At 60.4% G+C, this 40,619-nt stretch carries 41 protein-coding genes and 1 tRNA gene (1 of these 42 cut by a window edge); 22 read left to right on the forward strand and 20 right to left on the reverse strand.

All coding sequences use genetic code 11. The features are described from left to right. From QWI18_RS18200 to QWI18_RS18215, 4 genes are all read left to right on the forward strand, one after another. Positions 1-716, forward strand: partial view of a transglutaminase family protein gene (locus tag QWI18_RS18200; RefSeq protein WP_065989410.1) — the 3' portion only. 136 nt of this gene lie to the left of the window's left edge; the window shows 716 of its 852 coding nt (coding positions 137-852); its start codon lies beyond the left edge, outside the window; its stop codon occupies positions 714-716. Positions 717-1,573: 857 nt separating this feature from the next. Beyond that, complete coding sequence (locus tag QWI18_RS18205) at positions 1,574-2,779, forward strand: acetyl-CoA C-acetyltransferase (RefSeq protein ID WP_369319459.1); 1,206 nt, start codon at positions 1,574-1,576, stop codon at positions 2,777-2,779. Positions 2,780-2,846: 67 nt separating this feature from the next. Next, positions 2,847-4,988, forward strand: a complete 2,142-nt coding sequence (locus tag QWI18_RS18210; protein WP_369319460.1) for a 3-hydroxyacyl-CoA dehydrogenase NAD-binding domain-containing protein — start codon at positions 2,847-2,849, stop codon at positions 4,986-4,988. Positions 4,989-5,137: 149 nt separating this feature from the next. Beyond that, positions 5,138-5,860, forward strand: a complete 723-nt coding sequence (locus QWI18_RS18215; RefSeq protein WP_192134398.1) for an amidotransferase — start codon at positions 5,138-5,140, stop codon at positions 5,858-5,860. Between the two features lie 203 nt (positions 5,861-6,063). On the opposite strand, the gene QWI18_RS18220 is transcribed toward QWI18_RS18215, so the two are convergent. The 8 genes from QWI18_RS18220 to QWI18_RS18255 all read right to left on the reverse strand — a co-directional run bounded on the left by QWI18_RS18220 (position 6,064) and on the right by QWI18_RS18255 (position 12,630). After that, positions 6,064-7,035: a magnesium and cobalt transport protein CorA gene (locus tag QWI18_RS18220; protein ID WP_369319461.1), complete on the reverse strand. Its 972-nt coding sequence runs from the start codon at positions 7,033-7,035 to the stop codon at positions 6,064-6,066. Positions 7,036-7,127: 92 nt separating this feature from the next. Further along, a complete protein-coding gene (locus tag QWI18_RS18225) occupies positions 7,128-7,883 on the reverse strand; it encodes a lysophospholipid acyltransferase family protein (RefSeq protein ID WP_369319462.1) in 756 nt (251 codons plus the stop codon). Between the two features lie 150 nt (positions 7,884-8,033). Next, positions 8,034-8,723 carry a crotonase/enoyl-CoA hydratase family protein gene (locus QWI18_RS18230; RefSeq protein WP_192134394.1) on the reverse strand — a complete coding sequence of 230 codons (690 nt, stop codon included), beginning with the start codon at positions 8,721-8,723 and terminating at the stop codon, positions 8,034-8,036. Between the two features lie 132 nt (positions 8,724-8,855). After that, positions 8,856-9,149 (reverse strand): DUF6388 family protein, encoded by a 294-nt coding sequence (locus QWI18_RS18235; protein ID WP_065989420.1) that lies wholly within the window; start codon positions 9,147-9,149, stop codon positions 8,856-8,858. A 227-nt stretch (positions 9,150-9,376) separates the two neighbouring features. Continuing rightward, complete coding sequence (locus QWI18_RS18240; protein WP_369319463.1) at positions 9,377-10,879, reverse strand: cytosine permease; 1,503 nt, start codon at positions 10,877-10,879, stop codon at positions 9,377-9,379. A 183-nt stretch (positions 10,880-11,062) separates the two neighbouring features. Further along, positions 11,063-11,461 carry a nuclear transport factor 2 family protein gene (locus QWI18_RS18245; protein ID WP_369319464.1) on the reverse strand — a complete coding sequence of 133 codons (399 nt, stop codon included), beginning with the start codon at positions 11,459-11,461 and terminating at the stop codon, positions 11,063-11,065. A 172-nt stretch (positions 11,462-11,633) separates the two neighbouring features. Beyond that, positions 11,634-12,068 carry a DUF4124 domain-containing protein gene (locus QWI18_RS18250; RefSeq protein WP_369319465.1) on the reverse strand — a complete coding sequence of 145 codons (435 nt, stop codon included), beginning with the start codon at positions 12,066-12,068 and terminating at the stop codon, positions 11,634-11,636. A 67-nt stretch (positions 12,069-12,135) separates the two neighbouring features. Beyond that, positions 12,136-12,630 (reverse strand): helix-turn-helix domain-containing protein, encoded by a 495-nt coding sequence (locus QWI18_RS18255; RefSeq protein WP_065989425.1) that lies wholly within the window; start codon positions 12,628-12,630, stop codon positions 12,136-12,138. 744 nt (positions 12,631-13,374) lie between these two features. Here QWI18_RS18255 and QWI18_RS18260 point away from each other — a divergent pair. The 4 genes from QWI18_RS18260 (at position 13,375) to QWI18_RS18275 (ending at position 15,485) form a co-directional block, all read left to right on the forward strand. After that, the gene (locus QWI18_RS18260) at positions 13,375-13,875 is read left to right on the forward strand and encodes an Hcp family type VI secretion system effector (protein ID WP_369319466.1); all 501 of its coding nucleotides are present in this window, start codon (positions 13,375-13,377) and stop codon (positions 13,873-13,875) included. 28 nt (positions 13,876-13,903) lie between these two features. Then, the gene (locus QWI18_RS18265) at positions 13,904-14,299 is read left to right on the forward strand and encodes a polymorphic toxin type 44 domain-containing protein (RefSeq protein WP_369319467.1); all 396 of its coding nucleotides are present in this window, start codon (positions 13,904-13,906) and stop codon (positions 14,297-14,299) included. Then, positions 14,277-14,729, forward strand: coding sequence for a hypothetical protein (locus tag QWI18_RS18270; RefSeq protein ID WP_369319468.1), 453 nt, complete (start codon positions 14,277-14,279; stop codon positions 14,727-14,729). The genes QWI18_RS18265 and QWI18_RS18270 overlap by 23 nt, the downstream gene beginning before the upstream one ends. 186 nt (positions 14,730-14,915) lie before the next feature. Further along, positions 14,916-15,485, forward strand: coding sequence for a recombinase family protein (locus QWI18_RS18275; protein WP_369319469.1), 570 nt, complete (start codon positions 14,916-14,918; stop codon positions 15,483-15,485). Positions 15,486-15,781: 296 nt separating this feature from the next. Here QWI18_RS18275 and QWI18_RS18280 read toward each other — a convergent pair whose 3' ends face one another. Beyond that, the gene (locus QWI18_RS18280) at positions 15,782-15,997 is read right to left on the reverse strand and encodes a Rap1a/Tai family immunity protein (RefSeq protein ID WP_369319470.1); all 216 of its coding nucleotides are present in this window, start codon (positions 15,995-15,997) and stop codon (positions 15,782-15,784) included. Between QWI18_RS18280 and QWI18_RS18285 the strand changes: the two genes are divergently transcribed. After that, entirely contained in the window at positions 15,997-16,293 is a 297-nt protein-coding gene (locus QWI18_RS18285; RefSeq protein ID WP_369319471.1) for a hypothetical protein, read from the forward strand. The two genes, QWI18_RS18280 and QWI18_RS18285, sit on opposite strands and share 1 nt — an antisense overlap. A 542-nt stretch (positions 16,294-16,835) precedes the next feature. On the opposite strand, the gene QWI18_RS18290 is transcribed toward QWI18_RS18285, so the two are convergent. The 5 genes from QWI18_RS18290 to QWI18_RS18310 all read right to left on the reverse strand — a co-directional run bounded on the left by QWI18_RS18290 (position 16,836) and on the right by QWI18_RS18310 (position 20,093). Next, complete coding sequence (locus QWI18_RS18290; RefSeq protein ID WP_369319472.1) at positions 16,836-17,180, reverse strand: hypothetical protein; 345 nt, start codon at positions 17,178-17,180, stop codon at positions 16,836-16,838. 187 nt (positions 17,181-17,367) lie between these two features. Beyond that, positions 17,368-17,646, reverse strand: coding sequence for a hypothetical protein (locus QWI18_RS18295; protein WP_369319473.1), 279 nt, complete (start codon positions 17,644-17,646; stop codon positions 17,368-17,370). 533 nt (positions 17,647-18,179) lie between these two features. Then, positions 18,180-18,386: a hypothetical protein gene (locus QWI18_RS18300; protein ID WP_369319474.1), complete on the reverse strand. Its 207-nt coding sequence runs from the start codon at positions 18,384-18,386 to the stop codon at positions 18,180-18,182. 702 nt (positions 18,387-19,088) lie between these two features. Next, positions 19,089-19,178 (reverse strand) — tRNA-Ser (locus tag QWI18_RS18305). Between the two features lie 165 nt (positions 19,179-19,343). Further along, positions 19,344-20,093, reverse strand: coding sequence for a 3-oxoacyl-ACP reductase family protein (locus QWI18_RS18310; protein ID WP_296310414.1), 750 nt, complete (start codon positions 20,091-20,093; stop codon positions 19,344-19,346). 185 nt (positions 20,094-20,278) lie between these two features. Between QWI18_RS18310 and QWI18_RS18315 the strand changes: the two genes are divergently transcribed. After that, complete coding sequence (locus QWI18_RS18315) at positions 20,279-20,839, forward strand: cysteine hydrolase family protein (RefSeq protein ID WP_369319475.1); 561 nt, start codon at positions 20,279-20,281, stop codon at positions 20,837-20,839. A 27-nt stretch (positions 20,840-20,866) separates the two neighbouring features. Here the strand turns inward: QWI18_RS18315 and QWI18_RS18320 are convergent, their stop codons facing one another. Beyond that, complete coding sequence (locus QWI18_RS18320; RefSeq protein WP_369319476.1) at positions 20,867-22,312, reverse strand: SulP family inorganic anion transporter; 1,446 nt, start codon at positions 22,310-22,312, stop codon at positions 20,867-20,869. A gap of 204 nt (positions 22,313-22,516) precedes the next feature. Between QWI18_RS18320 and QWI18_RS18325 the strand changes: the two genes are divergently transcribed. Both QWI18_RS18325 and zapE read left to right on the forward strand, forming a co-directional pair. Then, positions 22,517-23,725 (forward strand): MFS transporter, encoded by a 1,209-nt coding sequence (locus QWI18_RS18325; RefSeq protein ID WP_369319477.1) that lies wholly within the window; start codon positions 22,517-22,519, stop codon positions 23,723-23,725. A 9-nt stretch (positions 23,726-23,734) separates the two neighbouring features. After that, positions 23,735-24,856: a cell division protein ZapE gene (zapE, locus tag QWI18_RS18330; protein WP_369319478.1), complete on the forward strand. Its 1,122-nt coding sequence runs from the start codon at positions 23,735-23,737 to the stop codon at positions 24,854-24,856. Between the two features lie 24 nt (positions 24,857-24,880). Here zapE and rarD read toward each other — a convergent pair whose 3' ends face one another. After that, a complete protein-coding gene (gene rarD, locus QWI18_RS18335; protein ID WP_065989432.1) occupies positions 24,881-25,765 on the reverse strand; it encodes an EamA family transporter RarD in 885 nt (294 codons plus the stop codon). Between the two features lie 875 nt (positions 25,766-26,640). Between rarD and QWI18_RS18340 the strand changes: the two genes are divergently transcribed. Beyond that, positions 26,641-27,801, forward strand: a complete 1,161-nt coding sequence (locus QWI18_RS18340; RefSeq protein ID WP_369319479.1) for an MFS transporter — start codon at positions 26,641-26,643, stop codon at positions 27,799-27,801. 6 nt (positions 27,802-27,807) lie between these two features. On the opposite strand, the gene QWI18_RS18345 is transcribed toward QWI18_RS18340, so the two are convergent. After that, the gene (locus QWI18_RS18345) at positions 27,808-28,245 is read right to left on the reverse strand and encodes a carboxymuconolactone decarboxylase family protein (RefSeq protein ID WP_192134378.1); all 438 of its coding nucleotides are present in this window, start codon (positions 28,243-28,245) and stop codon (positions 27,808-27,810) included. Between the two features lie 121 nt (positions 28,246-28,366). Then, positions 28,367-28,852 carry a multidrug/biocide efflux PACE transporter gene (locus tag QWI18_RS18350; protein ID WP_369319480.1) on the reverse strand — a complete coding sequence of 162 codons (486 nt, stop codon included), beginning with the start codon at positions 28,850-28,852 and terminating at the stop codon, positions 28,367-28,369. A 118-nt stretch (positions 28,853-28,970) separates the two neighbouring features. On the opposite strand from QWI18_RS18350, the gene QWI18_RS18355 reads away from it, so the two are divergent. Beyond that, the gene (locus QWI18_RS18355; protein WP_192134376.1) at positions 28,971-29,858 is read left to right on the forward strand and encodes a LysR family transcriptional regulator; all 888 of its coding nucleotides are present in this window, start codon (positions 28,971-28,973) and stop codon (positions 29,856-29,858) included. 6 nt (positions 29,859-29,864) lie between these two features. Here the strand turns inward: QWI18_RS18355 and QWI18_RS18360 are convergent, their stop codons facing one another. Continuing rightward, a complete protein-coding gene (locus QWI18_RS18360; protein WP_065989446.1) occupies positions 29,865-30,791 on the reverse strand; it encodes a LysR family transcriptional regulator in 927 nt (308 codons plus the stop codon). A gap of 327 nt (positions 30,792-31,118) precedes the next feature. Between QWI18_RS18360 and QWI18_RS18365 the strand changes: the two genes are divergently transcribed. The 5 genes from QWI18_RS18365 (at position 31,119) to QWI18_RS18385 (ending at position 36,533) form a co-directional block, all read left to right on the forward strand. Then, the gene (locus tag QWI18_RS18365) at positions 31,119-31,847 is read left to right on the forward strand and encodes a DUF969 domain-containing protein (RefSeq protein ID WP_192134371.1); all 729 of its coding nucleotides are present in this window, start codon (positions 31,119-31,121) and stop codon (positions 31,845-31,847) included. Continuing rightward, complete coding sequence (locus QWI18_RS18370; RefSeq protein ID WP_369319481.1) at positions 31,844-32,794, forward strand: DUF979 domain-containing protein; 951 nt, start codon at positions 31,844-31,846, stop codon at positions 32,792-32,794. The genes QWI18_RS18365 and QWI18_RS18370 overlap by 4 nt, the downstream gene beginning before the upstream one ends. Positions 32,795-33,131: 337 nt before the next feature. Next, a complete protein-coding gene (gene rbsK / locus QWI18_RS18375; RefSeq protein WP_369319482.1) occupies positions 33,132-34,052 on the forward strand; it encodes a ribokinase in 921 nt (306 codons plus the stop codon). A 67-nt stretch (positions 34,053-34,119) separates the two neighbouring features. Then, the gene (gene fucP, locus QWI18_RS18380; RefSeq protein WP_065989457.1) at positions 34,120-35,451 is read left to right on the forward strand and encodes an L-fucose:H+ symporter permease; all 1,332 of its coding nucleotides are present in this window, start codon (positions 34,120-34,122) and stop codon (positions 35,449-35,451) included. After that, positions 35,448-36,533 carry an aldose 1-epimerase family protein gene (locus tag QWI18_RS18385; protein WP_369319483.1) on the forward strand — a complete coding sequence of 362 codons (1,086 nt, stop codon included), beginning with the start codon at positions 35,448-35,450 and terminating at the stop codon, positions 36,531-36,533. Before fucP ends, QWI18_RS18385 begins: the two co-directional genes overlap by 4 nt. 217 nt (positions 36,534-36,750) lie before the next feature. Here QWI18_RS18385 and deoR read toward each other — a convergent pair whose 3' ends face one another. Continuing rightward, positions 36,751-37,521 carry a DNA-binding transcriptional repressor DeoR gene (gene deoR, locus QWI18_RS18390; RefSeq protein ID WP_065989462.1) on the reverse strand — a complete coding sequence of 257 codons (771 nt, stop codon included), beginning with the start codon at positions 37,519-37,521 and terminating at the stop codon, positions 36,751-36,753. A gap of 130 nt (positions 37,522-37,651) precedes the next feature. Here deoR and deoC point away from each other — a divergent pair, with 130 nt between their 5' ends. The 3 genes from deoC to QWI18_RS18405 all read left to right on the forward strand — a co-directional run bounded on the left by deoC (position 37,652) and on the right by QWI18_RS18405 (position 40,366). Then, entirely contained in the window at positions 37,652-38,332 is a 681-nt protein-coding gene (gene deoC / locus QWI18_RS18395) for a deoxyribose-phosphate aldolase (RefSeq protein WP_369319484.1), read from the forward strand. A 173-nt stretch (positions 38,333-38,505) separates the two neighbouring features. Beyond that, positions 38,506-39,459 carry an alpha/beta hydrolase gene (locus QWI18_RS18400; RefSeq protein ID WP_369319485.1) on the forward strand — a complete coding sequence of 318 codons (954 nt, stop codon included), beginning with the start codon at positions 38,506-38,508 and terminating at the stop codon, positions 39,457-39,459. A 67-nt stretch (positions 39,460-39,526) separates the two neighbouring features. Continuing rightward, positions 39,527-40,366, forward strand: coding sequence for an AraC family transcriptional regulator (locus tag QWI18_RS18405; RefSeq protein WP_369319486.1), 840 nt, complete (start codon positions 39,527-39,529; stop codon positions 40,364-40,366). Positions 40,367-40,619: the final 253 nt, after the last annotated feature.

Raw genomic sequence — 40,619 nt, forward strand, 5'->3', positions numbered from 1 at the left:
CGGTGCGCGCGCAGATCGATCCTTTCGGCAATATTCTCCACGTGCTGACCCTGGACGAGCCCCACGAAGCGATCGTGATTGGCGCACGTGGCCAGGTCGAGATCGACGAGAAGCGCGAGTCGGAACATGAGAGCCAGTCGTCGCTGCCGTTCCTGCGTTTCACCCGCCTGACCGAAGCTGACGAAGCGATTCGCGCCTTCGCCGTCGCGCAGACCCAGAAGCGCACCGACCGCACTGCGCTGATCGATATGATGCACGCGCTCAACGAACACATCACTTACACGCCGGGCGCGACAGCGGTGGATACCTGCGCTGCCCAGGCATTCGCCAACCGCGCGGGCGTCTGTCAGGATCACACCCACGCATTTCTGGCCTGTGCCCGCAGCCTGGGGGTGCCGGCGCGCTATGTGTCGGGTTATCTCTACAGTGACAGCAGCGAACATCTGTCCAGCCATGCGTGGGCAGAGGCCTGGATCGACGACGCCTGGTACAGCTTCGACGTGACCAATCAGTTGGCGATCCCGGAGCGGCATCTGAAGCTGGCGGTGGGCCTGGATTATCTGGATGCCTGTCCGGTACGTGGCATGCGCCGCGGCGGCGGTTGTGAGCAGATGCACGCCAAGGTCGTGGTGTCGCCCTCAGCGCCGATTGCGGTTCCGGCGGCGAAGAAAAAGCCTGTTCCCGCGCCGATGATCCAGGTGCAACGCCAAGGCTGATTAGCCCGTTGCGGTCGAGCGCTCAGCTCGGCCGCGTTCCCACGGTCTGCGCGCCACTCAGTGCGACAGACAGCCCTGCGTTCATTTCGCCCAACGCGCTGATCTCATACAATCAGCCCCCTTACGATCCGCTGCCAGACCATCCGCCGCCACGCCCTCCAAGACGCAACCACGCGATACCCGCACGGCCAACGGCCGCCTGTTTGAAACAGGCAGCCCGCCGAGTGCGTGTGGGGGTCTGCAGGTAGCAGAGCGAAGCATGCTCAGCCGAACAGTCGCGTCATGTTCGGCAGGATCAGCAGCAGTGTGGTCGCGAAAACGATTAATCCGGCCTGACGTATTTTCGAGCGTTTGAACCTGAACTTGAACATGGTAAATGCCTTTTCTTGTTATTCCTGAGCAACAGAAACCCATGGACCTTGGGCGTGACCAAGACGAGGGTTGGCAAAGGTGAGGCAAAAGAGCAGGTGCCCCGATCAGCAAATCGCGGGCGGCAGGCGCTGGGTGAAACGATTTTGTTATGGCGCCACTGCTACTGACTAAACCTTAGAAGCCACGTGCCGTGCGGTTTAGATCATTGAGGATTAACCAGTTGCGCCTTTATAACTTGAGCACTTTAGGCGAATGGCCATCGCTCAAATATTCGCCTGCTAGACGCCTGCGTCCAAAACGGTCCACGCTCAATAGCTCGCTACCGTTCGTCCGAGTCCGAAACTTCGCACAACCCGCTACCCTGTCACTTGATCCGGCGAAACAGCGCGCCCTGTGTGTCGCTTCGTGATAGACAGTGCCCCCATGACAGTTCGACTGTCGATCGCACAGATAAAAAGACAGTTCATCGGGTTAGCGAGGACAGGATGACCGAAGCGTTTATTTACGATGCCTTGCGCACGCCGCGGGGCAGGGGCAAGTCGGACGGCGCGTTGTACAGCGTCAAACCGGTGGAGCTGGTGGCAGGGCTGTTGAAAGAACTGCAAGTGCGCAATCACCTCGACACCCACCACGTCGATGACATTGTGCTGGGCTGCGTCACGCCCATTGGCGATCAAGGCGCCGACATCGCCAAAACCGCAGCGCTGGTCGCCCATTGGGCCGTGAGCGTGGCCGGGGTTCAGGTCAACCGGTTCTGCGCCTCGGGGCTTGAAGCGGTGAATCTGGGGGCGATGAAGATCCGCTCCGGGTTCGAGGACTTGGTGGTGGTGGGCGGCGTGGAGTCGATGTCTCGCGTGCCGATGGGCAGTGATGGCGGCGCCTGGATGCTGGACCCGCAAACCAGTCTGCACACCCACTACACGCCCCAGGGGATCGGCGCCGATCTGATCGCCACCCTCGAAGGCTTCAGCCGCGACGACGTCGACCTGTTTGCCGTGCAGTCCCAGCACAAGGCGTCACTGGCGCGCGAGCGGGGTGCGTTTCGCCGTTCGCTGGTGCCGGTTAAAGACCAGAACGGCCTGCTCTTGCTCGACCATGACGAGTTCATCCGTCCCGACACCACGTCCGAGGCCCTGGGCAAGCTGCGCCCGAGTTTCGAGGCGATCGGTAAAATGGGCTATGACGCCACGGCGCTGCGGGTCTACAGCCACGTTGAACGGATCGAACACGTGCACACGCCGGGCAACAGCTCCGGCATCGTCGATGGCGCCGCCTTGATGCTGCTCGGCACCGCGCAAAAAGGCCAGGCGCTGGGGCTGCGACCACGGGCCCGCATTGTGGTGACGGCGGTGACCAGCACCGATCCGACCATCATGCTCACGGGCCCTGCGCCCGCTACGCGCAAAGCCTTGGCGCGAGCCGGGCTGACCATTGATGACATCGACCTGTTCGAGGTCAACGAGGCCTTCGCCTCGGTGGTGCTCAAGTTCATCAAGGACATGGGCGTCGACCCCGACAAGGTCAACGTCAACGGGGGCTCGATTGCCCTCGGCCACCCACCGGGTGCCACGGGTTGCATCATTCTCGGCACGCTGCTCGACGAGCTGGAAGCCCGGCAGTTGCGTTACGGCCTGGCGACCCTGTGCGTCGGCGGCGGTATGGGCATCGCGACGATCATCGAGCGGGTATGAACGTGGAGCACGATAAGCGCTTCGCCCACCGCCTTTATCCGATAACTGTTTCAGGAAGAAAGACCGCATGAGCGATGCCATCCGCTACGAAACCGGGCCGGATCAGATCGTCACGCTGACCGTCGACATGCCCGGCCAGCAGGCCAATACCATGAACGCGGCGTATCGCCAGGCCATGGCGGAGACCCTTGAACGCCTGCTGGCGGACAAAGAGGCCATCGCCGGTGTGATCATCCGCTCGGCGAAGAAGACGTTCTTTGCCGGCGGAGACCTCAACGAGCTGAGTCAGATTGACGCCGCCCGCGCTGCCGCTTTCTACCAGATGACCATGGACCTCAAAGCCCAGCTTCGCGCGCTGGAAACATTCGGCAAACCGGTGGTGGCCGCCATCGAGGGTTCTGCATTGGGCGGTGGCCTGGAGCTGTGCCTGGCCTGTCACCATCGCATCGCAATCAATGGCGGCCAGGTCAGATTGGGCTTGCCGGAAGTCACCCTCGGTTTGCTTCCGGGTGGCGGCGGCACCGTGCGGCTGGTGCGCATGTTGGGGCTGGAGAAGGCCCTGCCATTGCTGATGGAAGGCCGGACCCTGGGCGTCGATCACGGGTTGAAACTCGGTGTGATCGATCAGTTGGCCAGCGACGCCGATGACCTGATGGCCAAGGCGCGTGAATGGATTATGGCCAATCCGGCGCCGATCAAAGCCTGGGATCAACCGGGGTTTGAATTGCCCGGCGGCACGCCTGCGCACCCGAAAGTGGCGCAGATGCTGGCCGTCGCGCCGTCGATCCTGCGCAGCAAAACCTGGGGTTGTTACCCGGCGCCGGAGAAGATCCTGGCCGCCGCCGTGGAAGGTGCGCAGGTGGATTTCCACACGGCGGAGAAAATCGAGGCGCGTTACTTCACCGAGCTCGCCACCGGCCCCATCGCCAAGAACATGATCGGCAGCTGGTTTCAGCTCAACCGGGTCAAGGCGGCTGAGGCGCGGCCCAAGGCGCCGCCGGTGTTCAACATGCGCAAGGTCGGCATTCTCGGGGCGGGTTTAATGGGTGGCGGCATTGCCTATGTCACGGCGGTGGCGGGCGTCAGCGTGATCCTCAAGGACGTCAACCTGGCGGCGGCGCAGAAGGGCAAGGATTACTCGGCGCGGTTGCTGAACAAGCAGGTTGCCAGCGGTCGCCTCACCGAGGCTCAGCGCGACGCCGTGCTGAGCCGAATCAAGCCGACCGGCCGCGACAGCGATCTCGAAGGTTGCGACCTGATCATCGAGGCGGTGTTCGAGAATCGCGAGCTGAAAGCGCAGGTCAGCGCCGCCGCCGAGCAGGTGGTGGTGCCCAATGCGGTGATTGCGTCCAACACCTCGACGCTGCCCATTACCGGGCTGGCCAGCGCCATCAGCCGGCAAGAGCGCTTCATCGGCCTGCATTTTTTCAGCCCGGTGGAGAAGATGCGCCTGGTGGAAATCATCAAGGGCGCACGCACCAACGACATGACCCTGGCGCGGGCCTTTGACTTCGTTCAGCAGATCGGCAAGACCGCGATTCTGGTCAACGACACACGTGGCTTCTTCACCTCGCGGGTGTTCGCCACCTATGCCGATGAAGGCATTGCCATGCTCGGCGAGGGCGTCAGTGCGCCGATGATCGAGACCGAGGCGCGCAAGGCCGGGATGCCCGTGGGGCCGCTGGCGGTGTCCGACGAGGTGTCGTTGAGGCTGATGAGTCAGATTCGCCAGCAGGCGCGCAAGGACCTGGCCGAGCAGGGCGTTGAGCTGGCCGGGCATCCGGCCGACGCGGTGATCGAGCAGCTGCTGCATGAATTCGATCGCGAAGGGAAAGCCTCCGGCGGCGGTTTTTACGACTACCCCGACGGTGCGCCCAAGCACTTGTGGCCAGAGCTGAAAATCCGGTTCGAGAAGCCCGACGCACAGATCAGTGGTCAGGATATTCGCGACCGCTTGCTGTTCATCCAGGCCCTCGAAACGGTGCGCTGCATGGAGGAGGGCGTGCTGCGGTCAACAGCGGACGCCAACGTTGGTTCGATGCTCGGGATCGGCTTTCCGGCCTGGACCGGTGGGTCGTTGCAGTTCGTCAATCAATACGGTCTGAAGCTGTTTATTAACCGCGCCCGCGCCTTGGCTGAGCGCTACGGCGAGCGCTTTCAACCGCCTGCGCTGCTGTTGCAGAAAGCCGAGGAAGGGACGCTGTTCTAGCGAAGACTCCTCGCTGTGCCGTATCAAGGGTTGGGACAGCGTGGGTTCAGCTGAACACGGCGCACTGCCTCAACTGGGCCTTGCCTTGCCCTGGCCTTCAAGGCAGGCTTGCTCCACGCATTTTCGCTTTTGTCGCTTCAGGGATTTTTATGTCGTTACGCATCTGCATTCTGGAAACCGACGTACTTCGCCCGGAACTGGTCGATCAATACCAGGGTTACGGGCGGATGTTCGAGAAACTCTTCGCGCGCCAGCCGGTGCCAGCGGAATTTGTCGTCTACAACGTCATGCAGGGCGATTACCCGCCAGATGACGAGCCGTTCGACGCGTATCTGATCACCGGTTCCAAGGCTGATTCCTTCGGCACCGATCCGTGGATCGAAACCCTGAAGACGTATCTGCTCGACCGCTACAAGCGCGGCGACAAGTTGCTGGGTGTGTGTTTCGGCCATCAGTTGCTGGCACTGCTACTGGGCGGCAAGACCGAGCGCGCGCCACAGGGCTGGGGCGTCGGCATTCATCATTACAACCTCGCACCCACCCAACCGTGGATGACGCCGGCGCTGGACAAGCTCACGCTGCTGATCAGCCATCAGGATCAGGTCACTGCGCTGCCCGAAGGCGCGACGGTCATTGCCACCAGCGAGTTCTGCCCGTTTGCTGCTTATCACATCAACGACCAGGTGCTGTGCTTCCAGGGGCATCCGGAATTCATCCACGACTACTCGCGCACGCTGCTCGACATCCGCCAGGACGCCCTGGGCGAACAGGTCTACGGCAAAGGCATCGCCAGCCTGGAAGAAGACCACCACGGCACGGCGGTGGCGGAATGGATGATGCGGTTTGTGGCGAACAAGCGGCCGGTGAGCTAGAGCGTTGTTTTGCCGGGTGAGATGATCATTGTAGGACCGGCTTCAGCCGGATTGACCGTAGGACCGGCTTCAGCCGGGAAGGGGTCAGTTGCCACGCTGCAAAATGGATGGCGCTCACACCGGCCATTTCCCGCCTAAAGCCGTTCCCACAGTCGTAGGCGTATTCGAAGCCGGTGCCACAGCCGTAAGCACATTCAAAAGCCTCAAAGCCAACCCGACCGCTTGAAGCTCGCAAACAAGATCCCGCACCCGCCGACGATCACCCCCAACACCATGTAATACCCGTAGTGCCAGGTCAGCTCGGGCATGTTCTCGAAGTTCATCCCGTAGATCCCGGCGATGGCGGTGGGGAAGGCCAGGATCGCGGCCCAGGCGGCAAATTTGCGCTGGGTCAGGCTCTGTCGCGAAGACTCCAGCAGCAGGCTGATTTCGATGGTTTGGCTGGCGATGTCGCGCAGGTTGGAAAGGTCTTCCATCTGCCGCTTGACGTGGATTTCCACGTCGCGGAAGTAAGGGCGCATGTTCTTGTCGATGAAGGGGAAGCTGAGCTTCTGCAGCTCCTCGCCAATCTCGACCATGGGCGCCACGTAACGGCGCAGGCGCAGCAGGTCACGACGCAGCGAGTGGATGCTGTGGATGTCGGCTTCGTTGAGGTCCTTGCGCAGCACGTTGTGCTCAAGCTCTTCAAGCTCGCAGTGGATCGACTCGGTGACCGGCTGGTAGTTCTCGGTAACGAAATCCAGCAGAGCATACAGGACGAAGTCCTCCCCGTGCTCCAGCAGCAACGGCCGGGCTTCGCAGCGCTGACGCACCAGGCCATAGGATTTCGAGTCACCGTTGCGCGAGGTGATCACATAGCCCTTGCCGGCGAAAATATGGGTTTCGATGAAGATCAGCTTGCCGTTCTCGCGAATCGGCGCGTAGGTCACGATGAACAGCGCGTCACCGAAAGTCTCCAGCTTCGGCCGGCTGTGGACTTCCAGTGCGTCTTCGATGGCCAGCTCGTGCAGATTGAACTGCCGTTGCAGCGTGGTCAGTTCTTCGAGGCCCGGATGCTCCAGGCCGATCCAGACGAAATGCCCGGGTTTCGCCGCCCAGGCTGCGCCTTCGTCGAGGGCAATATTGGTGACTTTCTTTCCCGCACTGTAAACCGCAGCGGCAACCACTCGACCCATAATGTCTGCTTCTTCTTTTAGGGAAAACTCACGCGCAGCTTAGCGCGCTCCCTGATCAGAGTCGGCGGATTTAAACGAGTTCGCAGGTTTTTTCAGTGCCGTTCAGCGTCTGTTGGGAGGGTAGCCGCGCAGCCTCGGACTTGCGCGTCCATGCTGGCGATGCAGGCTTGCATCTGGCCGTGGCACAGCGCGATGAGTTGAGGGATATCGTCGCCGGTCAGGTTTGCGGTCGGGATCGCGGGCAGCGTGCGGATGATCACCTCGCCGCTGTTCCATCGGCTCAACGCCATGCTGCGCACGTAGGTGCTCACGCACACAGGCACAATGGGCACACCGGCTTCGATCGCCATCTGAAACGCCCCGCGCTTGAACGGCATCAGCCCTTCGCCCTTGTTGCGCGTGCCTTCAGGGAACACCCAGATGGACGTGTCCTTGTGCTGCAGGGTGTCGGTGGTCTGGAGAATGGCGCGGCGTGCCTTCTGCGGATTGCCTCGGTCGATCAGCACGTTGCCCGCCAGCCAGAACAGCTGGCCAAAAAACGGCACCCACTTGAGACTTTTTTTGCCGATGCAGACCGTGCGCGGCGGCACGATGTTGCCGAGGACAAACAAATCGTAGTTGGACTGATGGTTACAGATGATCACGCAGGGCCTGGTCTGCTCGAACTGCGGGCTGAGCTGGGTGTTCAGGCGCAGCCCGAGAATGCCGATGGCGGGGAGGGCGTAGAGGCGAGCACACAGACGGCTGTTGTCAGGGTTGAACGGGCGGCACAGGCCAAGTAAAAGCCCCAGTGCGCCTGCGATGAGAAAGTGCAGGCCCATCAACAACATACGCAGTAAGAACAGCATGCAAACCACCCGGTAGGCGAAAAGCCGCGCAGTGTACGGATGTGCACTGGAATCGGCAATCGCCCACAGGCCGGGGAGAGGATCAGGAATTTAACGGGATGTTTCATGGGCAACGCGCTGCCGGGAATGCAGCGCGTTGTCAGGGCTACCTCAGAGCGGGATCTGGCGATCCAGCTCGATAGCCCGGTCGAGGGTCTCGAGAAATGCCTTGCGCACTTTCAGTTTGGTCTGCTTGTGGGCCCGCATGTTGATCTTCTTCATCTGCAGCGCCACGGCGCGCGCGGCCTCGGTGAGTTGTTCCGATGCGACCACCTTGTCGAAGAACCCGGCTTGCAGCGCGCCCTGGGGATCGAACATCTCGCCGCAGATCACCGAGCGACCGAAGGCACTTTTGCGCAGGCGATCACGGGCCAGTTCGATGCCGGCATGGTGCATGGTCATGCCGATCTGCACCTCGTTCAGACCGATGCTGAAAGGGCCTTCGACGCCGATGCGGTAATCCGCCGACAGCAGCAGGAACGCGCCTTTCGCTACAGCATGACCGCCGCACGCGACCACGACCGGGAACGGAAACGACAGCATTCGCCGCGCCAGGGTTGAGCCTTGGGCGACCAGGGCCATGGCGGCTTCCGGCGACGAGGTCATGATTTTCAGGTCATACCCGCCGGAGAGAATCCCCGGCTGACCGGTGATGATCACCACGGCACGGTCCTGCTCGGCGCGGTCCAGTGCGGCATTGAACGCGGCGACCACGTCGTTGCTGATGGCGTTGACCTTGCCGTTGGTCAGGGTCAGCGTCGCAACGCCGTCATCCAGTTGATAGGCGACCAAATCACTCATGGCGCGAGTCCTTTTTTGTTTTGAAGTGGCGCAGACGTTACTCACCCGGCAGGGCAAGGTAAAGCGTAAAGGATGACTGGCAAGTCAGGGGCGGGCCGCCAGGTCTGGCGACCCTGAGAGGGAACGGAGCGGTTAAACCTCGACTTCATTCAGTTCGCAGTACTCATCCCAGTCCATGTCCAGTGCCTCGGCCGCTTCCTTGTGCGTAGCCAGACGCAGTTCCTTCAATTGCTCGGGGGTTTCGGCAATGAAGGTCAGCGCCAGCTCCCAGGTCGGGATGCCCTGGGCTTCGGCTTCGTCTTCGAAAGCCCAGAGGGTTTGCTGCTGCTGTTCTTTCGGGCTCAAATCCTGGATTTCAGCCTGCAACATCGGATTGGTCACGATGTACTTCGCCAAGGCAGCTTCGGTCCAGTCGTTTGCGTTCATGCGGGGGTGATCTCCTGTGGGTCGAGCTGACGTGTTGCGGTGGGTGGGATGCTGCTGAGGTCATGAGCCAAGCGGCGATTGTGCGTGATGTGCATCACTGGCGCCAGTCACAGGCGACCCGTCGGTCGGTGTAGCCCGGGGCTTGGATCGCTGAACGAATAGCGCCGCCGCGGACACGTAAAAAGGGCCCGCCTTGCAGCGAGCCCGCGGGCGACGGCGTCGGACTGTCAACCGATCGCCATCGGCTTCTTCATATTACGGCGCGCGTTATTGCCGAGCAGCGGGTGCGGACCCTGAGCACCATACACGCCGACCGGTTCCGGGAAGGTGCGCAACAGGGTGATGTACAACAGCGTCGCCAGGCCAAGGGTGATCGGCAGGCTGATGTCGATACCGCCCGCCAGATTGCCCAGTGGACCGACAAACTGCCCCGGCAAGTTGACGAAGCACAGGCCCACTGCCGCGCTTGGCAGCCACGCGCCCAGCCCTCGCCAGTTCCAGCCATGCTCGAACCAGTAGTGTCCACCGCTCTGGCCACGGGTGAACACTTGCAGGTCCGCCGGATGATAGAAGCCACGGCGTACGATCAGGCCCAGGACCATGATGACGATCCACGGCGAGGTGCATGTCACGATCAGCACAGCGAAGGTCGACACGCTTTGCACCAGATTGAAGGCGAAACGGCCGATGAAGATGAAGGCAATCGCAGCGATGCCGATCAGAATCGTCGCCTGGGCGCGGTTGAGCAGGCGCGGAAACATGCTCGACATGTCCAGCCCGGTGCCATAAAGCGACGTCGTGCCGGTCGACATCCCGCCGATGATCGCAATCAGGCACACCGGCAGAAAGAACCAACTGGGCGAGACCGCCAGCAGGCCGCCAACGTAGTTGTTGTCCGTGATGTATTGCGGCGCCTGGGTGGCCACGATGGTCGCCGTGCACAGCCCGAACAGGAACGGAAGCAGCGTGCAGATTTGCGCCAGGAACACCGACGCCATGATGCGTTTTTTCGACGTCTGGCGTGGGATATAGCGCGACCAGTCACCGAGAAATGCACCGAACGACACCGGATTGCTCATCGCCAGAAGCGCAGCCCCGATGAACGCTGCCCAGAACCCTTCGCTGCCCCGATTGACCGTGCCAGCAAAGCCCGCATCGAAGCTGCCGCCGAAGGCAAAGAGGCCGAGCAGGAACAACAGGCTGGAAGCGAAGACCGCGATCTTGTTGACCCACAGCATGAAGCGGAAACCGTAAATGCACACCGCCAACACCAGTACGGCAAACACGCCGTAGGCCAACGCCAGGGTGACGTCGTTTTCCGGCAGGCCGACCATGCGTTTGGCGCCGCCGATCAACGCATCCCCCGAGCTCCAGACCGACAGCGAGAAGAACGCGACCGCCGTGAGCAGCGACAGGAACGAGCCGACGATGCGTCCGTGAACGCCAAAATGCGCGCCGGATGAAACCGCGTTGTTGGTGCCGTTGAGGGCGCCAAACAGACCCATCGGCGCAAGGATGATCGACCCGAGCACGACGCCCAACAGGATGGCCCAGACGCCGGCGTGGAACGACAGGCCGAACAGCACCGGAAAGCTGCCCAACACTGCCGTGGCGAACGTGTTGGCGCCGCCGAAGGTCAGACGAAACAGGTCGAGGGGTGCGGCGTCGCGCTGATGATCGGGGATTTGTTCGACCCCGAAGGTTTCGATCGTGGTGGTGGGGTGAGCCATGGGAGGTTCCTGCGCGCTGTCGTGTTGTTATGGGGCCGGCGAAAAGCGCTGGCCCGTTATCTCGACCGGTGAACCCGATCGTGGCATTGGCAGTGGTCGGCATTGCGACCCTGAATCAGGTGAGGCAGTGGGTGGTGCGTACGGCAGCCTCTGAGGGCCACTCGCCATTGATTGCGCGTCGCGCTAGTCGGTTTTCACGGACAGGTGTTCGTGGCACGCCAGCCAGCGCGCGCCATATTGCCGAAAGACAATGGTTTCACGTTCGCTGGAATGGCTTTCCTGATCGCCGGAGCGGACGTGGGTGTCGACGTCGTGCATGAAAATCGCGACCTCACCCTGCAGGCTTATGTGCGCGTTGCGCGATTGGCAACCCAGCACCGCAAAGCCGTCGGCCTGCCAGCCGGCCCACACATCGCGGTAAGCGGCGCGTGACAGCAGGGGCGCAGGCAGCGTGTGAAAGAGGAAAGTGGCGTCTTCGGCGAATGCGGCGAAGTAGGCGTCCGTGTTGTTGCTGGCGAACGCGTCAATGAGCGCTTGTGCCGCATGTTGAACGGCGTCGTGGCGAGTGTCGGTGGAGGTCATGGCCGGCTCGTTTTTGTGATTCTGGCGATGGGGCCCGACTGTAAGCAGCTGTTACGGGGCGTCACATCGGCGCCGGTAAAAACTTAGTTCAGAAAATCGAGAAGTAATGGTGAGCGACAAGCCTTAAGCCTTAAGCGGCAAGCCGTAACTAAGCAGTAAGCAGGCAACGCTGTCAGTTTCCTGAGGATTTCATCAGGCCGCTTTTGACCGGCTGACGAACCCGGCCGCCGGAGGGGTCGAAGCAGGCACTGTCGTAACGAGGTGCGACGCAGGTCGAGGGGAGGCCAGGGGGAGGGGGGCGAATGCTTTGCAGGCGATCGGCGATCTCCCGCTCGTTGGTGATGATGAGCTTCCGGCGTCGGCTGACTTGCAGAATTTCAGTGGCGTTTTTGTTCAGGCGATAGGGAAAATCAGTCTCTTCCCACTCGCTGGAAAGCCGGGACGGAGGCGGGCGCTGTACCGTGGATTCGCCCACGTAAGTCGGGCAAGGGCTTTGGGCGAAACTGATGGCGCCGTTGGCGGCGACGCATTTGAACACGTCGGCGTTTACCATACCGGACAAGGGCAACATTATGGCCGTCAGGCACAGCGCTGGAAATCTGATCATCGAAACCTCCCTGGATGGCGCAAGGCTACCATCTGAGAGGTTCGGCTGTCAGTCACGCTGATCGGGATCAGTGGGTTTCGTGGGCGGCTTTCTGGACTTTCGCCAAGGCGAGTGCCGCGAACATGTCGGCGTCGCTTTGCAACACCCTCAGGTGGTCTTCGACATGATCAGCGCTTGCGCGCGGTTCTTCGGAATTCACAAGACGGGTCACTTCGCACAATGCATTGGCCGTGATCCACAGGCTCTGGCGCAGCTGGCTGATGATTTTCACCATGCTTTCCGAGCTGTCGAGATCGGCCGCACCCTCCATGTCCTGGTCTGTCTGCACCGTCGAAAAGGTGGGCATTTCAGCGCGGGCCGAGGGGTCGACCCCAGTGACAACGCGGTTAATGTCCACTCCGGCGGCGGCGATCTTGAACAGATAATCCGCCCTGGGCAATCGCTGCCCGCTCTCGTAATGCCCCTGAGCGTTGGCTTCCACACCACCGATAGCGCCCAGCGCGCTTTGTGTCAATTTCAGACGTTTTCGTTCTTGGCGCAAACGTTTGCCGATGCCATTCATCTACCTTCTCCTGCGAATTCGCACCCTGCAGATGTCTCTCGCGGGTGCGCAATGGGGGCCGGAATACGGACTGTTTTCTTTTGGTGTAGCGCTAGCCGTTAACGGGAATTGGAGTCATTCACACGTACAACGGGTAGACCTTAGCTGCTAAGACACCCAAATGGCGATTTTTCCGACGCTTTGCGTGGAAAAATAAACGCGGGGCGATTCTAGTTATTCTATTGGGTCGGGTCACGTGGTCATTTGCAGGGTGGGATGACGGATGGAATAGAGCGGATGCGGGGGCGACGCACGGCGCGGCCTTTGTCGGTCCCCTGGATAGATTCCGAGGGTGTGGCCGACTCTTCTCTTAGTACAACAAACGCAGCTAGCGTCGACTTCGACAGTGAATAGGCCAGGGCGCTGATCTAAGGGATCCAGAAAACACTCCGGGGGTTAAGCTCGAAGTCTGTGATGGAGTAGCGGCGAGCCAAATTAGATCCCTGGACAATTACCCAAGCTGGTGCGCCACCCAGCAAATGCGCTCACCCTGACCAAGGCAAGTAGGGATATTAAATAACGATGCTCATATTAAGGGCAACTTCATAAACGCAACGTTTATGAGTTGTTTAATATTTTGGCTCGCTAGTCGGTAATGGCCGGCATGCATCGGTATCTTTTCTGAAAATGCAGCGGCTCACTTCACTGGCGCTCATATCTATGTTTTCCTCCACCCATCAACAGGGTATTAATAAGGAGCTGTAAGTGTCACTTGAGGCCTATCTACAAATCGAAGGTATTAACGGGGAAACACTTTCAGAAGGTTACGAAGATTGGATTGAGTTGCTGGACTTCGATGTGTCTGCCAATCAAACAGCTTCTGCAACAGCCACTTCGGCGGGAGGCGCCACTTCGGGGCGCGCTTATATGGGTGATTTTATGGTGCGTAAAGCTGTAGATAACGCCACTGCAAAACTTCATGAAGCCTGCTGCAGCGGTAAGCATTTCAAGCAGGTCTCAGTGCATGTATTTCGTGCCGGTGATCCGAAGATGAAATATCTGGAGGTGATGCTCGAGGAAGTCATTATTAGCGCATTCACCCTTACCGGCAATGGAGGGAGGCGTGATGCATTTCCAGCCGAGTTGATTGCTTTGAACTATGGCCGAATCAAGTTGATTTACTCCAGGCAGAGCCGGGCCACCGGGCAGGGTGCGGGACAGGTTGCAGGGGGCTGGGACGCTATCAGTAACAAAGTCTACTGCTGACTTAGGTAGTCGCTGATCAGGTGAAAGTATGAGTTTTGAACTTCCGCAAGCAATGCCGCGTCACGTCAATGTCGATGTGAATATAAAGCTGGCAAACGAGCAGTGGAGAAAGGATCCGGCCATTGGCGCATTCATGAGTTGGTTTTACTACAAGGTTCGCAATGGCGGACCCTGGGATTTCAAACAGAAACACCCAGAATGGGAAAATTTTGGTAATTTCCACTATGGCGCCGTTGGCAGAGGTGGGCAGTTGCCTGATCAAATTCTGTTGAGAGCGGCAGGGTTCGCTCAGCAAGATGCGGGCACCCAAAGCACTGAGGAGGATTGGGGCGTATGGTATTGGCGAGCTCCCTATGGGGATGATCCCAAGGATCAATATTGGATCATGCAAGGTATTGAGTATGCGAAATCAAAGGGGTACTGAAACCTGTGTTCCCTACAAGTTTCTTTTCTGGGCATTACTGAGCGCGCTGCTTATCTATTACCTGCTCGAACACATGTTGAGTGGGATTGCTGATGCAGATGAACTGGTGCTCAAACGTCAGCTAAAGCGCGGCGCATGGGTGTACGTCACATACTACGGTGCACCTGCTACTGACCTGGACACCTTGCGGTTTTACCTCAGCAGCCCGATCCCGGGTTCTGACGAGGGGATACTCAAGGAACTGAACAAGCGCAATTCATTCATGATCACCGATAGCGCCCTTGAGGACGTGGTGGTTAGTGATACGCCTAACGGCGTCGGTATCACTGTGAAGGGCGCGGTTTATCGCTTCTTCAGCAAGCAGTACACACAGACTGACGGGCTTCAGTCTTATCGGGTGAGCTTGAGCCAGCAGGATGAGCGCGGCTGAGTGATGTGGGCGGGCAGATTAATGGATGCTACATGCTGCCAGTCCGGTCAGCCGCGCCGCCGCGTATACGCCCAGACACAACATCCGAAAACGAGAATCCCCGCCCGCCATAAGCGGTGCGGATACTTTTTTAAAATGGCGGTGGGATTTGAACAAAGCCACCCTCCAGCCTTTGAATTGCCAGACATGTCCCGCACCCAGCTCTATGCACGAGTCTCTACGTCTAACCAGTTCACTGAGAACCAGTTACAGGAAGTTAGAGCAGAAGGGTTTGACGTACAGGCAGGTCGGGTAGTGGAAGAAACGATTTCAGGCATTATCGCCTCCAGCGAGTGTCCCGGCTTTCAGAAGCTGATCGACCGCATGGAATCAGGAGACATGCTGATCGTTGCCAAGCCCGATCGCTTGGGCCGTAATGCCATGGACGTGGGTCAGACTGTCGCGCGTCTTGCTGAGGGTGGCATTCGCGTTCATTGCCTCGCCCTTGGTGGTGTAGACCTAACCAGTGCAGCAGGTAAGATGACCATGCAAGTACTGGGGGCTGTAGCTGAATTCGAACGTGACTTGTTGATAGAGCGTACGCAACAGGGGCTCACCCGTGCGAAGGCTGAGGGCAAGAAGCTAGGACAGCCTGAAGCAACTGATACCGCAGCATCGTTGCAGCGCCTCAAGGCAAGGGACATGACACAGGCTCAGGTCGCTGCTGAGCTTGGTATTGGCATCGCTACGGTCAAGCGTCACTGGAACAAGGTCTGATCGTACTCGCTGTACATAAGCCTACCTCGCTGGTGGGCTTTGTCGTCTCTCCTCTTGGGACAACGTGTGACTGACACTCAGCAATCACCACGCCGCCAGCAAGCCCAGCAGAGCCTTCGGGTGTTACTTGAGGATTTTGGCGAAGTAGCCTTCGAGCTGGTGCGCTGTGTTTCACACCTATCGTGAGAATCCGTCGCCAGCATTCAAAGCCGCCTGTCTTACTTCCAGCCAGCGCTTCAGTCTCGTTTTCGAATGCGCATCCCTTTCTGACGGCGGAATGTGGAAATCGGCAGAAATCACTGGCAGGGGAATGCATCAGTGAGAGCTAGGAGGATAAGCATTGATGCGTCATCGTTTAACAGCTTGGGATTTGCTTCGAGAAACTTGACTGTGACTCTTATCGCCTGCTGACCCTTCACCCCGGATTTCGGCAGACAACTCGCATATTTTTTGGGGCTGTATCGCCCATCATGGAAGCCGTGCCAAGCACTCCCTGAATAATGCCAAGGCAATGACCCACGTCATAGTCCACTTGCGCTTTTTTATCCATCGCCCTAATGGCGGTGTTGCACTCGGACAAAAGGTCATTACCGTCAGTTGCGCAAGCAGCAGCACTCACCATCATCGTGCCCAGTGCAACCGCTACTATCCATTGCTTACTCATATGGTGATCCTTTTACAGGCAGCTGGTGTAGACGGTCTGCCCAACGCCATTGGAAATGCAGTTTGTCTGTTGTTTGACTGGAACAGGCTGCAACATGTAGGGCTGCTGGGGGTGCTGTCCCTGCTGGTTCATGAGCATTTGTAGTGCTCGCTGTCGCCGTGCCTCGTTCGCTTGTCCCTGCTGGTTAGCAAGAGCAACCCGGCACTGTACGTATGCATCTGACCCAGGCTTGGCACCGTACGATTGGCACTGTGCATCGTCCCTAATCGCCACTTGGGCAGGGTCTGCTTCGTGATTGGCACAGCCCGCCAGAGCAGCGAGGAAAACAGTTGCAGCGATTGCCTTCATGGTCGTCGTCCGTGGTTAATGCCGTGAGAGTATCCGCCGCCATCACACAGCGCCATGAATCAAGTTTGGCGTACGTCAAGTGAAACGCAGGGGCGCTGGCTGATCCTCCTCCTGGCCGTCAGGTGCTACAGCGTCTCGCTCTCGACTCTCATGCACCACTACTTTCAGCGCGTCCTAGGCCTGACGCAGCCCTGCTTCAGCCTTGGCGAGTTCACTACTGACACCACTCCATATCAAAACCAGCGTGGCGATCTTGGAAATCGCCAGAAAACCGCGTCACTTGAAGAATACGTTGAACACGGCTGTCCCAATCGAAACGATAAGCGCACAAGACGATATCAGGGTAGCTGTCCAGAACTTGCTAGCGTCTTCTTGAAGACCCGCCAGTATGGATGACATGAGCGGGAAATTAACGGAGAAGCCTTCCCCGTTGATTCTGCCGAAGAATGCCACTTGGAGCCGTCTTCATTCGTATAGCCATGCTTTTTTTGAAGGTGGTAGTAGAGACGCCCGAAAATGAGATCGGTATCCACGTCGAAGCGCTTTGCGATCACTTCACAGTCAATCGGCACGTAGATTTTGCTACGCCTCCCGCTCTCCACTTCGCGAGAGTGGTTTTGAAACTCCTCGTAGTAGAGCTTGTAGATGAGTTCTAACATTGTTCGATCAGAAGGCAACTTCATCCGTGCTTCTCCTTGCGGATTCATCCATTCGGCCTTGATGACCATCAAGGCTGTAATGCGATACCACTTCTAATCGCTGATCCGGGCTACCTTCGTTGACCGACTTGCCAGCTAATTGCTAGGGTGACAAGCGAAGGTTCGCGGCTGCGTCTTCGAAGAAAAGCCCCGTCTCCGGGGCCTCCTCACATCAGTGCAGCGTGCGTCCGTTAAGGCTCATCTCAAGCCAGTCATTCACGTCTGAATCGCCATGACCAACCGTGTAGTGAATCTCGGAGACGTAGAGGCTTTCTTCGTACTCAATGAACGGCTTTAACCGCTTGAAAATCTCTTTCGCAGTGCAGTCCGTCCGAATGGCATACACAGACGGGGTCAGTCGAGTCGCCGAGTACTTGTAGATTTCAGCGATCAAGCGTTGGCGTTTGACGCCCAGTTTACCTGCGTTGCAGGTGATCAGCAGTGTCGGCATGGCCGATTACTCCCATTGAACAGCATAAGGGTTGCCAGTCCAGCGGGAGCCTCCGATAGTTATTATCGGTTGCCAAACACTAGCGTATTTGGCTCAATGGCATCCCGTCAGGACTGACGATTCGATATCGGGTTTGGTTCTGAACTGGTGCAAATGGGTACGTTTCGGTCCGTCAACTTCGGCGTGCCCATTTGCAGACTTCCTTTCCTCCGCCTCGCCTGAGGCTCAGTAACAGATCGCTCCCAAACCCCACATGTAGGGTTTTCATCAGCGAGCACCTACAAGATAATGCGTTTGCGACACTAACCGCAACGCATGACCTGTGGATAAAGCTGTGTGTAATTTGCGTGTGAGCTGCGGATTTTTGCGTGTAGCCCACGCGGCGAGTGGGGTAGGCCATTTGTCGATGTTTTTGCGATGAAGAAACGTGCGGTGGTTAACCGCTAGCCGGTCTTCGCCGTAAAGGCATTCCGTTGCGGTATACCTGCGAAAATCCAGAACTAGCATGTCCAGTCTGCGGTACAAGTCCTGCGTCATTGGAGGCGGGAAAATCGGATGTACCAGTAGTTTGACTGCATCCTATAGGTGCTGTTTCCAGTGGCGATGCTTGCACCCCCTTCAGGTGACGAGCCCTCGGCATCGATCTTGTAGCGTCCATTACAAGCGGTGAACATCTGCTTGTAGGCGTCCTCACGGCGTTGCTTCCTGACAAACCCAGCCCCGTCATTCAGGTATTTCACGGGCGCATCCGTGCATACGGCGCTTTTCGATAGTCAGGTATCCATGCTCACGCAATTTTTTGATGAACTCTTTCGCCGTTGTGAGGCTACAGCCAGAAGCGCTGGCGATCTAGTTCTGATTGTCGAACCACAGCTTGCCTTCGCCGGTGAAGTAGTCGTGCCGATCTTTCATGAACACCCACAGAATCTTGTACTGTGCAGAAAGTGACGGGCTGGCGAGTGGTCAGACTTAAGAAATGGTGGGCTTGCAGAAGGGAACGCGGGGCTTTGCAGAATATATCGGACATGGCGGGTGCGTCTCCTTGTGGTTAGCTCGTTATGTGGGTCACTTCCTTCGGCGTAGTCGCCGCGTTGGGTGGTTCGCCTGTAGTGGCGGATATCCGCTCGTTTGGGGCAAAAAGTCAAACGAAAGTTCTTGCAATATCTGGCGGGTGTGGTGGGGGTGATGATGGCCCTCAGGAGGGCGGATGAGAGCCCGCAGGAGGCACGATGTAGTAAAGGCAATTCAAGGGTAGTGGGTAGACTTATACTGTCGCCTGAAGGGGGTTTTAGGTGAATAAACAGCATGGTAGAGGTGAGGTTTAGCGGGGCAGGGCGCCGGGTAAAACGAGGGATTAGCGGAGGAATTTTACGTACAAATACTACGTACACCCCAGAATGCAAAACGCCCGTAACTCGTTGAAGTTACAGGCGTTTTTAATGTGGCGGTGAAGGAGAGATTCGAACTCTCGATACAATTTCTTGTATACACACTTTCCAGGCGTGCTCCTTAAGCCACTCGGACACTTCACCGTATCTCTTCAGACGTTCAGTCTGTCGAGGCGCGCTAATGTAGTCGAAAGCTTTGGCGAAGGCAAAACTTTTTTTCAGAATTTTCATGCGCTTAAGCAAAAAAGTCCGAGGCCCCGGCTCCTGAACGAGGTCCGGGGCTTCGTGTCGGTGGCGAGTGCGCGGGGATCAGGCGCCGAAGCCGCCGTCGATGGTCAGGCTGGCGCCGGTGACATAGCCCGCTTCGGGGCCGGCGAGGTAGGCGACCATCGCGGCGATTTCTTCGGACTTGCCGTAGCGCGGGATGGCCATCAGGCCCATTAGTGTTTCGGCGAACTCGCCGTCGGCCGGGTTCATGTCGGTGTCGACCGGGCCGGGCTGGACGTTGTTGATGGTGATGCCGCGCGGACCGAGGTCGCGGGCCAGGCCCTTGGTCAGGCCGACCAGCGCCGATTTGCTCATGGCGTAGACGCCGCCTCCGGCGAAGGGCATGCGGTCGGCGTTGGTGCTGCCGATGTTGATGATGCGGCCGCCTTCTTTCATGTGACGCGCCGCTTCCTGACTGGCGATGAACACGCTGCGTACGTTGATCGCCAGGGTTCGGTCGAAGTCTTCGAGGGTGAATTCGTCCAGCGGCGCGATGGCCAGCACACCGGCGTTATTGACGAGGATGTCGAGGCCGCCGAAGGTCTTCACGGTCTCGGCGACGGCGTCGCGGATGTCTTCGGCGTTGGCGCTGTCGGCCTGGATCGCCAGGGCTTTGCCGCCGGCTGCGGTGATGCTGTCTTGCAGTTCCCGGGCTTTGGCTTCGGAGCTGACGAAGGTGAACGCCACCGCTGCGCCTTGTTCGACGAGACGCTTGACGATCGCAGCGCCGATACCGCGCGAGCCGCCTTGTACCAGTGCTGTTTTACCAATCAGATTGGTGGGATGAGTCATGTCGATCTCCTTTAGGCCTGAGTGCTCATTCGTGGGTGGATGGGCAACAGTATCTGCCCTCCATGGCTCGCGCGGTAACCGGTGGTCGAGATAGTCTGGGTAAACCGGAGGTCGTGAGTGAAGGCGATGAAATACTTTCAACGCGCCTTGGTCTTCACGGCACTGACGTCATCAAAAGGAACAACATGCACATCCAACCGAAAGCCGCCCTGGTCCTCATCGACATGCAGCAGGGCATCAACCACCCGAAGTTGGGGCGGCGCAACAACCCCGATGCCGAGCAGCGGATGCTTGAGCTGCTGAGCGCATGGCGCGACAGCGGGCGCGCAGTGATTCACGTGCGGCATTTCTCCCGCTCACCGGACTCGGTGTTCTGGCCGCAGCAGTCCGGTGTCGAGTTTCAACCGGCGTTTATGCCGTGGGATGACGAAGGCGAGCTGCACAAACAGGTGCCCGACGCGTTCTGCCATTCGGCGCTGGAAGGTTGGCTGCGTGCGGACGGGATCAATCAGGTGGTGATCGTTGGTGTGGTGACCAACAATTCCGTGGAGTCCACCGCGCGCACTGGCGGCAATCTCGGCTTCGAGGTCATCGTGCCCCACGACGCCTGCTTCACCTTCGACGGCGTGGACTTCTTCGGGCAATCGCGCAGTGCCGAAGACATCCACGCCATGTCGCTGGCCAACCTGCACGGTGAGTACGCGCAGGTGATGGCGACCGAGGCGGTTCTGCGAGCGCTCAATTAACCCGCATGTCGAGGCTCAACGCGCGGCTCAGGCGTGCTGCACACCCGCGCGCTTGAGCAGTTTTTTGCAGCGTTCCGACAGGTGCACGACACGCAGGTGCTTCCCAGCCTTGTGGTAGCGCTCGCGCAGGGTTTTCAGTGCCGCGATGGCGGAATAGTCCACGAAGATAAGATGACGGCAGTCCAGGGTGACCTGTTGCGGATCGTTGACGTGATCGAACTGATCCAGGAAGGGCGTGGTGGAGGCGAAGAACAGCGTGCCGTGCAGGTGATACATCTTGCTGCCGTCCGGCTCGGTGTGGCTGTCGGCGTACAGCTCGCGCGCCTGTTGCCAGGCGAAATTCAGCGCCGCCACCAGGATGCCGAACAGCACGGCGGTGGCCAGGTCGGTGAGGACGGTGACGATGGTCACGGCAATGATTGCGAAGACATCGTTCAGCGGAACTTTGCGCAGCACGCGCAAGGACGCCCAGGCGAACGTCTGCTGGGCCACCACGAACATCACGCCGACCAGCGCCGCCAAGGGAATGCGCTCGATGAGGGGCGACAGGAACAGCACGAACATCAGAATCATTACCCCGGCGACGATGCCGGACAGACGACCGCGGCCGCCGGAACTCAGGTTGATCACGGTCTGGCCGATCATCGCGCAGCCGCCCATGCCACCGCACAGGCCCGAAGCCAGGTTGGCGACGCCGAGGGCAACGCACTCGCGGTCGGGGTAGCCGCGGCTCTCGGTGATTTCGTCGGTGAGGTTCAGGGTCAGCAGGGTTTCCAGCAGACCGACCAGCGCCATGAGAATCGCGTAGGGCGCGATGATCTGCAGGGTCTCCAGATTCCACGGCACGTCCGGCAGCGACAGGCTCGGCAGACCGCCGGCGATGTGCGCCATGTCGCCGAGGGTGCGCGTCGGCAGGTCGAACAGGTACACCAGCAGGCCGACGCCGAGGATGGCGACCAGCGCCGGCGGCACCGAGCGGGTCAGGCGCGGCAGCAGGTACACCACCGCCATGGTCAGCGCCACCAGGCCGATCATCAGGTACAGCGGCGTGCCGCTGAGCCAGGATTCGCCGCTTTTGAAATGCTCCAGCTGCGCCATGGCGATAACGATGGCAAGGCCGTTGACGAACCCGAGCATGACCGGATACGGCACCATCCGCACCAGTTTGCCCAGGCGCAGCAGTCCGAACGCGATCATCACCAACCCGCCCAGCAACACCGTCGCCAGCAGGTACTGCACGCCGTGTTGCACCACCAGCGCCACGATGACCACGGCCATCGAACCCGCCGCGCCGGAGACCATGCCGGGACGCCCGCCGAACAGCGCGGTCAGCGTACAGATGATAAAGGCCCCATACAGGCCCATCAGCGGGTTGAGGTGCGCGACCAGCGCGAAGGCGATGCACTCGGGCACCAGGGCAAAAGAGGTGGTGAGTCCGGCGAGGACATCGGCGCGAAGACGGGCGGGTTTCATGACATTCCTGAAGGGCGGTGGGCAAAAGGAGGGGATGTTACGGAATGTAAGCGGCGACGGCCAGTCGCAGGAATGCCGCACCCTGCTGCCTTTCACTCATTCTTCATGTGTCCTGTCGCGGCCGATTATGTAACGATGTTTGACTCAAACAGCTCGCCGATTCCTGTCGCCCAGGCTCGGCACGTCATCAAGGACAGAACACGGATGCTCGCTGCGCTCAGACACTACCCGGCTTCGGTCAATCTCCTGCTTTCGTCGTCGTTGTTTCTGACGCTGGGCAGGGCGATTACTCTGCCGTACCTGGTGATTTACCTTTCTTCGAATTTCGTCCTGGGCATGAGCGACATCGGCATGGTCGTCGGCGGAGCGCTGATTGCCGGCTCATTGCTGAGTCTGTACGGCGGCTACCTCACCGACAAACTGTCCAGCTACCGGCTGATTCTGTGCTTCACCGGGTTCTTCGTCGCCGGCTTCATCGGCATGTGTGTGACCAGCAAGCTGTGGCTGTTCTTCCTGTTTCTGGTGTCGTTCAATTTCGCGTATTCGGTCATTGATATCGTGGTCAAGGCGGCATTCGGCAAGCTGCTGCCGGTGGCCGAGCAGAGCAAGGTATTCTCGGTGCGCTATACGCTGATCAACATCGGTTATGCGGTCGGGCCGTTCATTGGCGCAGGGCTGGCGCACTGGAACATGAAGCTGCCGTTCGTGATGTCGGCCGCGCTGGGCCTGGGTTTCCTGGTGGTGTACGCGATGCACGGGGACCGCAAGCTGAGCTCGGCGGACCCGGCCAATGCGCCGATTTCCTTCATCGCCGTCGGACGCATCCTGCTCAAGGACTACCGACTGGTGTGCTTCACCGTCGGCGGCGTGCTCAGCGCGGTGGTGTTCGGGCAGTTCACGGCGTACCTCTCACAATACCTGGTTACCACCAGTACGCCGGAATTTACCTATCAGGTGATCAGCTCGGTGGTCGCGGTGAACGCCGCCGTGGTGATCTGCTTGCAGTACCTGGTCGGCAAACGCATCAGCCATGAGTACCTGAATCAGTGGCTGACCGCGGGTTTCAGCCTGTTCCTGATGGGCGTGGTGGGGTTCGCCCTGTCGACGACGGTGTTGCACTGGTCGCTGGCGGTGGCGGTGTTTACCCTCGGCGAGATCATCGTGTTTCCCGCCGAGTACATGTTCATCGACCGCATCGCGCCCACTCATTTGCGCGGCATGTATTACGGCGCGCAAAACCTCTCCAACCTCGGCGGCGCGCTGGGGCCGGTGCTGTGCGGCTTCGCACTGGCGACCCAGTCGGCGCATTTCATGTTCTACATGCTGGCGGCGTTTATCATTGCCGGCGGCTGCTTCTATCTGTTGGGCGCCTCGTATTCCAGACGCCACGACCAAAATTCCACTGCGCAGTGAAGCGTTTCGATGACCGTTCTGTCTCCACTTGAGGCCTGGCAGCAGGCCGTTGATGCCCAGGATTTTCAGCCGGACGAGGCCCAGCGCACTGCCGCGTTGCACTTGCAGGCGTGCTGGCAGGGGCTGAACGATGGCAAGCGCGGTCGCGCGGTCAAGGGCGTTTATCTGTGGGGCCCGGTGGGGCGTGGCAAGACCTGGCTCATGGACCGTTTTTACGAAGGCCTGCAGGTCCCGGCCCGGCGCCAGCATTTTCATCACTTCATGCGGTGGGTGCATCAGCGGCTGTTCCAGCTCACTGGCGTGGCCAAACCCCTTCAGGTGCTGGCCCGGGAGCTGGCCCAGGACGTGCGCGTGCTGTGTTTCGACGAGTTGTTCGTCAATGACATCGGCGACGCGGTGATTCTCGGCGGCCTGTTGCGCGCGATGTTCGACGAGGGCGTGGTGCTGGTCTGCACCTCAAATCAGTTGCCCGAGCAGCTGTACGCCAAGGGGCATAACCGCGAGCGTTTCGTGCCCGCTATTACAGCGATCAACCACTTCATGGAAGTGGTGTCGGTTGACGGCGGCGAGGACCACCGGTTGCACCCCGGTCAGGCTCAGCAGCGTTACTGGGTGAAGGCGGAGCAGGGGCCGAGCGCGTTGGTGGAGGTATTCGAAGCGCTGAGCAGCGGTGAGTCGGTGTCGACTCAACCGGTGCCGTTAGGCCGTCGCCATGTGCCGGGGGTGCGCAGCAGTCGAACGGTGATCTGGTGCCGGTATGCCGACTTGTGCGAGCAACCGCTGGCGGCGATGGATTTCATCGAGCTGTGCGATCGCTATAAAGCGGTCTTGTTGAGTGAAGTGCCGGCGTTGAGCGCGCCCCAGCGCGAAGGGCGCATTGCCCGTGGTACCGAGGATGGCGTTGAACAGGTGACGGCGGGGGACCGCGAGCTGCCCCAGCTGTCGCCTTACGACGACGGCGTTCGGCGCTTCATCGCCTTGGTCGACGAGTGCTACGACCGCAAGGTGCCGCTGTACATAGAAGCCGCGATGCCGATGGCCGAGCTGTACACCGAAGGCTACCTGGCGTTCGCGTTCCGGCGCACGCTGAGCCGGTTGCAGGAAATGCAGCTGGCGCGCTTCGGTCATTAACGCTGCCAACGAGCAAACGTCAATTCACACGCTGTTGCGTCGCCGCTGGGCCAACACATGTTTGGCGCCTTCTCCCACCAGGACCATGACCGCCAGCCAGATGGGCAGGTAGGTCATCCATTCATCGCGGCCGATGGATTCGCCCAGCAGCAGGGCGACGCCGACCAGCAGCACCGGCTCGACGTAGCTCAGCAGGCCGAACACGCTGAACGCCAGCAGGCGGCTGGCGCGAATGTAGCTGACCAGCGCCGACGCACTGATCGCCCCCAATACCGGAATCAGCACATAGAACCGCGGGAATTGTTCCACCACCGACGGGTTGCCTTGGCAGATGAACAGCACCGCGACGGGCAGGATCAGCAGCATGTCCCACCACAGGCCGCCGAGGTTGTCGGTCTTGAGCTTGCGCCGCAGCACGAAGTACAGCGGATAACCCAGGCAGACGAGCAGGGTTTCCCAGGAAAAACTGCCCAGGCGCAGCAGTTCGTTGCCGACGCCGACGAGGGCGCAGCAGGCGGCGATTTTTTGCAGGTGGGACAGGTGTTCGCCATACACCACGCGTCCGGTGAGGATCATCGTCAGCGGCAGCAGAAAATACCCCAGTGATACTTCCAGGCTGCGGCCGTGCAGCGGCGCCCACATGAACAGCCACAATTGCGCGCCCATCAAGGTGGCTGACAGCGCCATCGCCGCCAGCAGGGCAGGCGTCTGACGCACACGGGCGGCGAGGGCGCGGGCGAGTTTCCAGTCTCCGGTGGAGAGCATGAACAGCGTCACGCAGGGCAGGGTCAGCAGCATGCGCCAACCGAAGATTTCTTCACCGCTCAATGGCGTGAGCAGTGAGGTGTAGTAGTACATGACCGCGAACAGGCAGGAGGCCATGACCGATAACGCAACGCCCTTGTACACAGGGGCTCCTTGTTTTCGATGCTTCAGGATTGGGGTGCAGGGATGCTTTTATCGGCGGGCTCTGATGGCGCGCTTTGATGGCACTTGTTGAGGCGCTTTTTGAGGCATAGCGCACTGCAACGGCGCAGAGTTTATCTGAGGTCGTGCCGTCGGTCCGCAGCAATCTGGTAAACCGCAGGTGGGCTGGCAGTAAACGATGCTCGTTCGGGATCAAGATCAAGATCAAGATCTACAGCGGTCGGCCTAGGGGCCTCGGGTTTCGCCTTCGGCGAGTTACTTTTAAAAAGCACTAAAAGTAACCAAAAGTGCCTGCTCTCGGTTTGGCCCGACTTCGTCGGGTTCCCTCACTCCGACGACGCTCCGTGGGCCCGCGCCGAACGGACATCCATGTCCTGGCGGCGCTCTCGCGGCATCCATGCCGCTCGGCCCACTCCGCGTCGTCTGCGTTCGGCCTGCACCAAAGTCGCGATTGGCGGTGTTTGAACTACCGCGTAGAAGATCAACAGCAACAGCAACAGCAACGGCTTCCCGGCTGAAGCCGGTCCTACCATGGGCGCGTTTGAATAGTGGGACCGGCTTTAGCCGGGAAGGCGTCGAGTGCCGCGCCGCAAAATGAATGGTGTACGCACAGGCCTCTTTCCGGCTGAAGCAATTGATCGTTCCCACGCTCCGCGTCCGTGTCGGCGAGATCGATTGAGGCGTTCGTGAGGCCACTCCCTTCAACATCCCTTCTTCGGCATTGTTTCAAGCTTTGTTAGGCTGGTCCCTATTTCGAGGGGACTATTTCGAGGGGACTGATTTATTTACAGCGCTTCACCGTAAATGAATCTGTCCCCGTCCAAGAGTCCCCGTCCAAGCATTTCAAGGGAGCGGCAATGACTTCCATCAGCACCGCAGCGCCCGTGGTACCGGGGCGGCTGGAGCAGTTTTCGACGCGTATCGCGTTTTTTGTCACCGGGTTCAGTATGTCGGCCTGGGCGCCGCTGGTGCCTTATGCGAAAAGCCGTCTGGGCCTGGATGACGCCGGCCTCGGGTTGTTGCTGTTGTGCCTGGGCATTGGCTCGATCGTGTCCATGCCACTGGCCGGAGCGATGACGGTGCGTTATGGCTGTCGGCGGTTGATCGTGATAACGGGCGGCATCGCCTGTGTGTGCCTGCCTTTATTGGCGACGCTCAGCTCGGTGCCGCTGATGGTCGCCACGCTGTTTGTCTATGGCGCGAGCATGGGCGCGCTGGGTTGCGTCACCAATATCCAGGCGATCATCGTCGAACGGGCGAGCGGCAAGACCATGATGTCCGGGTTTCACGGGCTGTTCAGCTGCGGTGGGATTCTGGGGGCGGCGGGGGTGTCGGCGTTGTTGAGCGTTGGCGTCTGGCCGTGGCTGGCGATGGCCTTCGTCGCGTTGTTCATTGCCCTCGCGCTGTATAAAGCCGCGCCGCACTTGTTGCCCTATGGCAGCGAACCGGGCGGGCCGGCGTTTGCGATTCCGCGGGGCGTGGTGCTGTTCATCGGGTTGATGTGCTTCACGGTGTTCCTCACCGAAGGCGCGATGCTCGACTGGAGCGCGGTGTTCCTCAGCGCCCAGCGCGGGGTCGAGCCGTCTTACGCAGGGTTCGGTTATGCGGTGTTCGCGCTGTTCATGGCAATTGGGCGCCTGTGCGGCGATCCGATCGTCCGGCGCCTCGGTGTGCACAAGATCATCCTGTTTGGCGGGCTGTGCGCGGCCGCCGGGATGACCGTCGCGACGCTGATTCCGGTTTGGCAGGCGGCGCTGTGCGGGTACGCGCTGGTGGGCATTGGCTGTTCCAACATCGTGCCGGTGTTTTACAGCGCGGTCGGCCGGCAGAAAACCATGCCGGAGAACGTGGCAGTGCCGGCGATCACCACATTGGGCTACATCGGCATTTTGATGGGGCCGGCCGGCATCGGTTTTGTCGCTCACCTCAGCAGCCTCGGCGCGGCGTTCATGATCATCGCTGTGATGCTGCTGGGCGTGGCGATCAGCGGGCGGTTCTTGCGGGTGTCAGGCCAATAACGGGAATCAGCTCGGCATCATCGCAAAGCCCACGCCGAAGCGGTTCCAGGCGTTGATGGTGGCGACGGCGAGCGTGATGTTGACCACCTCGGCGTCGCTGTAGTGCTTGAGCAGCGCCTCGTACTGATGCTGCGGCGCGCGGTGCACGGGCAGCAGCGTGAGGCTTTCCACCCAGGCAAGTACGACCTTTTCCTTCTCGGTGAAGAATTCGGTGTCTTCCCACACGCTAAGGGTCTGCAGACGGGCCTCGGTTTCGCCGGCCTTGCGTGCGTCATTGGCGTGCAGGTTGACGCAGTACGCACAGCCGTTGAGCTGCGAAGCACGCAGACGTATAAGCTCCGAGAGCGAATGATCCAGCCCCGATTTGCTCAGCGCCGTCTCCAGCCCGACCATGGCTTTGTAGGCCTCCGGCGATTTCTGGGCCCAGGCGATTCGGTTGTTCATGTCAGTGCTCTCTTCAAAGGTTGCCGGCGATAGCCGCTGGACGTGGCGAAAGCTTACGTCGGCGCTGGGGCACGCCGAATAGCCAATGAAGGAGGTTTAGGGGAGACCAATTACACGGTTATCAATCAGCGGCGCATGACTGGGGCCGGGCGATCAGTCGCTCGCGAATACCGTCGTAGGCCAGGTTGAACAGCATTGTGTACGGGAGATACAAAAGCACCAGGCCGATGTCCAGCAGGAAGGCTTCCAGCAATGTGACCGACAACCACCACGCCACCATCGGCACCACCAGGAAAATCAGTCCCGCTTCAAAGCCGATGGCATGCAGCGCACGCGCCTTGAGATTCAGGGCGAAACCCAACTGCGCCCGCAGGCGGTCGAACCCGGCGTTGAAGACCATGTTCCAGAGCATGGCGATCGTGGAGATCATCACGGTCATCGCGCCCATCTTGCCAATGGACTGGCCGAGCACCCAGGCCAGCCCTGGCGCAAACATCAGCACGCCGATCAGTTCGAACAGCAGCGCATGCAGGACGCGCTCTTTGAGGGACTTTCGCGACACAACCGGCTTCGCGGTCGTGTGGGAGGTCAGGGTATGCAGAGGCATGGGGGCGATCACTTTTTCGGGGCAGGTGTGCATTGTCGTGGTGCGATGGGCTAGAGTGAAAATCGGTCCCATCGGAAAAACCGATGGAGAATTCAGCGCTGTGCAGAGGTGCCACCCCGTGAGTTATTCCCCCGAAGCCCTTGAAGCGTTCGCGCAGACCATCGCGCTGGGCTCGTTCAGTGCCGCTGCGCGACGGCTGGGCAAGAGTCAATCGACCATCAGCGAGGCCATTTCGCGGCTGGAGATTGATCTGGGGGTCGAACTGTTTGATCGGTCAACCCGCCATCCGGCGCTTACCGAAGCGGGCAGGGCGCTGGAAGGGCGCATCGAAGACGTGCTCGCAGCGTCCGACACCTTGCGCCGCGCGGCAGGGCGTCTGGTTGAAGGGATGGAGCCGCGCCTGACGCTGGTGCTGTCCGACGCCAACCAGTTCGCTGAATTTCAGGCACGCATGACCGAACTCGATCAGCGCTTTCCGGAGCTGGAACTGGAGTGCGTGTTTGCCGAGCACGGCGACGCGATCAACTTGATCCAGACGGGTCGTGCCTCCCTGGGTTTGCTGTCGGCCCAGGCCTCGTATCCGCCGGAAGTGGGCTACGCGACTATCGTCGAGCGCGCCGACTTCGGCATCTTCGTTTCCCACAACCACCCGCTGGCCACTGAAAAGGCCGTCGATTATCGCCATCTCGCGCAGCATCGGGCGTTGCGCCTGAACACCATCGTCGACGAAAGCGTGCCCACCGACGATCTGCCCAGTGGCGCGCGGCGCAGCTGGTCAGCGCCTAATTACCTGCTGCTGATGGACATGGCGATCTTCGGATTCGGCTGGTCGGCACTGCCGCGCTGGCTGGTCAGCACCTGCGGTCAGGGCCGGTTGAAGGAACTCACGGTGCCGGGTTGGCCGCGCAGCTCGGCGGTCGACGTGATCTGGTCCCGGCAAAAAAGCCTGGGCCCGGCGGGGACGTGGCTGCTGGACACGCTGCTGGAGGGGCGGGGGGGCTATTGATCGGGCTTACTCGGGTCCGCCCTCCAGTACAAACCCTTCCGGCATCTCCTGAGCGAACGCGTTTACCACCTCGCGGGTCAGGCTGACGATGTCTTCCACCAACTCCATGCCCGCGCCGGTGCGCCAGCTGGCGACGATGTCCATCAGCGGCGGCAGCGGCACGTTCTCGATCAGCGTCAACGCGCCCTGGGCCAGTTCGCCATGGACCAGCGTCACCGGCAGCGCGCCGATGCCGAAGCCGTCGCGCACCAGGCGGGTGATCGCCGACGCCGAGTTCACGCAGTTGATCCGTGGCGTGACGATGTTGGCGGTGTGCAGCATGTTGAGGATGTCCTGGTGCGGCCGCGAGTTGCGCGAGAACGTGACGATGCGCGCTTCGGCGATCTCTTCGAGGGTCACGTCCGGGCGGTCGAACGCCGAGCCGGTCGGCACTACCCAGCGCAGGGGATAGCGCGCCAGCACCGCGTTGCGCACGCTGTCAAAACGCAGCACGTCGGTCTGGAAAATGATGTCCTGATACCCCTTTTCCAGCTGCGAGCAGAGGTTGCTGGCGGTCTCGGCGGTGAGCTCGATTTCCAGGTTCGGGTAACACTTCATCAGGCGTGTTACCAGGGGGCTGAGCCAGGTGTGTATCACCGTATCCATGGCGCCGATGCGGATGCGGCCGCGCACCTGGCTCGGGTCCTTGATCGCCGCCTTCATGCTTTGCATGGTGTCCATGATGTGCTCGGCGTATTCGAGCACGCGCAGACCCTCTTGGGTCAGCGACACGCCCCTGGAATCGCGGACGAACAGGCGCACGCCCATTTCGTCCTCCAGCGCGGCGATGCGGCTGGAGATAGAGGCCTGGGTGCTGAACAGCTTTTCCGCCGTCAGACGAAAGCTTTTCAGCCGCGCGACCCAGACGAAGGTTTCCAGAAACTTGAGATTCACCGAGGGATTTCCTTAAGCAATTGAGCGCCGGCTGACATTCAGCATGACCTGCGATCGACACATCGTGACCGGCACGGCCTGTGCAAACCGAGCACTGGAACAGCAGGTTGCATGCCATCCCGGCAACAGAAAATCTTATGGACCATAGCGGGTTTTTCCCGTTGGACGCCCCGGCGGGACTGCGGTGCCATGGGGCAGCGGCGCTGTGACTCCGTTGAGCCTGGGCTTAGCCTGTGCTGAGCATAAGTGCTGTCATCGCTCGTTTCTCGACCCTGTTCCTCATTCGTGCCCCAGCAAGGTACCGCCACTGCCAACGAGAACCCCATCATGCAAACCGCTATCAACCTCTGGCCGCTGCTTGGCGTGCTGGTCATCGTTCTGGGCTTCGTCCTGCGTTTCAACCCGATGCTGGTCGTGGCGCTTGCCGCTCTGGCCACCGGCCTTGCCGCCAGCATGCCGCTGGAAACCATTCTGGCGACCATCGGCACGGGCTTCATCAAAACCCGCACGCTGCCGCTGATCATCCTCTTGCCTCTGGCGGTGATCGGTTTGCTGGAACGCCACGGCCTGCGTCTGCACGCGCAGAACTGGATCGCCCGGTTCACCGGCGCGACGGCCGGACGTTTGCTGATCGCCTACCTGTTCGTGCGGGAAACCACTGCAGCCTTGGGGCTGACCAGCCTCGGCGGCCACCCGCAGATGGTGCGGCCGTTGCTCGCGCCCATGGCCGAGGGCGCCGCTGAATCGCGTTTCGGCAAGCTGCCCGAGGGGTTGCGCATCAAGCTGCTGGCGTTGTGCGCAGCGACCGACAATGTCGGGCTGTTCTTTGGTGAAGACATCTTCGTCGCGTTTGGTGCGATTGCGCTGATGCACACCTTCCTGCTCGGCTCCGGCATTGATGTCAACCCGATGCACATCGCCTTCTGGGGGATTCCGACAGCGATCTGTGCGTTCGTCATCCACGCCATCCGCCTGCACCGTTTTGATCAGCGCCTGAACCGTGAGCTGACGGCGCTGCCGCCGGCTTCCGCGGTCGACAAGGAGCTGGCGCGATGATCATTTCCATTCAATACCTGTACTGGCTGGCGGGCGTGATTCTGGCGATCACCGCGTTCATGACCGCGACCGATCGGACCAATCCCAAGCGCTGGACCACGGGCTTGTTCTGGGGCTTGTTCGCCATCGCGTTTCTGGTCGGCGAGAAGCTGCCACCGGTGTGGGTGGGCGTCGGGGTGATCGTCATGGCGGTGATCGCCGGGTTCGGCGGCGTGGGTTTCGGCCAGCATGAGAACCTCAACGACCGGGCGCGGCGGGAGAGTGCAGGGCGCTTGAAGAACAAGCTGTTCATTCCGGCGCTGGCGATTCCTCTGGTCACCGTGATTGGCGCGGTGCTGCTGAAGAACATCAAGTTTGGCGACGTCTTTCTGCTGGACCCGGCCAACAGCACGTTCGTGTCGCTGGGCATTGGCAGTCTGCTGGCGCTGGCCCTGGCCTGCTGGCTGACCCGCGACACGCCGGTGCAGGCCATGCGCGAATCGCGGCGCCTGACCGAAGCGCTGGGTTGGGCATTGGTGCTGCCACAGATGCTGGCGATGCTCGGCCTGGTGTTCAACGATGCGGGCGTCGGCAAGGCCGTGGCGCACCTGGCGACGGCATACATCAACCTGGATTTTCGCCTCGTCGCGGTGATGGTGTATGTGCTCGGCATGGCGCTGTTCACCATCGTCATGGGCAACGGTTTCGCCGCGTTTCCGGTGATGACCGGCGGCATTGGCGTGCCGGTGCTGGTGGGCATGTACGGCGCCAACCCGGCGGTGATGGCCGCCATCGGCATGTTCTCGGGCTACTGCGGCACGCTGATGACGCCGATGGCGGCCAACTACAACCTGATACCTGCGGCGTTGCTGGAACTGCCTGACAAATATGCCGTGATCAAAGCGCAAATCCCCACCGCGCTGGTGATGCTGGTGGCGAATATCCTCCTGCTGTATTTCCTGATGTAGTCATTTCCTGATCTGATTTCAGCGCCCGGCCCGCAGGCTTTTGCGGGCAGACCTCCTCCCTCGGCTCGCTTCCACCATTCAAATTCGGCGTTGTCTGCCCCTCACCGCAAACGTTTGCGCGAATTCGTGGTCTGTACGACCAGTGGCTGGAAACCCTCTGCCTCAGGGCTTACAGCCCGCTTCCCATGAACACCGTGTGCACCCGATACCAGGCCGCATGTCTCCCCGGGAAGAAATAGGTTGAATAGTCACACAAAATGTTATTTAAATAACAAAAATAAAACCGCGACGGTGGCTCATTCTTCGGGCCCAGCGCGTGAACAAGGTACTCACACACATGAATAAGATCGCGGTCATCGGCAGCAATATGGTGGATTTGATCACCTACATCGACCGGATGCCGGCGCAGGGTGAGACCCTCGAAGCACCGAATTTCGCCATGGGCTGCGGCGGCAAGGGCGCCAATCAGGCCGTTGCGGCGGCCAAGCTGGGCGCTGACGTGCTGATGCTGAGCAAGGTCGGCGACGACATGTTTGCCGACAACACCCTGGCCAATTTCAAGCGCTACGGCATCGATACCCAATTCGTCCAGCGCGTTCCCGGCGTATCCAGCGGCGTCGCGCCGATCTTCGTGCAGAGCGATTCCCACAACAGCATCCTCATCGTCAAAGGCGCCAATGCGCACCTGAAACCTGCGGACATCGACGCTGCCCAGGCCGCGTTGCGCGACTGCACGCTCATCGTGCTGCAACTGGAAATCGAGCTGGAAACCGTTTACTACGCCATCGAATTCGCCAAGGCCAACGGCATTCCGGTGCTGCTCAATCCTGCGCCTGCCGTGAAGGGCTTGAGCCGCGAGCACCTGTCGCAGCTGGACTTTTTCATTCCCAACGAAACCGAACTGGCGCTGGTCACCGGGCGTGTCATCGACTCGGTGGAATCGGCCCGCGCGGCCGCCCGGCAACTGGTGCAGGACGGCATTCGTCACGTCATCGTCACCCTCGGTGAGAAGGGCGCGCTGTACGTCGGTGAAGAAGGCGAATTTCGCGTCGAAGGCATCAAGGTCGATGCCCGCGACACCACCGGCGCCGGCGACGCGTTCATCGGTTGCTTCGCCCGCCACTGGAGCGAAGACGGCGACATGCGCAACGCCATGACCCGCGCGGTGGCCTATTCCGCGTGCTCGGTCACCGGCCTCGGCACCCAGAGTTCCTACCCGGACGCTGCCGCGTTCAGCCACTTTCTCGACACTCTTTGAGCCGCCGCGCCTTGCCGATCGCCTGATCGGTGGGGCGGGTATTTCCTGTACTTCCCGGAGAACAACAATGACAAAGCCCGCGCTCCAACAATCACCGGACGGGTTCTACCTGAACCGCACGCCGTGGTTCGCCTTTCTTCTGCTGTGCTGCTGTTTCGCACTGTGGGCGGCGGCCGCGAGCATGAACGACGTGCTCATCGCGCACTTCAAGAAAGCCTTCCTGCTCAGCGATGTGCAGACCTCGTTCGTGCAATCGGCGTTCTACCTCGGTTACTTCTTCGTGGCGATTCCGGCGGCGATGGTCGTCAGACGTTTCAGCTACAAGACCACCATCCTCATCGGCCTGGTGCTGTACATGGCGGGCTGCTCGCTGTTCTTCCCCGCAGCGTCGATGGCCAAATACGGCATGTTCCTGATGGCGCTGTTCGTCATCGCGGCCGGCCTGGCTTTCCTTGAAACCGCCTGCAACACCTACTCGACGCTGATGGGGCCGCGTGAAACCGGTACCCGTCGCCTGAACATTTCCCAGACCTTCCACCCGTTCGGCGCGATGACCGGCGTGTACGTGGGCAGTTTTGTGATGTTCAAGGACACCGACGCCACCCGCGAGCAGTTGACGCAAATGAGCGCCTCGGAAGCCGCCGTCCAGCAACTGCAGATGATTCAGTCCACGCTGCTGCCGTATAAATGGATGATCGCGGTGCTGGTCCTGATGTTCGTGCTGATCGCGTTCACCAAGTTTCCGGCGTGCAAGGGCATCGTCAAGGCCAACGTCAAATCCAGCAGCATCGGCCAGAGCCTGTCGCGTCTGTGGCGCAACCCGCGCTTTACCTTCGGCGTGCTGGCGCAGTTTCTGTATGTCGGCGCCCAAGTGGGCGTGTGGAGTTTCACCATTCGCCTGGCGATGCAGATGGGCGGGATGAACGAGCGCAGCGCCTCGTGGTTCCTGCTGACCACTTTCGCGGCGTACTTCGTCGGCAAGATGGTCGCCAACCTGCTGATGCGCAAAATGTCCCCGGCCAAGGTGCTGGCGATCTACGGCGTGCTGGCCATCGTACTGCTGGCCTACACGATTCTGGTGCCGAACATCAGCGCGGTGTATGCGGCGGTGGGTGTGAGTATTTTCCTGGGCCCGTGCTGGCCGACCATTTATGGCCTGACCATCGACGGTCTGGGTGAGGACACCGGCGTCGGCGGTTCGCTGCTGGTGATGAGTATTGTCGGCGGCGGCGTGATGCCGATCTTCCAGGGCCTGCTCTCCGACGCCACCGGCGGCAACATGCAGATCGCCTACACCGTGCCACTGCTGTGCTTTGTGGCGATCGTCGCTTATGCCATCAAGTGCATGCGTGATCCGCTGCCGGCCCAGGCGCCGGCTGGCGCGGTGACGGCATCATGAGGGGCACCGAAACGCGCACCACGATTTCGCTGTACCCGGAGCTGTTCAGTGGCGATGAAAAGACGCTGCTGGAATCCGCTGACTTTCGTGTGCTGGCCTGGACCTATCCCAGCGGCGTGAAAGCCCTGGCGCTGGAGAATGACCGCGGCCGGGTCGTGGTGCTGCCTTATCAGGGGCAGATGGTCTGGTCAGCGGTGTTCGATGGCTGCGACCTGACCATGCGCAACATGTTCGAGCAGCCGCGCCCGAGCCCAACGGTGATAGGCACCTACGGCTGCTTCATGTTCCACAGCGGGATCTTGCGCAACGGCTGCCCGACGCCGGAAGACGATCATCCGTTGCACGGCGAAATGCCCTGCGCGCCCATGGACAGCGCCTGGCTGGAGATCGGCGAGGACGCTGGCGGCGGGTTTTTGCGCATCGGCGGCGAGTATGAATATGTGATGGGCTTTGGCGACCACTACCGCGCCAGGCCCAGCGTGACCTTGCGCCCGGGTTCGGCGCTGTTCGACATCGGCATGGACGTGCGCAACCTGGCCGGCAAGCCGATGGAGCTGATGTACATGGCGCACATGAACTATGCCTACGTCGACGGCGGACGTTTCGTCGAGCCATTGGGCATGGCGCGTACACGGGTTCGCAGCAGCGTGCCGGCCCACGTCAAGCCGACGCCGGCATGGTCGGCGTACATGGCCGAACTCACCGAAGACCCTTCGCGGCTGGAAAGCCTGAGCACGCCTGATTTGTACGACCCGGAGATCGTTTGCTTCTTCGACGGCGTCCACGCGGACGCCCAGGGCAATGCGCATTTCCTGCTCAAGCACCCTGAAGGCCCGGCGTTTTACACGCGTTATCAACCGGCGCAGTTCGACCATGCGGCGCGGTGGATCCTGCACAACGCTGATCAGCAGGTGGCTGCGTTTGTGCTGCCTGCGACTTGCGAGCCCGAGGGGTATCTGGCGGAAAAGGCCAAAGGTAATGTGCGTTTGTTGGGTGCGGGGGAGAGCGCGTCGTTCAGCGTGACGACGGGGTATCTGGGGGCTGAAGAGGTGCGGCAGCTGGAAAGCGATCTGAAACGCTGAAGGCGCCTTCGCGATCAAGGTGGAGCGCCACCCCGGTCGCTCCCATGGTGATCGGTTTCCGTCCACAGATGTCCGGTGACTTCTGATTCGCTGAGAGTGAGCTTGCTTACTTTCACAGTGATCAGTTTCCATCCTCGGATCTTGAAACCACATCATACTTGTGGGAGTGAGCTTGCTCACGAATGCGGTGGCGCAGGCAACACAAATTCAGGGCTGATCACACCACCCAACGCGCCCCATACCCCTCAATCAAATCCCGATAAACCTTCGGCAGCTTCTTGTCGCTCACCACCACATGAAAGTCTTGCAACGTCGCGAAATGCGCGGTGCGCACGGCGTCGAACTTGGAATGATCGGCCAGCAACATGCAGTGCCGGGCTTGGCGCAGGACCTTTTGCTTGACCTCCACTTCATTGAAGTTGAAGCAGGTCACGCCCAGCTCGTCGCTGACTCCGGCCGCCGAAACGAACGCCCAGGTCAGGCGGATGCCATCCAGAATCGTCGCTTCGCTGTGGTGCTCGAACACCTGATTCTTGCGATGAAAGGTGCCGCCGCACAACACGATGGAGCAGTTGGGCTTCTGCTGCAGCTTGAGCAGGACGTTAAGGGAATTGCACACGGCGGTGAATTCCAGCTCGTCCGGGATGAAGTCGATGACGAAAGGGATCGTGGTGCCGCAATCGAAAAACACCGTATCGCCGGGTTGGATGAACGCTGCCGCGAGCTTGCCGACCCGGCGCTTTTCCTCGACGTGGCGGGTGCCTTGCTCAGTGACCTTGTAATCACTGGCCTCCGACGGATCAAATGCCAGGGTGATGTGCCCGCCCAACAAGTGGAATTTGTCGGGGTGGCGGGTCAGGTCACGACGCAGGGTCATCTCCGAAACGTCCAGCAGGGCGGCCATTTCCTTCAGGTGAATAGCCTTCTGATCGTGCAGGGCTTGCTGGATCAATTTGATCCGGTCGGATTTTTTACTGTCCACGGGCATTCCGATTGTCGAATGGATATGGTAAAAAAATAACATTCATTGTTATATTTACAACATAAAATGATGCGCTCAGGCATGAAGCTTAAAGCGTGTCGCTGGTTACCGCCTCACTATCAGGAAACGATTGGCCATGAAGATCGAACCCGCAGCACTCGCCCAGTACATCGACCACACCTTGCTGGCCGCCGACGCCAGCCGCGCGCAGATCGCCACCCTGTGCCGCGAAGCCCATGCGCACGGATTCTATTCGGTGTGCGTGAACTCTGGCCAGGTGCCTTACGCCGCCTCGTTGCTGGAAGGTCAGGCCGTCAAAGTCTGCGCCGTGGTCGGGTTCCCGCTGGGTGCCGGGCTGAGCGACACCAAGGCTTTCGAGGCGAAGCAGGCCATCGCGGCCGGCGCGGGCGAGATCGACATGGTCCTGAACATCGGCTGGCTGAAGGACGGTCTGTTTGATGAAGTGCGCGACGACATCGCTGCCGTGAAAGATGCCTGTGGTGCGGTCCCGCTGAAGGTCATCTTCGAAACCTGCCTGCTGGATGACGCGCAGAAAACCCGCGCCGCCGAGATCTGCCGTGACCTCAACGTCGCCTTCGTCAAGACCTCCACCGGTTTCAGCCGCAGCGGCGCGACCCTGGAAGACGTCGCCCTGATGCGCAAGGTCGTGGGGCAGGGCGTTGGCGTGAAAGCGTCCGGCGGCGTGCGTGACTATGCAACAGCGGTGGCGATGATCGAAGCGGGTGCGACGCGACTGGGGACCAGTTCCGGGATCGCGATCGTCAGTGGGGCGGCGGCTTCGGGCTCGGGTTACTGATTCTGGCGGAAGGTGTCTGGCGCTGACCCTCGCAGGGCACCGTCACTGGTGTGGGCTGGCCTTTCGACAGAAGGCCTTTCGACAGAAGCCTTTCGCCGAAAAGAGCAGGACCCACCCCGCCAATGAGTGGCAAACTGCCGATGCACTCACTTCTGCACCGGACACCTTTCTCAATGCGAACATTCTCCCTGGCGCGGCTCAAGGCTCGCTGGTTCTTCTGGCTGTGCATGCTGCTGATCGTCGTCGGTCTGCCGGTCGGTTGCGCAGCGCTGCAGCACAAGGAGCGTGAACTGGTCTTCATGATCGAGCCCGGCACGGCGAGCTGGTACCGCGGCCTGCCGTCCGATGTGCAAGAGCTGGAACTCAAGGGGCCATCGTTTGGCCTCGGGCAGAACATCCATGCCTGGTGGTGGGCTTCGGACAAAAAAGACGCTCCCGCCATTCTGTATCTGCACGGCTCGCGCTGGAACCTCACCGGTCAGCTGTTCCGCATCGAACAACTGCGCGCCCTGGGCTTTTCCATCCTCGCCATCGATTACCGCGGCTTCGGTCAGAGCAAGGGCCAGTTGCCGTCGGAAGCGTCGGTCTATGAAGACGCGCGCATCGCCTGGGAACGTCTCAAGCAGATTCAACCCGACCCGCAAAAACGCCTCATATACGGTCATTCGTTGGGTGGCGCCGTGGCCGTTGACCTCGCCGCCGAACTGGGCCGGGACGCGCAGAAAGGCGACGGGCCAATTCAGGCGCGGGGCCTGATCATCGAATCGACCTTCACCAACCTCGCCGACGTCGCGTCCTCCGTCGCCAGCAAACGCACCTCGTTGCCGGTGCGCTGGCTGGTCTCGCAGAAATTCGACTCCATCGACAAGATCGCCGACGTGCACATGCCGGTGCTGATCGTCCATGGCACGGCGGACCCGTTCGTCGCACCGCGTTTCAGTGAAGCGTTGTTCGACGCGGCACAGGAGCCGAAGAACCTGCTGATGGTGCCGGGTGGTAACCACAACAACAGCATGAATCTCGGGCGCCAGGCTTACAGTCAGGCGATCCAGAACCTGCTCAGCGAGAAGCCTCCGGCAGTGCATGCGTCCAACGCATCGGCGGCGTTGCTCAAGCAACCCGGTTAGCCCCTTTTCATGAACGCGGCCGGTGTCCTCTCAAAGCACCTGCCGTCCACTGCCGCGAGCGCTGCCAATGGACACACACGCAGACGAAGACACCCATCTGACCCACTCCGCCCGGGACTGGGTGCTGCGTGCCGCGCCGCTGCCGCAGATCGAGCGGATCGAGGCGTATTTTCACGGCCACGGTTTCGAGATGCACCGCCACGACACCTACGCCATCGGCCATACGATGTCGGGGGTGCAGAGCTTTCAGTACGGCAAGGAACGGGTCAACAACCTGCCGGGGCAGACGATGGTGCTGCACCCCGACGAACCCCATGACGGCCACGCCGGGACCGAAGACGGCTTTCGCTACCGGATGTTCTACCTGGAACCGGCGATGATTCAGCAGGTGCTCGGTGGCAAGCCGCTGCCGTTCATCAAGGGCGGGGCGTCGAATGATCCGCGCTTGTTCAGGGCGACGCAGGCGCTTTTGTCCGATCTGAACAACGCGCTGGATCCTCTGGAACTGGACGACGCGATCTACGACCTGGCCATCGCCCTGCAAGCGGCCGCCGGTGTGCGCAAGGGCCGCCAGACCGTCAACTACGCTGGCGCGCAACGTGCGCGGGAAATGCTCATGGCCAGTCTGGAGCAAGGTGTCAGCCTCACCGATCTGGAACAGGCCAGCGACACCGATCGCTGGCGCCTGTCGCGGGATTTCCGCGTGCTGTTCGGCACCACGCCCTACCGCTACCTGACCCTGCGCCGGCTGGACCTGGTGCGCCATTCGATAGCGTTGGGCGTGTCGTTGAGCGATGCGTCGGTGATGGCAGGATTCTCCGACCAGAGCCACATGACGCGGCATTTCCTGAAGACCTTCGGCTACCCGCCGGGGCGGTGGTTGAAGATGTTGGGGGCAGGCGCATAGCGGATCGAACGCCCTTGGTGGGACTGGCCTTGGCTGGGAAGGCTGTACACCTTGTGGGACCGGCTTTAGCCGGGAAGGCGCCAGGCGTCACGCCGCAGAATGGATGGCGTACACAACAGCCTCTTCCCGGCTGAAGCCGGTCCTACGAAGACACCGCATACCTGCAGTGGTCTAATTTCCCCGGACACCTCGATAAGTGGAAAATACATTTATCGAGGTGTCTTTCATGACTAGAAAACGCAACAGGTTTGAC

Source organism: Pseudomonas sp. W2Oct36 (assembly GCF_041060465.1).
Lineage (GTDB): Bacteria > Pseudomonadota > Gammaproteobacteria > Pseudomonadales > Pseudomonadaceae > Aquipseudomonas > Aquipseudomonas graminis_B.

Excerpts from the sequence above, each read along its gene's own strand:
- QWI18_RS18205 (WP_369319459.1), top strand. The coding sequence starts at position 1,574 with ATGACCGAAGCGTTTATTTACGATGCCTTGCGCACGCCGCGGGGCAGG.
- QWI18_RS18210 (WP_369319460.1), top strand. The coding sequence starts at position 2,847 with ATGAGCGATGCCATCCGCTACGAAACCGGGCCGGATCAGATCGTCACG.
- QWI18_RS18215 (WP_192134398.1), top strand. The coding sequence starts at position 5,138 with ATGTCGTTACGCATCTGCATTCTGGAAACCGACGTACTTCGCCCGGAA.
- QWI18_RS18220 (WP_369319461.1), bottom strand. The coding sequence starts at position 7,035 with ATGGGTCGAGTGGTTGCCGCTGCGGTTTACAGTGCGGGAAAGAAAGTC.
- QWI18_RS18225 (WP_369319462.1), bottom strand. The coding sequence starts at position 7,883 with ATGCTGTTCTTACTGCGTATGTTGTTGATGGGCCTGCACTTTCTCATC.
- QWI18_RS18230 (WP_192134394.1), bottom strand. The coding sequence starts at position 8,723 with ATGAGTGATTTGGTCGCCTATCAACTGGATGACGGCGTTGCGACGCTG.
- QWI18_RS18235 (WP_065989420.1), bottom strand. The coding sequence starts at position 9,149 with ATGAACGCAAACGACTGGACCGAAGCTGCCTTGGCGAAGTACATCGTG.
- QWI18_RS18240 (WP_369319463.1), bottom strand. The coding sequence starts at position 10,879 with ATGGCTCACCCCACCACCACGATCGAAACCTTCGGGGTCGAACAAATC.
- QWI18_RS18245 (WP_369319464.1), bottom strand. The coding sequence starts at position 11,461 with ATGACCTCCACCGACACTCGCCACGACGCCGTTCAACATGCGGCACAA.
- QWI18_RS18250 (WP_369319465.1), bottom strand. The coding sequence starts at position 12,068 with ATGATCAGATTTCCAGCGCTGTGCCTGACGGCCATAATGTTGCCCTTG.
- QWI18_RS18255 (WP_065989425.1), bottom strand. The coding sequence starts at position 12,630 with ATGAATGGCATCGGCAAACGTTTGCGCCAAGAACGAAAACGTCTGAAA.
- QWI18_RS18265 (WP_369319467.1), top strand. The coding sequence starts at position 13,904 with ATGAGTTTTGAACTTCCGCAAGCAATGCCGCGTCACGTCAATGTCGAT.
- QWI18_RS18270 (WP_369319468.1), top strand. The coding sequence starts at position 14,277 with ATGCGAAATCAAAGGGGTACTGAAACCTGTGTTCCCTACAAGTTTCTT.
- QWI18_RS18275 (WP_369319469.1), top strand. The coding sequence starts at position 14,916 with ATGTCCCGCACCCAGCTCTATGCACGAGTCTCTACGTCTAACCAGTTC.
- QWI18_RS18285 (WP_369319471.1), top strand. The coding sequence starts at position 15,997 with ATGACCCACGTCATAGTCCACTTGCGCTTTTTTATCCATCGCCCTAAT.
- QWI18_RS18290 (WP_369319472.1), bottom strand. The coding sequence starts at position 17,180 with ATGAAGTTGCCTTCTGATCGAACAATGTTAGAACTCATCTACAAGCTC.
- QWI18_RS18295 (WP_369319473.1), bottom strand. The coding sequence starts at position 17,646 with ATGCCGACACTGCTGATCACCTGCAACGCAGGTAAACTGGGCGTCAAA.
- QWI18_RS18310 (WP_296310414.1), bottom strand. The coding sequence starts at position 20,093 with ATGACTCATCCCACCAATCTGATTGGTAAAACAGCACTGGTACAAGGC.
- QWI18_RS18315 (WP_369319475.1), top strand. The coding sequence starts at position 20,279 with ATGCACATCCAACCGAAAGCCGCCCTGGTCCTCATCGACATGCAGCAG.
- QWI18_RS18320 (WP_369319476.1), bottom strand. The coding sequence starts at position 22,312 with ATGAAACCCGCCCGTCTTCGCGCCGATGTCCTCGCCGGACTCACCACC.
- QWI18_RS18325 (WP_369319477.1), top strand. The coding sequence starts at position 22,517 with ATGCTCGCTGCGCTCAGACACTACCCGGCTTCGGTCAATCTCCTGCTT.
- zapE (WP_369319478.1), top strand. The coding sequence starts at position 23,735 with ATGACCGTTCTGTCTCCACTTGAGGCCTGGCAGCAGGCCGTTGATGCC.
- QWI18_RS18340 (WP_369319479.1), top strand. The coding sequence starts at position 26,641 with ATGACTTCCATCAGCACCGCAGCGCCCGTGGTACCGGGGCGGCTGGAG.
- QWI18_RS18345 (WP_192134378.1), bottom strand. The coding sequence starts at position 28,245 with ATGAACAACCGAATCGCCTGGGCCCAGAAATCGCCGGAGGCCTACAAA.
- QWI18_RS18350 (WP_369319480.1), bottom strand. The coding sequence starts at position 28,852 with ATGCCTCTGCATACCCTGACCTCCCACACGACCGCGAAGCCGGTTGTG.
- QWI18_RS18365 (WP_192134371.1), top strand. The coding sequence starts at position 31,119 with ATGCAAACCGCTATCAACCTCTGGCCGCTGCTTGGCGTGCTGGTCATC.
- QWI18_RS18370 (WP_369319481.1), top strand. The coding sequence starts at position 31,844 with ATGATCATTTCCATTCAATACCTGTACTGGCTGGCGGGCGTGATTCTG.
- rbsK (WP_369319482.1), top strand. The coding sequence starts at position 33,132 with ATGAATAAGATCGCGGTCATCGGCAGCAATATGGTGGATTTGATCACC.
- fucP (WP_065989457.1), top strand. The coding sequence starts at position 34,120 with ATGACAAAGCCCGCGCTCCAACAATCACCGGACGGGTTCTACCTGAAC.
- QWI18_RS18385 (WP_369319483.1), top strand. The coding sequence starts at position 35,448 with ATGAGGGGCACCGAAACGCGCACCACGATTTCGCTGTACCCGGAGCTG.
- deoR (WP_065989462.1), bottom strand. The coding sequence starts at position 37,521 with ATGCCCGTGGACAGTAAAAAATCCGACCGGATCAAATTGATCCAGCAA.
- deoC (WP_369319484.1), top strand. The coding sequence starts at position 37,652 with ATGAAGATCGAACCCGCAGCACTCGCCCAGTACATCGACCACACCTTG.
- QWI18_RS18400 (WP_369319485.1), top strand. The coding sequence starts at position 38,506 with ATGCGAACATTCTCCCTGGCGCGGCTCAAGGCTCGCTGGTTCTTCTGG.
- QWI18_RS18405 (WP_369319486.1), top strand. The coding sequence starts at position 39,527 with ATGGACACACACGCAGACGAAGACACCCATCTGACCCACTCCGCCCGG.